We start from the raw sequence: 57671 nt of genomic DNA, 5'->3' as shown, positions 1-57671 counted from the left end.
GGCTCGGCAGGCTTGCGCAGATGCGGCGGGAGCCTGCGCCGTGTTTCGTATTCCTCTTCCAGCACCGATCCAGGGTAACCGTCGCGTGTTGCGTCGGCGTTACCGCTCCCCTGCGACCGTCAGCAGGTCAGGCGACGGGAGTCGCCGGTGGCGGGAAGTCCACCGGGTACGGCTCACCGAAGTCGGCCGAGCGGCTCACGTCCTGCCAGGCGAGGTCGCTCTCGAGCTGGGCACGATCGAAGGCCGCCGACATCCTGGCAGCGTTCGCACCGAGCGGGAGATTGTGCGGAAGGTCGTCGCGACGCGCCAACCGCACGAGGATGCCTGCCGCCCGCTCCGGGTCGCCTGCAGTGAGGTTCGGCGACGGTGCGTCCTGGCGGTATCGCGCTCCGATCGTCGATTCGTACTCCTCGGGCAGCGCATGCACCGTCATCGAACTGCCGGACCAATCGGTGCGGAATCCGCTCGGCTCGACGAGCAGCACCTTGATGCCGAACTGTTCGACCTCGGCGCGAAGCACGCGACTGAAGCCATCGATCGCGAACTTCGCCGCCTGGTACGAGGCGATTCCTGCCGATCCGCCGACGCGTCCACCCACCGATGAGAACTGCACGATGAGGCCGCCCCCTTGGGCCCTGAGCACCGGAATGACGGCCTTCGACACGTTGTACACGCCCCAGAAGTTGGTCTCGAACTGGGTGCGGAAGTCCTCGTCGTCCCCGGTCTCGACCGGCGCCACGTTGGCGTAGCCGGCGTTGTTGACGATCACGTCGATCCGGCCGAACGCTTCCCGCGCCTGAACGATCGCGGCCACCACACCTTGCCGGTCGGTCACGTCGAGCCCGATCGCGCGGATGCGATCTCCGAACTCCGCGACGAGATCGTCGAGCTGCTCCGGCCGCCTGGCCGTCGCAGCGACGGAATCCCCCGCTTCGAGGGCGGAGCGCACGAGTGCGCGACCGAAGCCGCGCGATGAACCTGTGATGAGCCATGTCTTCTGCATGACAGTTAGTAAAACACTGTTCTCTTAATTACGCAACTGTGTTGCGCTATGCTCGCTGCATGGCATCCAAGGCAGAGCAGGCGTCCGCGTCCGCGGACACGAGTGAGGACGCGGGGCCGAGCGCCGGGATCAACGTGGAATTCCAGCGCGCGCGCAGCCCGGAGGCGAAGCAGGCGCGCGAGGCGGCGATCATGGCGGCGGCGCGTGCGCTGACGGCCGAGCGGGGCATCCGCGACATCACGCTCACCGAGATCGCCGACGCGGTCGGCATGCACAAGTCGGCTCTGCTGCGCTATTTCGAGACGCGGGAGGAGATCTTCCTGCGCCTGACCGCTGACGGCTGGCGCGAGTGGTCGGCCGCCCTGCGCGCCGAGCTCGATGCGATGACCGACGCCGACCCGGATGCCGTCGCCGCAGCGATCGCCAGCACGCTGACTCAGCGCGGCAGGTTCTGCGACCTGCTCGCGCAAGCGCCGATGAACCTCGAGCGCAACGTGTCGTCGGATGCCGTTCGCCGCTTCAAGTACGTCACGCACGACGAGCTCGACGCGATCGTCGCCGCTCTGCGACGGCTCCTCCCCGGCCTCAGCGGCAGCGACGGGGTCGACATCATCGCCGCGACGACGGCGATGGCTGGCGCGTTCTGGCAGATCGCGACGCCGGGGCAGGAACTCGCGACGCTGTACCGCAGCGACCCGCGGCTCGCGCACGCGATCGTCGACGTCGAACCGCGCCTGCGTCGCATTCTCGGCGAGCTCATCACCGGCATGCTCGCCCGCCGCCCGCGCTGACGGCGAGACTGCACGCCCGCGCCCAGACGGAGGGTACTAACCGCGGTCTCGCCGCCGGCGTGCAGTCTGGCGGTCGGTGGGGTGGCGGGGCGTGGTCGCGTGGGGGCGGAGCGCCGGTCAGCGCAGGGACCAGTCGACTGGCTCGGCGCCTTGGCGTGCGAGCAGTTCGTTGGCCCCGCTGAACGGCTTCGACCCGAAGAAGCCACGATCGGCCGAGAGCGGACTGGGGTGCGGAGAGGTGATCACCGGGGTCGTGCCGAGCAGGGGGCGCAGGTTGGCGGCATCCCTCCCCCACAGGATCGCGACGAGTGGCGTTCTGCGCGCGACCAGCGCCCGGATCGCGTGCTCGGTCACCCGCTCCCAGCCGACTCCGCGATGCGAGCCGGCGGCACCGGGCCGCACGGTGAGCACCCTGTTCAGAAGCATGATGCCGTGCTCGCTCCAGGCGGTCAGATCCCCGTGCGGCGGCGGCTGGACGCCGAGGTCGGTGCGCAGCTCCTTGTAGATGTTCTGCAGGCTGCGCGGAACGGGACGCACGTCGCGTTCCACGGCGAACGACAGGCCGATCGGATGCCCCGGCGTGGGATACGGATCCTGCCCGACGATGAGCACGCGAACGTCGGCCAGTGGGTAGCGGAACGCGCGGAGCACGTTCGCGCCGGCCGGCAGGTAGTGGCGTCCCGAGGCGACCTCGCTGCGCAGCCAATCTCCCATCGCCGCGATGTCGCCGGCGACGGGTGCGAGTGCCTCGGCCCAGCCGGGATCCATCGATCCGTCGGCGGCCAGCTCGGTCAAGGTTTTCGCGGCGGTCACCGCATGCTCCGCACCAGAACCCCGCGTTCGTCACGGGTGAGCACCCACACCGTTCCGGCTCCGGCGACCCGCAACGGTCCGGTGCCGACGACGAGAACCGTCGATTCGTCGATCGCGACCGCCTCCTCGACGGCGCCGGAATCGACTGCGGCGATCGCCCGAGTGAGGTTGCCCCACTGCGCAGCGTGAACGTCGACCGTGACGTCGATCAGCCCGAGTCCGTCGACGATGGTGAGCTCGTCGAGGTCTTCAGCGGCCTCCTGGTCGCCGATCTCGATGCCGTCGATGCGCCATCCGCCGAGCAGAGCTCGATCGGGAGCGATCATCGCCCCGGCGGAGAAGCCGAGGTACGGCGTTCCGGCCTCCACTGCCGAGCGGATGCCTGCAGCCAGCGGCGCGATCGCCTCGAGATACGCGGGCGTCATGCCTCCACCCACCGCAATGCCGTCGGCACCGTCGATCGCGCCTGCCGGCATCCGCTCGCCCTCCGCGACGACGGTGTGCAGCACCTCGACGGATCCCGCGCGACCGAGTGCTGCCGTCAGGTTCGCGCCGTGGCCGGGATCGGCGTTCTCACGCACCGTCAGCAGGACGATGCGCGGCTGGCGCTCTTCCCCCGCGGCTTCGATACGAGCGACGCACTCGGCGACGAACGGCCCGAAGACGGCGGAATCGGTCTCGGGTCGATGCCCTCCCCCGACCAGATGGATGCTCACCGCTGTTCCTCCTCGTGCGTCTCGTCATTCGGTCCCCGCTCCTCATTCGGCCCCTGGTCGCTACGACCGTGCCGAGCGCGGCTCACCGTGTCGTTGAAATAGGACACGACGGTCGCGGTCGTCACGCCGACGATCAGAATGCCGCTGATCATGAGCAGCACCGCGAGAACGCGGCCGAAGGTCGTCACCGGCACCATGTCGCCGTAACCCACCGTCGCGATGGTCACCACCGCCCAGTAGAGGGCGTCCCCGAGGCTGACGATGGTTGCGCCGGGCGCGCCGCGCTCCGCGTGCACGACGGTGATGGCGATCATGTAGATCCAGAGGATCACGAACGCCAGAGCGTACGACACGAGTCTCGCGCGCACGGCCGCTCCCGTACGCCGGTTGAAGAATGGAATACGACGAAGTTCGCGCAACAGCCGAAATGGCCGGAACACGGGAACCGCCGCCCCCAGCAACTCCGGAACGTTGTGCCGCACGAACTCCCACTTGTGTTCAGAGAGCAGCAGACGCCCGACGTAGTCCGCGATGAACGCGGCCCAGATCAGCAGCAGCACAGTCCAGATCGCCACGAAGTAGGCGTTCTCCAGCGTCGGATCGAGGCAACGGATGCTGTACACGACGATGAAGACGACCGAGAGCACCAGGAACGGCCAGCTGCTGACCCGCTCCCACCGCTGCAGCGCGCGCTCGCGCGACGTGCTCGCCTGGGCCGCCTCCGGCATCCGTCAGTCCTCGCGCGCCACGCGCAACGGTCCGTGGTGGAACCGGTACGGCGCCGCTTGGGCGACCGGCTTGACGACGATCAGATCCACGTCGACGTGCGCTGGACGCTCCAGCGCGTTCACGATCGTGTCGGCGATGTCGTCCGCCGTCAACGGCTCGGGCACGTCGGCGTAGACGGCGTCGGCGCGCTCCTTGTCGCCGTCGAACCGGTTCAGCGAGAAGTCGGTGCGCACCATGCCCGGCGCCACCTCGATCACCCGGATCGGCTCGCCGTTCAGCTCGAGCCTGAGCACCTCCGTCAGCGCGCGCTCCGCGAACTTGGCTGCGTTGTAGCCGGACCCGCCCACGTACGCGATGTGCCCTGCGATGGACGTGACGTTCAGGATGTCGGCATGCCCGGTCTGCTCAGCCCCCGCGCGGAGGATCGGGAGCAACGCCGAGATGACGCGCTTCGTGCCGAGCACGTTCACCTCGTACATCCAGATCCAGTCGTCGACGTCGGACTTCTCGACCGAGTCCAGTCCGCGTGCCCCGCCGGCATTGTTCACGAGGGCGTGGGCGCCGCCGGTCGCGACGACGTGATCGCGCAGAGCATCGACATCGGCCTGCTTCGACACGTCGGCGGTGAAGGCCTCAGCCCCCGTTTCCTCAGCGATCGTCTTCAGCTTCTCCGTGCTGCGAGCGACGGCGATGACGTCCCAGCCGCCCGCCCGCAACAGACGCACCGTCGCCTCGCCGATGCCCGAACTCGCTCCCGTCACCACTGCGCGTCTAGATGCCATGCCCACCATTCTGTCCGCCGTCAAGCCCTCCCGTCGACATAGCCGATGGATAGCACAGCGTCATACGCTGGATCGGATGACGATCGCCGAACGAATCAAGACGACGACGCCGCGCAGGGCCAGACTCGCGTACTGGGACAACGCGCGATGGCTGGCGATCACCCTCGTGGTGATCGGGCACGCGATCCTGAAACTGATCGCGGATTCGGATTCCGCCTACACGGCCTACCTCTTCATCTACCTCTTCCACGTGCCGGTCTTCGTCACGGTGTCCGGCTATTTCGCGAAGTCGCAGCCTCCCGGCTACCGCGGCCTCAAACGGCTGCTCACCGACATCGTCTTCCCGTACATCATCTTCGAGACGGTGTGGAGCCTGATCAACTGGTGGGGAACCGGAAAGTTCAGTCTCGACTACACGACCGCGAGCTGGACACTGTGGTTCCTCATCGCCCTCGGCGTCTGGCGGGTGGCGTTGCCCTATCTGGTCATGCTGCGGTACCCGATGGTCTTCGCCCTCGTCATCTCCGTCGCCGCCGGGTACCTCGACAACGTCGATAGCACGCTCGCACTCGCCCGCACCGCCGGGCTGCTGCCGTTCTTCGTCTTCGGCTGGAAGCTGCGCCGATTCAGCGGCACGAGACGCTGGCTGGAGCTGAGGTCCGCTGTCGCCTGGCGATGGCGGGCAGGGGCGATCGTGCTTTTCGGACTCGTGCTTCTGTTCCTCGCCCTGTACATCGATGTGTGGCGCGATCTGCTGATCCGCCGCTTCCTGCTCTACGACGAGCAGTACGACTCGTTCGGGTACGAGCAGTGGTGGGCGGGTGCCGTGCGCCTGCTGATGATCGCCATCGGCATGCTGCTCACCATCGCGTTCCTCACGTTGATACCGCGCAGGCGCGTCGTGTTCACCGCCTGGGGCGCCGCGACGATGTACATCTATCTGCTGCACAGCTTCTTCCTTTATCCGCTTCGACAGTTCGGACTGCTCGACCACCAGAAGTCGCCGTGGGTGCTTGTCGGCATGATCCTGCTGGCGATCGCGATCTCCGCGTTCCTGGCCCAGCCGTTCATCAAAAAAGCGTTCCACTGGGTCATCGAGCCCGACTTTCCCTGGCTGTTCCGAAAACAGGCGCTCGCACAGATCCCTCCACCCAGCGCGCCGGATGTTCCGGTGCCGCCCGGCACTCTGCTGATCGACGCCGAGCCGAGCGAGGGAGAAAGACATCCGCACGCCCGTCTCTGACGGTTACGTCGTGTTGCAGTCGTTTTGGGCGCAGGATGCCCGATGCCTACCCTTGTGTCAACATCGACGCGGATGCGCGCCGATGCCTCCCAAGACATCACCTGGAGAGAATCATGACCGACGCCGACCAGTGGCAGTTCGAGACCAAGCAGATCCACTCCGGCGCTGCGCCCGATCCGGTGACCAACGCCAGGGCGACGCCGATCTACCAGACCACGTCGTATGTGTTCAATAACTCGGACCATGCGAAGAATCTCTTCGCCCTCGCCGAGTTCGGCAACATCTACACACGCATCCAGAACCCGACGCAGGCCGTCGTCGAGGAGCGGGTCGCAGCCCTCGAAGGAGGCACCGGCGCACTCCTGCTGGCCTCCGGCCAGTCAGCCTCCACGTTCGCGGTGCTCAACATCGCTCAGGCCGGCGATCACATCGTCTCGTCGAGCTCCATCTACGGCGGCACCTACAACCTCTTCAAGTACACGCTGGGCAAACTGGGTATCGAGACCACGTTCGTCGAGAACCAGGACGACCCTGAGGAGTGGCGTCGCGCCGTCCGCCCGAACACGAAGCTGTTCTTCGCCGAGACCGTGGGCAACCCGAAGATCAACATCCTCGACATCGAGACCATCGCGGGCATCGCACATGAGAACGACGTGCCGCTGATCGTCGACAACACCATCGCGACTCCGTACCTGATCCGTCCGTTCGAGCACGGTGCCGACATCGTGGTGCACTCCGCCACGAAGTTCCTCGGCGGCCACGGCACCACCATCGGCGGTGTGCTGGTCGACGGCGGAACCTTCGAGTGGTCGAAGCACGTCGACAGGTTTCCTGGCCTCACCGAACCCGACGAGTCCTACCACGGCGTCAGCTACACGCAGGCCGTCGGCGACGGACTCGCCTACATCATCAAGGCCCGCGTGCAACTGTTGCGCGACCTGGGCTCCGCCATCGCGCCGAACAGCGCGTGGCTGCTCATCCAGGGCATCGAGACGCTGTCCCTTCGCGTGGAGCGTCACGTGCAGAACGCACAGGAGATCGCCGAGTTCCTCGAGAGCCACCCCGACGTGGCATCGGTGAACTACTCGGGCCTGCCGACGAGCCCGTGGTACGCGGCCGCCAACAAGTACGCCCCGAAGGGCGTCGGCGCCGTTCTCTCGTTCGAGCTCAAGGGCGGTGTGGATGCCGGCCGCGCGCTGGTCGACAACCTCACGCTGTTCAGCCACCTGGCCAACATCGGCGATGTGCGCTCACTGGTCATCCACCCGGCATCGACGACGCACTCGCAGCTCTCGCCTGAGGAGCAGCTGACCGCGGGCGTGACGCCCGGCCTGGTACGGCTCTCGGTCGGACTCGAGAACGTCGACGATCTGAAGACCGACCTCGAGGCCGGTCTCGCCGCGGCCCGTGCCGTCGCGCAGTCCGACACGGTCACGGCGTAACACCCGCACGCGAAAAGGACCCGGCGTCGGCCGGGTCCTTTTCGCGTGCTCGGCACGTGCCGACATCACGTTCTCGCCGTAACACGGCACGGCGCCGCCGCTTCAGCGGCGAGAATTGATCTCACCATGGACTGGCAGACCTCAGAAGACACGGTGCCGTCGAGTTTCATCACCGACGCGCAGGCTCGTTCGCTGCTGGGCAAGCCGCGCGCGAGCGGCGCATGGCGCGAGGGCGACCCGGTGGGTGAACGCACGTTCGCACGCATCGGCCCCGTCGCCTTCGAGAGCGGCCGATCGCTGTCGAGCGCGACGATCGCGTACGAGACGTGGGGAACTCTCAACGAGGCACGTGACAACGCCGTGCTCGTGCTGCACGCGCTCACGGGCGACAGCCACGTGCTCGGCAAGGCCGGTCCCGGGCATCCGACGTCCGGCTGGTGGGGCGGAGTCGTCGGTCCCGGTCTCCCCGTCGACACCGACCGCTGGTTCGTGGTCGCCCCGAACATGATCGGCGGATGTCAGGGCTCGACCGGGCCGGCATCCCTCGCGCCGGACGGCATCGAGTGGGGCCCGCGCTTTCCGTACACCACCATTCGCGACCAGGTGAACGCGCAGGCCGCGTTCTCCGACGCGATCGGCGTCGATCGCTGGGCTGCGGTGATCGGCGGGTCGATGGGCGGCATGCAGTCCCTCGAGTGGGCGATCAGTTTTCCGAACCGGCTGGAGCGAGTGGCCGTGGTCGCTGCTCCCCCGTTCTCGACCGCCGACCAGATCGCACTCAATTCGGTGCAGATCGAAGCGATCCGCACCGACCCGCAGTTCCGGGCCGGTCGCTACTACGATGCCGACGATGGCGACGGACCGCACGCCGGGCTCGCCCTGGCCCGCCGCATGGCACTGCTCAACTACCGCAGCGCCAACGAGCTGAACGAGCGCTTCCAGCGCAGCTGGCAGAGCGGTATCAGCCCGCTCGGAGCAGGCGGACGATTCGCCGTCGAGTCGTATCTCGACTTCCACGGCAACAAGTTCACCCGGCGCTTCGACGCGAACAGCTATATCACCGTGGTGAACGCCATGACCTCCCACGACATCGGACGCGGACGCGGAGGCGTGGACGCCGCGCTCGGCCGAGTCACAGCGCGCTCGCTCGTTCTCGGCATCGACAGCGACCGCCTCTACTCGGTCGACGGCCAGCGTGTCATCGCGGCCGGGCTGACCTCGAGCATCCACGGCGGGCATCCGATCGAGATCCACTCCCCGTTCGGCCACGACGCATTCCTGATCGAAGACGACTTGATCGGCCCTCCGATCCGCTCTCTGCTGGAGTCCTGAGCCGCCGGGCCTCGCGGTCCGATCACGCCGAACACCGCTGAGCGTGAGAAAGTGTCATTCGGGGCCCAACGTGTGGGCGGGCTCTCTGGTCGCGCCATCGGGGCGCAGGGACCATCCGGAGGACCGATGACGCGCACCGTCGAGCAGCGTGACCGCATGCTGGGATCCGCGGCGAGCCTGGTGATCATCCTCAACGCCGCGGGTGCCGCGATCTGCGCCGTCGTGCCGGGCGTGCTCCCCCAGCTCGAGTCCACCATCAGCGTGGTCGCACTCTGCTTGCTGCTCATCGCCGCCGGCGTGTATCTGGAGCGCAGACCGTCTCCGATTCCCGTCGTCGTGGCGCTCGCGACGTCCGCGATCGCCATGGGGGTCGTCGCGCTCACCTCGGGAGTGCACGGCGCCGGCGCGGCATCCGTCGTCGCCCTGCTCACCGCCGCGAGCGCGGGCTCGGCGTTTCTGCTCGCCGTTGATGCCCAGCGCCGCATCATCTTGATCGTCGCCTTTCTCGGCGTCTTCGCCATCGTCGTGCCGACGACGCTGACCATCGGCAGCAATCTGATCACCATGCTGTTCGTCACGATCGGCAGCTGGGCGTTCTGCGCCGGTATCGGCGTGTGGGTCGCACACGTCGTGCCTCGTACTGTCGAGCGCATCGAGGGCATGAGCGACGCCTACCGCACCGAACGCCAGGCGAGCGAGCTGGAGGCACGACGCAGGCAGAGTGCCAGGCTGCTGCACGACACCGTGCTCGCCACGCTGACACTGCTCGCGCACTCCGGTCGCGGCGTCGGCGAGCAGGCCCTGCGCGCCCAGGCTGCAGAGGATGCCGCTCTGCTGCGGCAACTCCGGCTCGGTTACACACCGGATCCCGCTTCGTCCGGCGATTACCACCTGCGCCAGGTGCAGGAATCCACGCTCGGCAACACGCTCGAGACGGTGAAGCAGCGGTTCAAGCGCATGGGACTCGACGTCGCCTGGCACGGAACGGGGCACGTCCTCCTCCCCGCAGAGACGCTCGACGCGTTCCTGCTCGCGCTCGCCGAATGCCTCGAGAACGTGCGCAGGCACTCCGGGGAGACGCAGGCGCACGTGACCATCACCGACGACGACGTCACGGTACGGGCCATGATCACGGACTCGGGCGTCGGATTCGATGTCGGCGCGGTCTCTCCTGGACGCCTCGGTTTCACCGAATCGATCGTCGCGCGCGTTCGCGATGTCGGAGGCAACGCCCGCCTGTTCAGCGCGCCTGGTTCCGGAACGACCGTCGTGCTGGAGGTGCCGAAGCAATGAGCAGACTCGACGCACGTGCGACGCACGTCTACACCGGCGTGGCCCAGCTGCGCAAAGGCACCATGGTCGTCGCCGATGCTCTCGTCGTCGCTTCGTTGCTGCGGTTCCTCTACTTCGGGCGGTTCTATCCGCATCTCTGGCTCGGCATCGTGGCTATCGCGTTCCTCGTGGTCGTCGCCTTGCTGATGTGGTTCATGCCGACTGCCAGAGAGGTGCCGACCGAGCAGGGGCGTTTCATCGGTCTGATGGCTGCGTGTGCGATCATCACGGGCCTCGACCTCGCCGGGGCATGGGCTCCCGGCTCGATGCCGGTCTTCCCCGTCACCTGCATCGGGGTCGGAGGGCTGCTGCTCGCGGCCGTCACCACGCGACCGCCACGAGACATCCTGGTCGCGACCGGGGTGTTCGGCGGCATTCTGATCATCGTGATGGGCCTGCAGGTGGCAGAAGCGGTGTCTGCCGTCCCTCGGTTCGCGTTCGTGGTCATCGCCTGTGCTCCTCCGCTCGTGGGGGTCGCGCTCGTGCGGTCGTTCCGTTCCATCGTGCAGTTCCACTCCGAGATCGCGCAGACCCAGAGCACGACGACCACCGACACCGCTGTCGGGATGTTGGCATCCGAAGAGCTGGAGCGGCTGGACCTCGCGGCCGAGCAACTCCTGGAGTATGTCTCGGCCGGCCACGCGGAACTGCCGCTCGACGAGGAGACGGCCTCAAGGGCATCCGCGCTGGCGACCCAGTTGCGCCTGCATCTGGTGGATGACCGCAGACAGACCTGGCTGCATCACGCCGTCAGCGAGTCGGCCGTGCTCGATCCAGTGGCTCATATCGACGACCCTGACGGGCTCGCCGCGTCGCTCTCCGCTCGCCAGCGCGACGGACTCTTCTCCGCCATCTGGATGCTCGTCGGCAGCCCGTCGAGAAGTACGACATCGCTCGTCATCAGCATCTCTCGAGGCGCGGATGCCGGGCCGCACGTGCACAGTCTGCGCGTGCTGATCGAGGCGACAGGCGTTCCGCGCCGACAGATCGATCCCTCGGCGTGGCAAGCTATTCGCAGAGTCGGGCGATACACCGAGACCGGTTCATCCGCTATGGTGCGGATTGAGGTGGACTGCCTTGTCGATGCAACTGAGGATCGATGACGCGGCACACAGCAGGTCGCGATGCGACGACTCGTCGTCGAAGAAGGTAGAGACAAGAGCGTGAAGGAATCAGGCGCAGACCCGATCAAGATCGCCATCGTTGACGATCACCGCATGCTGCTGGGAGCACTCACCGAGTGGATCAGGGGCGCGGCGGACGACATCGAGATGGTCGCAGCCGTGGCAACCTGGCCGGAGTTGCTGACCCACGAGGCGTTCCCCGTCGATGTGGTGCTGCTCGACCTCGATCTCAAGGACAACATCCCCGTCTCGATCAAGCTTCAGGCGCTGAAGGCGGCCGGCGTGCCCACCATGCTGATGAGTGCATACTCCGATCCGAACGTGGTTCGCGAGGCGCTCGCCGCCGGGGCTGCCGGCTACCTCGTGAAGAGCGAGAACGCCGACATGATCGTCGAGGCGATTCGCGCGGCGGCACGAGGCGACTCGTTCATCTCCGAAGAGCTCGACATCGCACTCAGCCAGAGCACGACGGGCTCGCCCAAGCTCAGCGCGCAGGAGCGTCGCGTGATGGCCCTCTACGGTGCCGGCGAGCCCGTGAAGTCCGTGGCGTTCAAGCTCGGCATCTCCGATGAGACGGCCAAGAGCTATCTCAAGCGCATCCGTGAGAAGTACCGCGTCGCCGGGTACGACGTCGGCACCAAGGTTGCGCTGCGCAAGCGCGCGATTCAGGACGGCATCCTGCTGCAGAACGATTGAGCCGAGTCTTCGCCGTCGTTCCACCCCGTGGCGCAACACCCCCTTGTGGCGTGCTGGATTTCGGAGATACGCCGCGCTCGCCGGCGTGTCGTGGTCCATTCGCGGCGTGTCGCCGCGAATCTCCGAATCACCGCACGCCAGAGGGGCGCACGGCGGACGGGGCACGTACCCGCTTCGCGACCAAGAAGACTATGGCTGAACGGTGGTGACGGCGCCGGTGTGACCCGCGACGGGGAGACCGCGCTTCGCGCGCGACCTGTCGTATGCGAATGAGCCGACCGCGAGTATCAGGCCGAGCGCCGACAGAACCAGGCCGACCCACACCGGCGCGCGGTAGCCGAGGCCCGCGGCGATCGCTACGCCACCCAGGTACGCGCCGAGGGAGTTGCCGATGTTCAGTGCCGAGTGATTGAGCGCCGCGGCGATGGACTGGCTGTCGCGCGCGACATCCATCAGCCTCGTCTGGATGGCGGGCGAGATGGCGGACGAGGATGCGCCGACCAGGAACACGCCGGCGGCCAGCACGACCCAGTTCTGGGCCAGCAGGCCGACTCCGACGAGCGCCACCATGAGCACGACGAAGAACGTCAGCATCGTGCGCTTCACACTGCGGTCGGCCATTGCTCCGCCCACCAGGTTGCCGACCGTCATGCCGAGCCCGCAGCAGACCAGGATGAGTGGAACCGCCCACTCCGGCAGGCCCGCCACGTCCGTCACGATCGGGGCGATGTACGTGTAGAGGGCGAAGAGACCGCCGAACCCGATGGCGCCGATGCCGAGCGTGAACCACACCTGTGGGCGGCCGAAGGCCTTCAATTCGCGCCGCATCGTCGCTTCGGGGTTTCCGGCCTGCCACGGGACGGCGAAAAGCACAGCGGCGAACGTGAGCGCGAAGATCACGGCGACGGCGAGGTAGGCGACGCGCCATCCGGCCTGCTGTCCGATCCACGTGATCGCCGGCACACCGACCACGTTCGCGATCGTGAGCCCGGAAAGCACGAACGCGACGCCGCGCCCGCGCTTGCCCGGACCCATCAGCGAAGCGGCCACGAGGCTCGCGATGCCGAAGTAGGCGCCGTGCGGAAGCGCGGCGACGAAGCGCGCGACGAGCACGAGCCCGAACGTCGGAGCGACGACGGCGGCGAGCGTCCCCACCGTGAAGGTCACGAGCAGCCAGAGCAGCAACCTCTTTCGCGGCCAGCGCGCCGCCGCGGCGGCGATCGTTGGCGCGCCGACGACCACGCCCAGTGCGTATGCGGAGATCATCCAGCCGGCCTGCGCGTTCGCATCAGCCGGACTGACGGCGTAGAGCTTGGGCAGCAGATCGGAGGCGATGTTGGGCAGCAGGCCCATGGCCACGAACTCGGTCGAGCCGATCGCGAAGCCGCCAAGGGCGAGCGCGAGCAGAGCGAGACGGATGCGAGTCGGAGACAGCGCTGCACCGTGTGATTCTTCGCGCGCGTCGACGCGGGACGAAACGGGGGTGGGGAGTGTCGCCGGCTCGCCGGAACGGGTAGCCATGCGCTCAATCGTAAGCGGCGGACGTTACGAATTCGAATCGATTCGATGACGAGTTACGTCGCGTGACCGCACGCTGCCCCGCAACGAGCGGCACCGACGCATCCGCTGGGAGCGGCGCGGGAGCCGCCTCAGCCCTGCTGCGCGTCGATGGCTCGCTCGAGACGCTCGACCTTGCCGGTGATCTCTCCGACATGCCCGGGGCGGATGTCTGCCTTCAGCACGAGCGAGACGCGCGAGCCGTACGCGCCGACGGCATCCGTGGCGCGTTTGATCACGTCGAAGACCTCATCCCAGTCCCCCTCGATCGTTGTGAACATCGAATCCGTGTGATTGGCCAGGCCGGAGTCGCGCACGATGCGAACGGCGGCAGCGACGGCGTCATGCACCGAATCGCCCTCGCGTCCGGTGCCGGATGGCGCTACGGAGAATGCAACAAGCATGGTGGGGTCCTCTCCCTCGTGTTCAGTCTGCGCGTTCGCCCGCAAGCGGCCATGGCTGCGCGCCCGCCACAGGTGCCGTCTCGTCGTCGGTCGTTCTCGTGCGGCTCGGTCGACCCGCGCGCCACAATGCGGCGACGGCCCAACCCAGCACGACGAACAGCATGATGTTGCGGGCAGTCACCACCGCGAGCATCCATGCGTCGAGATCGAGCAGTTGCACGTAGAGGTACGGGTAGAACAGCTGGGTGAGTGCCGCGGTGACGCCGACGAGTACCGCAGGCACCAGGAATCGACGACCCGACATGATGATGCCGAGGATGACCGGGGCCGCGAGCCAGTCCACGTACTGCGGTGACCCCACCTTGTTGAACGCGATCAGCACAGTGACGATGGCGAGCATCAGCTGCGGAAGCACGATGGCGGTCGGCGCCTTGCGCACCACCGCGCGCACGCCGAGCAGAGCGACGAGGAGCACGGCGATCGCGAGCGCCGGCGTCATGGCTGCGATCGCGATGTCGATGTTCCACCCGGTCACCTGAAAGGTCAGCAACTGCTGGTCGTAGTAGATCGAGCTGCCCGGCGCGTGCAGGGCGGCCGCCCACATCCAAGGTGCGCTGATCGGGGCCTCGATCTGCAGCCCCCTGCCGGCCTGCTGCGAGACGAAGCTGAAGAGTTGGGCCGCACCGCCGAACGCGGTGACCAACAGCGCGATGACCGCGCTCGTCGCGAGCCCCCACGCAACGACGCGCCAGCGACGCCTCAGCGCGATGACCACGGCCAGGATGACGCCGGCCGGCCACACCTTGATCCAGGTCGCAACGGTCAAGAGCACGGCAGCGACGCTCGGGCGCGCCGCGATCCACACCACGGCGACGATGACGATCGCGACCGACACGGCATCCAGCCGCCCGACGGCGATCGGGCCGAGCAGCAGCAGAAAGGCCAGCCACCACCACGCCGCGATCGTCGGTCGCCTGCGGCCCCTGGCCGTCAGCACAGCGAAGGCGACGACGTCGAAGATCGTCACCATGGCGAGCCACGCGATCACGTAGTTGTCGGCTCCCGCGATCAGCGGGATGAGCACCGGCACCATCGCCAGCACGGGATAGACCCACGGCGCCGTGACGCCCATGAACGCATAGCCGTACTGGGCTTCCTGTGCCCACGGGCGATACACGATGGTCACGTCTCCGAGCGGCATCCCGTCACCGAGCAGCGCCGTCAGCCACAGAACGACGTGCACGAGCAGGAACGCCCCCCAGAGGGCGTAGACGTTACGACCCACCGCCTCGAACCGCCAGTGGATGCCCGTGCCCGACGCGACCGTGCCGTCGGTCGCGGTGTCGGTCGCCATAGTCGTTCATGGTAGCGATCGATTCGATGACCGGCGTTCGACGGGATCCCTCACCGTGCGGACAACAGACCGCCGACCACCGCCGGCATCGCCTCCGCGATGTCGAGTGCCGCGATTGGGCCGCCGCCCAGCGCGTCGCTCGCGGCTCGTCCTGCCGCCCCGTGCAGCACCGCCGCGGTCACGGCCAATCTGGCGAGTGCGTCGTGCCCGCCTGCGACGATCTCGTCGGCGTGCGTCGCCACGAGCGCCCCGAGCACACCGCCCAGCACATCCCCACTGCCCGCCGTCGCGAGCCAGGCGGGCCCCTCGGATGCCGCGAGCACGTCGCCGGCAGGCGTCGCCACGTGCGTCACGTGCCCCTTCAGCAGAACGGTGGCGCCGGTGAGGCGAGCGGCCCGACGGGCCCAGCGCACGGCATCCGCTGCGATCTGCGGTGCGGCGACGGTCACGTTGTGTGCCGCGAGAACCCGAGCGAGTTCGCTGTAGTGCGGGGTGATGACGGTGGGGCCCTTCGACCGTTGCACGAGGTCCAGCGCCCCTGCGTCGATCACGGTGGGCACACCTTGCGCGAGGGCGGAGTGCAAGCGGTCGCGATTCGCGTCGTCGCGGTGCGCGGCATCCATTCCGGATCCGAGCAGCCAAGCCTGCACCCGTCCATCGGCGGTCACGGCCTCCGGCCGCCTCTGCAGCACCATGCCGGCTGGCACGTCGTCGCCGAGGTAGCGCACCATTCCGACGCCGGTTCGCACAGCGGCCTCGACACCGAGCACGGCAGCGCCCGGGTACCGGTTCGATCCGGTGACCACACCGAGCACGCCCCTTGTGTACTTGTCGTCGCCGTCGCCCGGCACGGCGATCCATTCGGACACGTCGTCGAGGTTCCAGTGCCGCACGCTCGTCTCGTCGCTCATGCCTTCACGATAGGTTGATGGCGGTCGCCGCCCCAGTCCCTTCGCTCCGATCGGAGCGAAGAACGAGGCGGCCAACGACGCCAAAAGGACTCCGCGCATGCCCATCTCCCTCCCCGGCCGGGTCGTCATCTTCGACTACGGCGAGGTGATCTCGTTGAGCCCGTCCGAGGCCGATCGGCAGGCGTTGCTGCGGGTCGCCGGAGTCGAGGCGGACTCGTTCTGGGAGCCCTACTGGCGCCATCGCACGGAGCTCGACCAGGGCACACTGAGCATCCACGACTACTGGCGCCGGATCGAAGCGGACACCGGGGCGCAGTGGTCGGAGAGCACCCTCCATCTGCTCTGGGTCACCGACTTCCGCGGTTGGCTCAGTGTCGAGCCAGGAACGATCGACGTGCTCGTCGACTTGCGCGACGGCGGCACGCGGCTCGCCCTGCTCTCCAACGCCGGCGCCGACTTCGGCAGCTACTTCAGGCAGGGCCTGCTGGGTTCGTTGTTCGAGCAGGTCTTCGTCTCCGGCGAACTGCTGCTCGTGAAGCCGGACGCCGCCATCTTCCTTCACGCTCTCGACGAGTTGGGAATCGACGCAGCCCACGCCGTGTTCATCGACAACAAGGCGGAGAACGTCGAGGGCGCTGAGGCGATCGGCATCACGGGACACGTGTTCACGGGCGCTGCAGATCTTCGCGCGTTCCTTGTCGCCCTCGCCGGCTGACAGCCAAGATCTCTGAGCGAGCCGGGGTACATCACAACAGAACGGAAGCCTCGTGGCCGACATCTTCGATCCTGTGGACGTGCGCGGAACGCACCTGCGCAACCGCATCTTCGCCGCGCCGATGTGCCAGTACTCGGTGATGCAGCGTGACGGCGTTCCGACGCCGTGGCACCTCGTCCACCTGGGATCCATCGCCGCCGGGGGCGCGTCGCTCGTGATCGCAGAGGCGACCGCTGTCGTTCCCGATGGACGCATCTCCGACCGCGACACCGGCATCTGGAACGAGACGCAGACGGATGCCTGGCGCCCGATCACCGAATTCATCGCGTCGCAGGGCGCCGTGCCCGGCATCCAACTGGCCCACGCCGGTCGCAAGGCATCCACGTTCGCACCGTGGGGAGCCGACGGACGCAGCGGAACGATCCCGGCTGAGGAGGGCGGATGGCCGACCCTCGCGCCGTCGGCCGTGCCCTTCGGCGATTTCGCCGTGCCCGATGAGCTCGACGTTGCGGGCATCGACCATATCGTGCAGTCGTTCGCGGATGCCGCCAGGCGAGCCGTCGACGCCGGCTTCGGTATGGTCGAGATCCACGCCGCACACGGCTACCTGCTGCACGAGTTCCTCTCCCCCGTGAGCAACCTGCGCGGCGACGATTACGGCGGGAGCCTCGAGAACCGGGCGCGTCTGCTGCTGCGCGTTGTGACATCCGTGCGCGAGACGGTCGGAGAGCTGCCGGTGTTCGTGCGATTCTCCGCCAGCGACTGGGCGCCGACCGGCTGGGACGTGGATGCCTGCGCCACGGTGGCGCGGTGGTGCTTCGATGCCGGCGCCGACTTCTTCGACATCTCCTCGGGCGGAAACGTGCCGGCGGACATCCCGATCGGCCCCGGCTACCAGGTGCCCTTCGCCGCGCACATCAAGCGGGCGACGGGGCTGCCCGTCTCTGCGGTGGGGATCATCACGGAGCCGGAACAGGCATCCGAGATCGTGACGTCGGGCCAGGCGGATGCCGTCTCGCTCGCCCGCGAACTGCTGCGAGACCCGCACTTCCCGCTCCGCGCCGCGCACGAGCTGGGAGTCGACCTCGATTACTGGCCGGGCCAGTACCTGCGCGCCCGCTGGCGGCGCTGATCGCGAACGCTCACCGCACCCAACCCGCAACACCGAACGAACGCGACTCGCCCCACAAGGCGGCGGCTCAGCCGGCGCCGATCGCAACCATCTCGACAAGCCGACAGCGGCGCGCCGGGCTGGGACCGGCGCGCAAGACGACTCAGCCGCGACGAGTCGCGTCCTGCACCTCGCCAACGAGTTCCTCGATGATGTCCTCGAGGAACACGACTCCCAGCGTCGGTCCCTCGGCATCGACGCTGCGGCCGACGTGGCCGCCGGACCGTCGCATGACCGCGAGCGCGTCCTCGACATCGGTCTCCGGTGTCAGCGACACCAGTTTTCTGATGCGTCCGCGCGGAATCGGCAGCGTGTATCCGTCGCCCTCGAGGTCGAGCACATCCTTCAGGTGCACATAGCCGACCGGTTCCCCGGTGGAATCCACGACGACGTACCGGGAGAACCCGTGCTTCGCGACGGCGCGCTCGAGGTCGGCAGGACTGGCGTCCTCAGGGAGGCAGACCAGCGAGTCCAGCGAGATGGCGACATCCTTCACCTTCATCGCCGAGAACTCGAACGCGTTGCTGAGTGTGCCGGTGCGGTCGGTCAGCACACCCTCTCTGGTCGACTGGTCGACGATCGTCGCGACCTCGTCCAGCGTGAAGGTGCTGACCGCTTCGTTCTTCGGCGTCACGCCGAACAGCCTCACGATGCCGTTCGACGTCGCGTTCAGCGCGCCGACGATCGGGTTGAGCACGCGGGCGATTCCGACGAGCGGCGACGCGAGCAGCAACACCGCACGATCCGGCACCGAGAACGAGATGTTCTTCGGCACCATCTCACCGAACACCACGTGCAGGAACGTCACGAGCACGAGCGCGATGGCGAACGCGATGCCGCCGATCCAGGCATCCGAGAGTCCGGTCAGCCCCAGCGGCGCCTCGAGCAGATGGTGGATCGCGGGCTCCGACACATTCAGGATCAGCAGCGAGCACACCGTGATGCCCAGCTGCGTGGTCGCCAGCATGAGCGTGGCGTGCTCCATGGCCCACAGCGCGGTGCGTGCGCGGCGGCTGCCGCGCTCGGCCGCCGGCTCGATCTGGGAGCGACGGGCCGAGATGACGGCGAACTCGGCGCCGACGAAGAAGGCGTTGCCGAGCAACAACACGACGAGCAGCAGGATGCCCACCCAATCAGGCATGCTCGCCCCCCTTCACGGCGTGCCCGGCCCCGTCGCCATCGCCGTCGCCGGCGCCGTCTGTGGTGTCATCCAAGTCGGGTGTGAACCGCAGCGTGTCGACCCGGCGGCCGTCGAGGCGCTCCACCCGCAGCATGCCACCGCCGACGCGCACCTCGTCACCGACGATCGGGAGCCGGTCGAGCTCGTTCATCACGAACCCCGCGACGGTCTCGTACGGACCGTCGTCGGGAATGTCGATGCCCGTTCGATCCTTCACCTCATCGGGTCGCAGCATGCCTGAGATGGTGATCGATCCGACGCCGCGCACCACATCGACGCGGGTACGGTCGTGCTCGTCAGCAACCTCGCCGACCAGTTCCTCGACGAGGTCCTCCAGCGTGGCGACGCCGGCGGTGCCGCCGTACTCGTCCATGACCACGGCCATCTGGTAGCCCTTGCCGCGAAGCTCGCCGAGCAGGGTGTCGAGCGTCATCGTCTCGGGCACGCGCACAGCATCCGTCTGCAGAGCGGATGCCGGCACCAGTTGCCTGCGCTCGATCGGCACCGCGACGGCCTGCTTCACATGCACGACGCCGACGATGTCGTCGATGTCGTCATCGACGACCGGGAACCTCGAGTACCCCGTGCTCCTGGCCAGCGCGAGGATCTCGGTCGCAGGATCGGAGCGCCGCACGCTCGCCACCCGCGGTCTCGGTGTCATCACGTCGGAGGCGGTGTGCTCCGAGAACCGCAGCGTGCGGCCCAGCAGTGTCGCGGTGTCGGACTCGAGCAACCCGGCGCTGGCCGAGCGGCGCACGAGGGATGCCAGTTCCTCCGCGCTGCGCGCACCCGACAGCTCCTCCTTCGGTGTGACACCGAACAGCCTGAGCACACCGTTGGCGCTCGCGTTCAGCACGAACACCGCGGGTCGGAACACCGTGGTGAACGCCGTCTGGAACGGGATCACGATCTTCGCCGTCGTACGCGGCAGGGCCAGCGCGAAACCCTTGGGCACCAGCTCGCCGAGGATCATCGAGACGAGCGTTGCGAGCACGATGCCGACGACCGTGCCGATCGGCGACACGGCACCTTCCGGCATGCCGATCGCTGTGAGCCCTGGAGCGAGCAGCGATGAGATGGCCGGTTCGAGGAGATAACCGGTGAGCAGGGTCGTCAGCGTGATGCCGAGCTGGGCGCTCGAGAGATGCGTCGAGGTGATCTTCAGCGCGGCGATCGTCATGCCGAGCCGGGTCTCGCCGCGATCGCGCCGAGCCTCGAGATCAGCGCGGTCGAGGTTGACGAGCGCGAACTCGCTGGCGACGAAGAATCCGGTGCCGATCGTGAGCACGATGCCGGCGGCCAGCATGATCCACTCGATCACGCGCTCCACCGGCCACTGAGGCGAGGACGCTCGCGCAGCGGCGTCATGCCACGCGGAAAGCTGGGCGAACAGGCAGAGGGAGGGTCGTCCATTGTCCTGCCGATTATACGGAACGAGCACCTGACAAGAGCGTGAAACGATGGGGCACATGAGCTCCGCCAACTTGACCAGAGCCGAGACATCCACCCGATCCGACGCACTGACCGTGCACTCCTACCGCGTCGAGCTCGACCTGAGCGCAGCGGCGGATCCGTCTGTCCAGGGTTTCTCCAGCAGGACCACCGTCGAGTTCGCAGCGACCGCCGAGTCGACCTGGTTCGACTTCATCGGCTCGCATGTCGAGTCCGTCACCGTGAACGGCCGCAGCGTCGACGTGCGCTACGACGGGGCACGCATCCTGGTCGACGGTCTCGACGCGCTGAACACGGTGACGATCGCGGCGACCGCGACGTACAGCCGCACGGGCGAAGGACTGCACCGTTTCACCGACCCCGTGGACGGCGAGACCTACCTCTACACGCAGTACGAACCGGCGGATGCCCGGCGCGTGTTCGCCTGCTTCGAGCAGCCGGACCTGAAGGCGCCCTTCACGTTCGTGGTGCACGCCGCAGCCGAGTGGTCGGTCGTCTCGAATCGCTCGGTCGCCTATCGCACGGCGGAGGGCGACGTGCAACGCGTCGTCTTCGAGCCGACACTGCCCATCTCCACATACATCACCGCAGTCATCGCGGGTCCGTACCATCACGCGGACGGCGTCTGGAGCCGCGGGGAACTCACCGTGCCACTCGGCGTGTACTGCCGCCGGTCCCTGGCCAAGCACCTCGACGCTGACGAGTTCCTCGAAGTCACCCGGCAGGGGCTCGACTTCTTCACGGATGCCTTCGACTACCCGTACCCGTGGGGCAAGTACGACCAGGTGCTCGTGCCGGAGTACAACCTCGGCGCGATGGAGAACCCCGGATGCGTCACGTTCACCGAGCGGTACATCTTCCGCGGAGCGGCGACGGCGTCACAGCACGAGCGTCGTGCGACGACGATCCTGCACGAGATGGCGCACATGTGGTTCGGCGACCTGGTCACGATGAAGTGGTGGGACGACCTCTGGCTCAAGGAGTCGTTCGCCGACTACATGGGCACGCTCGCCGTCGCCGAGGCGACCGCCTGGCCGGATGCCTGGGTGAGCTTCGCCGAGCGCCGCAAGATGTGGGCGTACCTGCAAGACCAACTGCCGACGACGCATCCGATCGCCGCCGACATCGTCGACCTCGAAGCTGCCAAGTTGAACTTCGACGGCATCACCTACGCGAAGGGCGCCGCGGTGCTCAAGCAGCTCGTCGCCTATGTGGGAAGGGATGCGTTCTTCGAGGGGGCCCGCCACTATTTTCGCGAGCACGCGTTCGGCAACACCACGCTGAACGATCTTCTCGAGGCACTGGAGCAGACGTCCGGCCGCGATCTGCGGGCCTGGTCGACTCACTGGCTCGAAACGACCGGCGTGACGACCCTCACCGTCGCGCAGGGGCCGAACGGACTCGCCATCGTGCCATCCGATGATCGCCCGCATCGTCTGGCCGTCGGCTGGTACGACGCCGACCCGTCGGGCGCCATCGTGCGACGCGCGCGGCGCGAGTTCGACGTGGCGGGCGAGCCGGTGGGCATCGGCGACAAGGATGCCGCGCTCGTGCTGTTGAACGACGGCGACCTGACGTACGCGAAGGTACGGCTCGACGAGCGCTCCCTTGCCACTGTCGAAGCCAAGCTCAGCGCCATCGTCGACCCGCTCGCCAGAGGGCTCGTCTGGTCGTCGCTGTGGAATGCGACCAGGGACGGCGAGTATCCGGTGGCACGCTACCTGGCGGTCGCGCGGGGGCACGCGACGGCCGAGACGAACAGCGGCCTGCTGGCCGCGGTGCTCGGCAACGCGCTGTTCGCGATCCAGCACTACGTGCCAGAGTCGGCGCGCACCGCCGAGCGCTCGGCGTGGCTGAAGACGACGTGGTCGGGCCTGGCCTCCGCCGATCCGGGCAGCGGCGGGCAGCTCGCCTGGGCGCGCGCCGTCGCTGGAGCGGCGAACTACGACGACGGCGGGGCGCCGGACATCCTGGCGATTCTCGACGGATCGGCGCCTGCGCCCGATGGCCTCGCGCTCGATCCCGATCTGCGGTGGTCGTTCGCCTCGGCGCTCGCCACGACCGGCCACGCCGACGAGCCCTTGCTGCTGACGGAGCTCGCACGCGACGACACGGCGTCCGGGCGCACCGCCCTGATCGAGGCTCTCGCCTCCCGACCGCTCGAATCGGTCAAGGCGGATGCCTGGCACGCCGCTCTCACCGACACGTCGCTGACCAACGACCACCTGGAAGCCACGATCGCCGGTTTCACGGCGGGCGGCAGGCGTGACCTGACCGCGCGCTACGACGACGCGTACTTCGCCGCGCTCCGCGAGGTGTGGGCGCAGCGCAGCATCGAGATGGCCGAGCTGATCGTCGACGGACTGTTCCCGCGTGGGGACTCCCTCGCGAACGCGGATGCCTGGATGTCGGCGAATGACGATGCGCCGGCCGCGCTCCTGCGGCTCGTCGCCGAGGGCCGCGACCATCTCGCCCGCGACCTGCGCGTGCGTGCCGCGCAGCCGCGCCTCACCAGCTGACGGGAAGCGCCTTGCCCTCTTCGTAGCCGGCAGCGGACTGGATGCCCACCAGCGCACGGTCGTGGAACTCCGTCAGCGACCGTGCTCCCGCGTACGTGAACGAGCTGCGCAGCCCGGTGGTGATCATGTCGAGCAGGTCTTCCACCGACGGCCGCAGCGGGTCGAGGTAGATGCTCGAGCTGGAGATCCCCTCGGCGAAGAGCTTCTTGCGGGCCTGTTCGTACGGCGACAGCCGTTCGAAGCGCTGCTGCACGGCCTTGGTGGATGCCATGCCCCAGCTCTCTTTGTAGAGCCGGCCGTCAGCATCCGTCTGCAGCCGTCCTGGTGCCTCGACCGTGCCGGCGAACCAGGAACCGATCATCACCGACGATCCTCCCGCTGCGAGCGCCAGCGCAACGTCGCGCGGATACCGCACTCCGCCGTCGGCCCACACGTGGGCTCCGAGCTCGCGAGCTGTCGCCGCCGTCTCGAGAACGGCCGAGAACTGCGGCCTGCCGACGGCGGTCATCATGCGCGTCGTGCACATGGCGCCCGGTCCGACTCCGACCTTCAGGATGTCCGCGCCCGCCGCCACGAGATCGCGCACCGCCTGCTCCGTGACCACATTCCCCGCCACGATCGGCACGCCGAGTCGCAGGCCGGCGACCGTGTGGATGGCACGGCGCATGCTGTCCTGGTCTCCGTGCGCGGTGTCGAGAACCAACACGTCGACACCCGACGCGACGAGCGCCTTCGCCCTGCCCTCGATATCGCCGTTGACGCCGATGGCGGCCGCGACGCGGAGCCGGCCGTCGGCATCCAGGGCCGGGTCGTAGATCGTCGAGCGCAGAGCGCTCGTGCGATTGATCGTGCCGATCACCCGGCCGTGATCGAGCACAGGGGCGAAGTCGAGCCCGGCTGCGTCGAGCAGGTCGAATGCCGCACGGCCGTTCGGCACGTCCTCGGCGTCGATCGATGCGCGCGAACCGTGCAGCAGTTCGCCGAGCCGGGCGTCGGGAAGCGCTGCGGCGAGGTCGAGCGCCGACAGGCATCCGACATACCGGCCATCGGCGTCGTGCAGAACGATGCCGTGTCCCTCGACCGGCGGAACGACCGCGAGGGCCTCCTGAACTGACTCGTCAGGGCTCATCACGAACGGCGAGTCGAATGCCACAGGCTGAGACTTCACCCAGACGATGGCGGCCTCGAGGTCTTGCGGATGCATGTCCTGCGGCAGCACACCGAGCCCGCCGCGACGGGCCAGCGTGGCGGCCAGCCGCGGACCGGTCACCGAGTTCATGTTCGCCGACACGATCGGGATGCTCGCCCCCGAACCGTCGCCCGGTGCGAGCGAGACGTCGAGGCGGCTCGTGACGTTCGACCTGCTCGGCACCAGAAAGACGTCGGAATAAGTCAGATCGTGCGTCGGCGCCGTCCCATAGAACTGCATGAGGACAACGGTAGACCGCCCTGCTGAAAGCCTGCGAGCCGGCTGTGTCGACGCGCCGCGCAGGGCCACGCCGCCCGGACGATTCGATTAGGCTTGACTTCCGGTCGGAAGGCCGGTCGGCTGTGCCCTCAGCGATCGGATTCCTCCCGGAAAATCCAATCAACGAAGAGAGTGGGCGAACGGCTGTGTCGAGCCAGTTGACCGGTGTAGGAACAGACGAAGGAGCATCGGGGGAATTCGGAGCCAACGAATGGCTCGTCGACGAATTGTACGAGCAGTACATCGTCGACAAGAACTCGGTCGACAAGTCGTGGTGGCCCATTCTCGAGGCCTACACGCCCGGCAAGGCGAAGGCCCCAGCCACTCCCGCAGCGGATGCCCAACCTGCACACCAGGCACAGCCCGCCGTACCACAGGCTCCCGCCCCTGAAGCTCAGACCGACGCCGCGACACCGGCCGAGGTTCCCGCAGCTCTCATCACGGCATCCGATGCTCCGGCACCTGCCACCGCCGCGCAGGTGTCCCCGGCGCCCGAGGCACCAGCTCCGGCAGCGCGAGCCCCCGAGACGCCAACACCCGCAGCCCAGACACCGGCGACGCAGCCGGTGGCGCGCACCACGTCCGTCGCGCCTCGCCCGACTCCCGTGCCAGCGGATGCTCCCGTCACGGCGCCGCAGACCGTCCAGCGTCAAGACGACGCACAGCAGGAAGAGCCACAGCCGGTCGTCAGCCCGCTGCGCGGCATGGCCAAGTCGCTCGCCACGAACATGGACGCCAGCCTCACGGTGCCGACCGCGACCAGCGTTCGCACCGTGCCCGCGAAGCTGATGATCGACAATCGCATCGTCATCAACAACCACCTGCAGCGCACTCGCGGTGGCAAGGTGAGCTTCACCCACATCATCGGCTGGGCGCTCATTCAGGCGCTCAAGCAGTTCCCGAGCCAGAACGTCTTCTACGACATCGTCGACGGCAAGCCGTCCGTGGTGTCCCCCGCGCACGTCGGACTGGGCATCGCCATCGACCTGCCGAAGCCGGACGGGTCGCGCGCGCTCCTCGTCCCAGCGATCAAGCGGGCGGAGTCCCTCACGTTCGGCGACTACCTCGCCGCATACGAAGACCTCGTCAAGCGGGCCAGGTCGAACAAGCTCACCGCTGATGACTTCGCCGGGGCATCCGTCTCGCTCACGAATCCAGGCGGCATCGGCACCGTGCATTCGGTGCCTCGCCTGATGAAGGGCCAGGGCTGCATCATCGGCGCCGGTGCGCTGGAGTACCCGGCGGAATTCCAGGGCGCGAGCCTGAAGACGCTCACGATGCTCGGCATCGGCAAGACGATCACGCTCACGAGCACCTACGACCACAGGGTCATCCAGGGCGCAGGCTCCGGCGAGTTCCTGAAGATCGTGCACGAGTTGCTGACCGGGCAACGTCACTTCTACGATGACATCTTCGCCGCGCTGCGCATCCCTTACGACCCGATCCACTGGGCGGAAGACATCAGCGTCGACCTGGCGAGCGCAGTCGACAAGACCGCTCGCGTGCAGGAACTCATCAACGCGTTCCGCGTGCGCGGCCACCTGATGGCCGACATCGACCCGCTGGAATACAAGCAGCGCACGCACCCCGACCTCGACATCGCCACCCACGGCCTCACGTTCTGGGACCTCGACCGTGAGTTCGTCACGGGGCGATTCGGTGGCGACAAGCGTCAGATGCTGCTGCGCGACATCCTCGGCGTGCTGCGCGACTCGTACTGCCGCACCGTCGGCATCGAGTACATGCACATCCAGGACCCGGCACAGCGCAAGTGGATCCAGGACCACATCGAAGTGCCGTACGAGAAGCCGACGCACGACGAGCAGCTGCGCATCCTCGGCAGGCTGAACGAGGCAGAGGCGTTCGAGACGTTCCTGCAGACGAAGTATGTCGGGCAGAAGCGATTCAGCCTCGAGGGCGGCGAGTCGACGATCGCGCTTCTGGATGCCGTGCTGCAGCAGGCCGCGCAGGAGGACCTCGACGAGGTCGCCATCGGCATGGCCCACCGTGGTCGCCTCAACGTGCTGACCAACATCGCCGGCAAGACCTACGGCCAGATCTTCCGCGAGTTCGAGGGTGCGCAAGACCCTCGAACGGTCGGTGGCTCCGGCGACGTGAAGTACCACCTGGGCACGGAGGGCACGTTCACCGGTGCGAACGGCAAGGAGATCGCCGTCTACCTTGCGGCGAATCCTTCGCACCTGGAGGTCGTCGACGGTGTTCTCGAGGGGATCGCGAGGGCCAAGCAGGACAGGCGGCCGGCCGGCACGTTCCTGACGCTGCCCGTGCTGATCCACGGTGACGCTGCCATGGCGGGCCAGGGCATCGTGGTCGAGACGATGCAGATGTCCCAGCTGCGCGCGTACCGCACAGGCGGAACGATCCACATCAACATCAACAATCAGGTCGGCTTCACCACACCACCCAGCGAGGGCCGCACGTCGGTCTACGCCACCGACGTCGCCAAGACCATTCAGGCGCCGATCTTCCACGTGAACGGCGACGACCCCGAGGCAGTGGTTCGGGTGGGCGAACTGGCGTACAAGTACCGTCAGGAATTCAAGCGCGACGTCGTCATCGACCTGATCGTGTACCGCCGTCGCGGTCACAACGAGGGCGACGACCCGTCGATGACGCAGCCACTGATGTACAACCTCATCGAGGCCAAGCGCTCTGTTCGTCGCCTCTACACCGAGGCGCTGGTCGGACGCGGCGACATCTCGGAAGAGGAGTACGAGCAGGCGCACCAGGACTTCCAGGAGCGCTTGGAGCGCGCGTTCGCCGAGACGCACGCGGCTCAGACCGGCTCGATCCCGGTCGTGTCCGGAGACCAGGCCTCGATCAACGATCTCGAACTGCCGGAGGCGCAGCGGAACGCCGGTCACGGCGACCTCGCCACCACCGGCGTCTCCGAATCCGTGATCGAGACGATCGGCCAGGCGTTCGACAACAAGCCGGCGGGTTTCACGGTTCACCCCAAGCTGCAGCAACTGCTCACCAAGCGCGTCGAGATGACGCAGAAGGGCGGCATCGACTGGGCGATGGGCGAGCTGCTCGCTCTCGGATCCGTGCTGCTCGAGGGCACCCCGGTGCGACTGGTCGGCCAGGATTCCCGGCGCGGCACCTTCGTGCAGCGCCAGGCAGTGCTGCACGACAGGGTGAACGGCCAGGAGTGGCTGCCGCTGGCGAACCTCAGTGACAACCAGGCGAAGTTCTGGATCTACGACTCCCTGCTCAGCGAGTACGCGGCGATGGGATTCGAGTACGGCTACTCGGTCGAGCGGCCAGACGCGCTCGTGCTGTGGGAGGCGCAGTTCGGTGACTTCGGCAACGGCGCCCAGACCGTGATCGACGAGTTCATCACCTCCGCGGAGCAGAAGTGGGGCCAGCGCTCGTCGCTCGTGCTGCTGCTGCCGCACGGCTACGAGGGACAGGGGCCGGACCACTCTTCGGCTCGCATCGAGCGCTACCTGCAGTTGAGCGCCGAGAACAACATGACCGTCGCGCGTCCGTCGACACCGGCGTCGTACTTCCATCTGCTGCGCAGGCAGGCGTATTCGCGTCCGCGCACGCCGCTCGTGGTCTTCACGCCGAAGGCGATGCTTCGCCTGCGCGGTGCGACGAGCGATGTGTCGGAGTTCACCTCCGGGTCGTTCCAGCAGGTGCTCGACGACCAGCGTGGCGTCGACAAATCGTCGGTCAAGCGCGTGCTCATCATGTCGGGCAAGGTCTACTACGACGCCAAGAACGAGCTCGACAAGAATCCGAACGACGAGGTCGCGCTTGTTCGGGTCGAGCAGTACTACCCGTTCCCGGCCGAGCAGCTGAAGAGCGTGCTTGCCGGATATCCGAACGCCGAGTTCGCATGGCTGCAGGACGAACCGGAGAACCAGGGTGCATGGATCTACATGGCACTCGAGTCCGCGAAGGCGGGACTTCCGCCGCTCGGCGTGTACGCGCGGGCGGCATCCGCCTCCCCGGCGACCGGTTCGGCGAAGCGCCACGCGCAGGAGCAGACCGACCTGATCAAGCGGGCGATCACGCTCTAGACGCACACGCGTCCTGGCCCGCAAGGCCCGTGCCGCAAGACCGCGACACGTAGACGAGACCGTGGGTGATACCCACGGTCTCGTCTACGTCGTCCGCTCTCGCTGATACCCCACCGACAGCCAGCCGCCGCCCGATGGTGCGGCGGCTCCCACCAGAAATCGCACCGAAGCGACCGAACTACCCCTACGGGTGAGCCACCCAGCCATCTCGCGAACGCGCCCCGCTCCACGAGGCGGCGGCGTGCACGCCGCCGAACGCAACCATCCCCCTAGCCGACAGCGGCACGCCGGGCGGGGACCGGCGTGCAAAGAGGCTCAGTGCGCCTGTATCGTGCGCAGCTTCGCCATCACCTGCACGCGCAGCTCTTCGGGTGCTGTCTCTTTGCACGCCCGCTGCACGACCTCGGTGAGCACGATGCCCACGTGCACCTCGCTCTGGCAGTCTGAGCACGTCTCGAGGTGCTCACGGATGTCTGCTGCATCGTCAGCCTGCAGCTCGTTGTGCAGGTATTCTTCGAGGTCTTCTTTGGCTTTGGCGCAGCCGCAGTCCGTCATGACGTGCTCCCGGTGTTCTGCACGGTCGCGGTGCTTCGCCGTCTCCGGGTGCTGGGGGCAGCATCCGAGTTCTGAACGGCGCTCAGGCCTCGCTCGTGCGCGTAATCCGTCAGCAACTCGCGGAGCATTCGTCTGCCACGGTGCAGACGGCTCATCACTGTGCCGATCGGGGTCTTCATGATGTCGGCGATCTCCTGATAGGAGAAGCCCTCGACGTCGGCCAGGTAGACCGCAAGACGGAAATCTTCCGGAATGGCCTGCAATGCGTTCTTGACGTCGGAGTCTGGGAGGTGGTCGATGGCCTCGGCCTCAGCCGACCGCGACGTCGACGACGTCGTCGAGGTGGCTCCGCCGAGCTGCCAGTCCTCCAGTTCGTCGATGGCGTTCTGGTACGGCTCGCGCTGTTTCTTGCGATACGTGTTGATGAACGTGTTCGTGAGAATGCGATAGAGCCACGCCTTCAGGTTCGTGCCCTGTTTGAACTGGGCGAACGCGGCGTAGGCCTTGACGAACGTCTCCTGAACCAGGTCTTGCGCGTCGGCGGGGTTGCGCGTCATGCGCAGTGCCGCCGCATACAGCTGATCCATGAACGGCAGCGCCTGCTCTTCGAACAGCGCGCCGAGGTCCTGAACGGGTTCCTCGATTGGGGTCGACATCAGAGCCCAGTCTAGGCTGACGCTCTGCGAGACCCCTGCCCGGGCAACGGCCGACCGACTGTCTAAGGAGTCGAGCGTGAGCGGCGCATCCAGCAGCGCTTGTGCCATTCGCTCGGTCCTCTCCGTGTCTCGGCTCACGTAACGCCGATACCCTAGACAAGCGATGCTGATCTCGAAATATTCCGCCCCGGACTTCGATCCGTACGGCGACAACACCCCGGTCGAACCGGATGCCCTCTGGCTTGCTCCGGTGGCCGACGGCGCGGTGCGCGCCCGCGTGTCCCTTCCCGGCTCGAAGTCGATCACGAACCGCGAGCTCGTGCTCGCGTCGCTGGCGGGCGGCTCCTCGCTCATCCGCGCTCCCCTGCACTCGAAAGACAGCGCGAACATGGTCCAGGCGCTGAGGGCCCTCGGCGTGCGCATCGAGGAACGCGATGGCAGCGGGGCATTCGGCGACGACTGGCTCGTGATCCCGCCCGAGGAGCTGACCGGGAGCACCACGATCGACTGCGGACAGGCGGGAACCGTGATGCGGTTCGTGCCGCCCGTGGCAGCGCTGGCACTCGGCCCGACGACGTTCGACGCCGACGACTCTGCTCGGGGACGCCCGATGGGCGGCATCGTCAGCGCTCTTCGTGCACTCGGGGTCGACCTCGACGACGCAGGCCGCGGCGGCCTCCCCTTCACGGTGCACGGTACGGGGCGGGTGGCAGGCGGCGCTGTCGAGATCGACGCGTCGGCATCCAGCCAGTTCGTCTCGGCCCTACTGCTCTCGGCCGCACGTTTCGACGACGGCCTCCGCCTCACGCACGTCGGCGAGCGGCTGCCGAGCCTTCCGCACATCGAGATGACGATCGACGCGCTCGCGCGGCGCGGCGTGAAGGTCGAGAGCCCGGCGACGGGCGAGTGGATCGTGACGCCGGGCACGATCGCCGCACGCGACGTGGACATCGAGCCCGACCTCTCCAACGCCGCACCCTTCCTCGCGGCGGCCATCGCCACCGGAGGGAGCGTGAGCGTCACCGACTGGCCGGATGCCACCACGCAGGTCGGCGCCGAACTGGCGGGTATCCTGCCGGCGTTCGGTGCGGCCGTTGAGCGCGCGGACGGCGCGCTGACGGTGCGCGGTGGCGACGGCATCCGCGGGGTCGAGCTCGACTTGAGTGCCGGCGGCGAGCTCGCACCGACGATCGTCGCGCTGGCCGCTCTCGCCGATTCACCGAGCACGATCACCGGCATCGGGCACATCCGCAATCACGAGACCGACAGGCTTGCGGCGTTGGCGAACGAGATCCGTGGCTTGGGCGGCGAGGTGGACGAGCTCGACGACGGGCTGCGCATCGTGCCCCGTCCGCTGCACGGCGGCGTGTGGCACAGCTACGAGGATCATCGAATGTCCACCACCGGGGCGCTCATCGGACTCGTGGTGCCCGGTGTGCAGATCGAGAACGTCGAGGCGACCCACAAGACTCTCCCCCAGTTCACCGCGCTCTGGCGCGACATGGTGACCGGTGATGGCGACCAGGGCCGACTCGTCGCAGGCGGATGACGAGGCCGACGGCGTGAGTTGGTGGGAGACAGACGACGAGGACGAGCCGTACGACGAGTACGACGAAACCTCGGTGCGCGTGCGTCCGAATCCGAAGGGCAACCGTCCCCGCAGCAAGATGCGCCCTGAGCACGAGGATGCCGTCATCGGACGGGTGCTCGGCGTTGACCGAGGCCGCTACACCGTGCTGGTCGACGAGAACACGCCGGACGAGCACGAGGCGATAGCCGCGCGCGCCAGCGAGATGCGCAAACAGGCCGTCGTCACCGGCGACCGCGTCGACCTCGTCGGAGACACCAGCGGCGAGGAGGGCACCCTCTCCCGCATCGTGCGCCTCCGCGATCGCAGCACGCTGCTGAGGCGCAGTGCAGACGACACGGATGCCGTAGAGCGCGTCATCGTCGCGAACGCCGACCAGATGCTCATCGTGGTGGCCGCCGCGAATCCCGAACCGCGCACGAGGCTCGTCGACCGCTACCTCGTCGCCGCCTATGACGCAGGGATCGCACCGCTGCTCGTCGTCACCAAGACGGACCTGGCCGATCCCGCACCGTTCCTGGAGAACTTCGCGGGGCTCGACCTACCGGTGTTCCTGAGCTCATCGGCCGGGGAACGAGATCACATTCGCGGCGTCGCGGAGACGGCGGCGCAGACCGACGCGACGGCTGCCGGCATCCCGCTGGAGGAGCTCGGCATGGCACTCGCCGGTCACGACACCGTCGCCGTCGGGCACTCCGGAGTGGGCAAGTCCACGTTGGTGAACGCGCTCGTGCCGGGCGCCGACCGTGCGATCGGACACGTCAACGAGGTGACGGGACGGGGGCGGCACACCTCGTCGTCCACGGTGTCGCTGAGGCTGCGCACGCCGCACGGCGACGGCTGGATCATCGACACCCCCGGCGTGCGCTCGTTCGGGCTGGGGCACGTCGACCCTGCGAACATCCTGCGCTCCTTCACCGATCTTGCGGCGATCGCCGAGAACTGCCCCCGCGGCTGCACGCATCTGCCCGACGCACCCGACTGCGCGATCATCGAGGCGGTGGATGCCGGTGAGCTCGGCGAGCTCGGCCACGCACGTCTCGACTCGCTGCAGCGCCTGCTCGCGACCTTCCGCTGACCGCTCAGTCGAGGCGACGGTCAGCGCTCGTGGCTTTCGCGATCCCTCTGAACTCGTGCTGTTCCACATCACCGACGCGGATCGGGCTTCGCGGAGCCACCGCGCAGTAATAGTGCTCGAGACGACCGTCCCAGGTGATCACCGCGGGCTTGTGGACGTGGGTCGAGTCGATGCTTCCCCTCGCACCGACATCGAGGAGGATCTCACCGGATTTCTCCCAGTGCACCAGATCGTCGGATGTCGCATATCCCTCTCGCGCGTGCCCGTCGGCGGCGAGTCCGAAATAGAACATCACCCACCGGTCCCCGTCTCGGAGCACGCAGGGATCCGACGCGAAGATCTCATCGAAGTCGCCCGAGCGCCCCGCGCGCAGAACCGGATCGTCCTGTAATCGTCGCCAGTTCACGAGGTCGTTCGAGACAGCGACCCCGGTCTGTTCGATCCATGGCGGCGGCACGGTGACCGTTCCGAACACGTCCCGGTTCTTCGCGTTGTAGAACACGTAGAACAGCCCGTCGTGCTCCATCAACCACGACTTGTACAGCCCGCCGTTCTCCCAGGCTCCGCCGTCGGTCGGGCTCAGTCGCCCGCCGGTCTCTTCCCAGTGCACAAGGTCCCGGCTGCGCACGAAGCCGATGATCCCTGGTCCAGCCTCATAACCCGGTGCCGGATAGGCGTGGAAGGTGCCGAGATACCACCCGTCGAAGGTCCGAAGATTCCCAGGCGACGACAGGTCGTTGTCGCGCACGATGCTGGTCAACGCAGAGTTGTAACGTCGCACCTGGCTGGCAGGATCCCGCGGAAGGATCACGTGCGGGACCGTCCAGAGTCCTTCGTGCTTCCACGTGAGCGCCGTCTGGTACCCGGTTCCGTCCCATCCGACGAAGGTCATGCCTTGACGGCCCGCAAGAGAGAACACGAAGGGACAGTCAACAGCGAGGGCGTCGAATCGTCCTTCGTGGAATGACGGCGCGACCTCCAGGCGCGTGCCGCGCACCGGAGTGCGCAAGCGATCAGCACTGCTCGTCTGCTCGGACGCCTCCACGATCGGATGCTGTTCGCTGCACTCGGCAGCGGCCGACAACGGGGAGTCTGTCGCGTCCATCACTTCACCGATCCCGACACGAGACCGGAGACGTAGTAGCGCTGCAGCAGGATGAACAGCAGCACGCAAGGCAGCATCATGACCGTGATGCCGGCTTGGAGCGCTCCCCAGTCGATGGTGTTCATGGGTCCCGACTGAGCGTTCATCAGCGCAATGGGCAGCGTGAAGTCAGGGTTGTTGTTCAGAAGCACGAGGGCGGCGAGGAACTCGTTCCACGCCGCGACGAACGCAAACAGCGCGACCGTGACGATGCCTGGCGAGACCAGGCGAAGGAGTACACGGGGCAGCGCGGTGATCTTCGTGCATCCATCGATCTCCGCCGCCTCGACGAGCTCTCCGGGAAGTGAATCGAAGGAGTTCCGCATCATGTAGATGGCGAAAGGCAACTGGAACGTCGAGTAGATGAGCGACAGCCCGAAGAGCGAGTTGGTCAGGTGGAGCCAGATCATCACCTGGAAAAGGGAGACGAGCAGTGCGGGATACGGCACAAGCAGCATCCCGACTGTGACCGCGAAGAACGCGGCGCGGCCAGGGAACCGGAATCGCGCGACGGCGTACCCGGCGAGGACCGCCACGACCGTGGTGATCACGACGGTGAGCAGGGTCGCCGTCGCTGAATTCAGCACGTAATTCCAGAGTGATGAGCCTTGGCCGTTCAAGGTGGTGAAACTCTCGATCGAAAACTGCGACGGCCACCACACCGGCGGCGAGGCGTTGGCCTCGCCCGTCGGTTTGAATCCGCCAACCACCGTCCACACGACGGGGAACGCGAAGATCAGTGCCAATATCACGGCGATGCCGATGCGTAGAAGGCTTCGCGACGGTTCACGCTGAGCTGTTCGGCGGCGGCCGGAACGAGCGGATGCCACCCGGATCGTGTGCTGGGCGGTCATGGTCAGGCCCTTCCTCGTTGCAGCCGGATCTGGAAGATCGAGATCGCGGCCATGATGATGACGATGATCACGGCGATCGCAGCTCCGTATCCACGGTTCAACCCGACGAATGCCGCGTTGTAGAGGTAATAGACAACGGTGACGGTCGAGTTGTTCGGGCCGCCCTTCGTCATGGTGAAGAACTGGTCGAAGGCGAGGAAGGTCTGCGTGACGGTGAGGAGCACCACCAGCGATAGAGGCTTCGCGATCAGCGGCAGGGTGATGCGCGTCAACGTCGCCCAGGATCGGGCGCCATCGAGCTTCGCCGCCTCGTATATCTCGGCAGGGATGGAATCCATCCCGATCAGCAACACGAGCATCGCCAAGCCGACGGTCTTCCAGATGGTCATGACGATGACTAGGACGAGCGTCGAGTCCGTGCGAGCGAACCAGTCGGTGCCCGACGGGGCGATGCCCCACGCCATGGCGATCGCGGGAAGAATCCCGGTCTGGGAGTTGCTCATCGACAGCCACAGCAGTCCGGCCGGCGCGAACCCGATCGTGACCGGGGCGAACAGCAGCGCGCGCACGGCCGTTCGCCCCGGGAATCGAGGCCGCACGAGCAAAGCGAGACCGAGCGAGATCGCGACGCCGAGCACAGATGCGATGGCGGTGTACGACACAGTGAAGAGCACGGCCCGACCGAACGCGGGGTCGCTGAGAGCGTGTTCATAGTTGCTCAACCCGACGGGACTCGGGCTTCCGAATGTCGGCCAGTTGAAGAACGACATGTAGATCGTCAACACGAACGGCAGCAGAAAGAAGAGCAGCACCAGAACACTCGCAGGCGATGCGAGCAGCCAACCAGCACTGGCCTCCCCGCGCGCGTACGCAGCACCCTTTCTGGCCTTCGTTCCTGCGCGAGTGCCGCGCCCTCCGATGAGATCGGCGTGGAGCGTGGCGTTCATCCGTTCCCTTCCCGAGTCTGGTTGCATCCGGTGATTGTTAGTGACACCGACATGTGGACTGCTATTGCTTCTGTGAGGTGATCGCGTCTGCCGCCTTCTGCGCGGTGGACGTGGCAGTCGCGGGATCCGCGCCGTCGAAGACGACGGACTGGATCATCTGCAGCCAGGGACCCTGATTGCTCGACACGACGTCGTTGTATGAGACGGAGACGTACGTCTCTCCCTTGCTGAGCAGGGAGGCCGGAACGCTGACGGTGTCTCCGAGCGACGAGGGGACCGTGATGTCGGTTCGCGGTGGGAGCGACGGCAGCCCGAGGAACACCTTCTCGCTGGTCTGCTTCGAGGTGAGCCAATCGATGAAGTCCCACGCCTCGTCCTTGTGCTGCGACTGCGTCGTGATCGCTGCTGTGTCGCCCCCCGAGAAAGTGGCCCACTGACCGGCCTGCGGACCGGGAATCTTGGCGAGACCCCAGTCGAACTTCGGGTTGCTGCCGATTCCGGCAGTGTTGATCCCGTTGGCGCCCGAGAAGTTGATGCCGATCTTGCCCGAGGCGAACTCGGCGAAGAACCCGTTTCCCTGATCCGTTTTGGACGAGGTCGGAATGTCTCCGTTCTGGTACAGCGTCTGCAGGAATCCGAGCGCCTTCTGAGTGGCCGTGTTGTTGAAGTCGAAGTCGCCGCTCTTCGTCACGACCTGCTGTCCCTGCGCCCAGATCAACGGCGTGACGTCGTAGGCCAGAGAACCAGGCGAGTCACCGCTGATGTATGCACCGTGGATGCCATTGCCCAGCTTTGTGATGGCATCCGCCGCCTTGATGATCCCCGCCCAGGTGTCCGGAGGCGTCGCGGGGTCGAGACCGGCCTGTTTGAACAGCGTCTTGTTGTACAGGTACAACGACGTGTCCGTGTCGAATGGAACGCCGTACACCTTGCCACCGGCCGTGGCCGACTGTTCGTGCGCCGCAGCTAGATGACCGTAGGCTCCCGACTTCTTCAGCAGCCCGGTCAGATCGACGACGGTCTCGTTCTTGACGATCTGAGGCATGAAGACCAGGTCAGACCCGAGAAGGTCGGGAAGCGATCCCGCCTGCGCGGCTTGGGCGTACTTGGTGACGTACTGATCAGCGGGCACCTGTGTCAGCTGAACCTGATTCTTGTGCGTCTTGTTGTATGCGTCGACCACAGTCGCGGTCACCGCGGAATTGCCGGCACGCACCCACATCGTGAGTTTGGATCCGTCGTTCTTTGCCACGATGTCGCCGGACGCCGCAGAGCCGACAGCCGACCCGCTGCTGCAGCCGCTCATGCAGAGGCTGATTGCCGCAGCCGCGGCCACCGCCACCGCCACCATCCTGATACGCCGTACCATCTCGAACTCCCTTGTTGACGAGGAATGACTTGTCGCATGGAGGCTATGGGAAAGTTCAGGCAAGTTTCCATCATTTTCCATTTCTTTCCGAAAATGGGTAGATCTCAATTACGGTGTCCGTATGGATCGGGACACGGAACAGCGAATAACGGCGGGCGATGTCGCTCGCCGTGCCGGAGTGTCGACATCGACCGTGTCGAAGGCGCTGTCCGGCAATGGGGTCGTGCGCACAGAGACCCGGCTTCGAGTGCTCGAAGCCGCCAAGGAGCTGCACTACCGGCCACCGCTGCGCGAAGGGGAGTCGGACGGAACGAAGGCGCGCACGATCGGAGTCATCACGAACGACCGGTTCGGTCGGCTCACCGTACCCGTGCTCCTCGGAGCGTTCGAGGCGCTCGCACAGCACGAAGTCGCGCTTCTCTTGTGCGACGGTCGCGGCGACAGGATTCGCGAGCAGTACTTCGTCGAGATGTTCCAGCGGAGGCGCATCGACGGCATCCTCGTTGCGGGCAGCGGAGCCTTCCCGAGGCCAGCACTGCACGTCGAGGGTTCGATTCCCACGGTCTATGCACTCGCCTGGTCGGTTAGCGACCATGACATGTCGTTCGTGCCTCACGACGCCGGCGGCGCAGCAGCCATAGCTGAGCACCTTCTGGCCACGGGCCGACGACGCATTGCATACATCGCGGGGCCGCAGCGCGATACCGCGTCCCAGGTCAGGCTCGCCGAAGTCCGGCGCGTTCTCGGCGAGAACGCACTCGAGCTCTCGCACGAACCATTGTTCGGCCAATGGAGCGAGGCATGGGGCAGGCAGGCTACGACGCAGTTGATCCACTCGGGAGCACCGTTCGACGGCATCGCCTGCGCCAGCGACCAGATCGCGCGTGGGGCACTCGAGGTGCTGCGCGAGAACGAGATCCGAGTTCCGGAGAGCGTCGGAGTCACAGGCTTCGACAATTGGGATGTGATGGTCGAGGCGAGCCGTCCGCCATTGACGACGGTGGACCTCAGTCTGCACGACGTCGGCGTCGCCGCCGGTTTGGCTATTCTGCATGCCATGAAGGGCGAGCCGAACGTCGCGAAAGGCATCCATCGGATCGACTGCCAGCTGGTGCCTCGCGAGTCGACGGCCATGAGCTAGGAGAGGCTTCCGGTTCCCCACGACGGGCTCGGTGTACGCTCCGACAATGGCACCGTCGAAGCCCGCGAAGCGGGTCACGAGCGCAGACGTCGCGGTCCGAGCCGGAGTCTCGGTGAGCACCGTCTCCAAGGCGCTCTCCGGCAACGGCGCCGTGAGCAGGGAGACGCGAGATCGCGTTCTCGCCGCGGCCAAACAGCTCGGGTTCACGGCGCGCACCACGACGACCAGCAGGAACGCGCGACTCACTCAGACGATCGGTGTGATCACCAGCGACAACGTCGGACGACTGACCGTGCCGGTGTTGCTCGGAGCGACCGAGACCCTGGCCATGAACGGGTTCGCCCTGCTGCTCCTCGATGGACGAGGCGACCCCATCCGGGAGCAGCAATTCATCTCATCCCTCCTGCGACGCAATGTCGACGGCATCCTGATGACCGGCGCCGGTGAGTTCTCCCGTGAGCCGGTGCGCACCGACGTGCCGGTCCCCATCGTCTACGCCATGGCATGGTCAAAGGATCCCGCCGATTCGTCGGTCGTGCCAGATGATGCGGAGGGCGCCAGGATGGCGGCCAGGCATCTGCTCGCCACGTCCCGAGAACGCATCGTGTTCGTCTCGGGGCCAGAGAGAGATGACGCTTCCCGCTCACGCAGCGCCGCCGTCGAAGAAGCGCTGGACGAGCACGGACTGTCCCTCGCGTCTCCCCCGGTGTTCGGCGAGTGGAGTGAACGCTGGGGCAGGCAGGCCGCTGCGCAGTTCGTCAAGTCGGGTGTCGACTTCGACGGGGTCATCTGCGGCAACGATCAGATCGCCCGCGGCGTCACAGAGGCGCTTCGCGATCAGAGGATCGACGTTCCGGGGCGGGTGGGAGTGATCGGGTTCGACAACTGGGACGTGATGGTCGAGGCCAGCCGCCCACGGCTCTCGACCATCGACATGAGCCTTCGCGAGGTTGGAAACATCGCTGCAGGGCTGCTTCTGAAAGGAATCGAGGAGCAGCATCTCGAGCCCGGGATACGCCGAGTCGACTGCCAGCTGATCATCCGCGAGTCGACCGCACCGTTCTGATCGATGCGCGGCATGTTTCGGAAAAATCCGGAAACTTGTTGACCAGGATTCATCAGCATTGCCATATTGAGCAGTGAACCGGCGGGATCGCGAGTCCTTTTGCCCGCTCGGCTCCCACCGGCGATCGCACGACGACGAGGTTTGCATGCACGTGGCTGTCATGACGACCGACGCAGCCGACGCAGCGTCGGCGGATCAACGAAACCGACGGGTGCGAACAGGGTCGGCACACCATCCGACGCGCACAGCAGACGAGAGGTCCTGGCGCGTCGATGCCCTGGTGGATGCTGCAACACCACTGCTCACGGAGAGAAGGAAAGAACGATGACAACCCCTTGGCGGCAGCATCGTCGCAGCGCTCTGACAGCGCTGGCGATCGTGGCCGCGGCAGTCTCGGTCGGGGCTGCGCTGGCTTCTACGCCTGCACAGGCACACACCGTTGCCCCTGTCGCGATTCAGAACGACACGGCGACGAAGACGGTCACGATGAGGGGAGGTGATTTCGCCATGGCGTACGACTATGACGGCCAGTCGAAGGTGTCATCGTTCACGATGGGCGGCGACCAACTCTTGAACGGGGGTATGTACAGCACCGTGCAGGTCGATGGTGACGGGTCGACCCTGGACAGTCGCACCCTCACGTCCGAACCAACTGTGAAGGTGCACGGCAACAGTGTCACGGCGTCGTTCGTGATGAGCAACAACGCGCTGTCGGTCGCAGAACAGTGGCACTTCGTGGTCACACAGAACAACGTGCATCTGAAAGTGAGCCGCACCTACGACTGGACGGATGCATCCGATCTCAAGGTGCGCCACAACGGCATGCTCACGCTCGGATGGGCACGAATCTGGGACAACATCCGTCGCCCTCAGGACGGAGGTGACCTCCCGATCGGGAATGCGTATACCGGCAGCAACAACTTCTTCCTCTCTCAAGCCAATGACCGGTACGGGGTTGAGGAGTCTGACTTCGTGATGCTGAAGAACTCGACACATCAGGCTCTCGACGTCGATGCGACCAGCAACCGCAACCTCGCAACCGAGTTCTCGTACACCGGCGACGGGAACACGTATCAGGAGACCCAGTTATCGTCGTCGCCGACCTGGAGCTATCGGGCCGGCAGCGCCGAGAGCGGACTTGTTTACGGCGGCCACTCGTCCAACGGCACTGACGCCTACATCTATGCACCGGTGACCACAACGCAGAAGCAGACCGATTCCGTCGACTACGTGTTCAAGGCCGACGACTACTCCGCCTACTACTCGTTGGGCGGCACGGTGAACGGTCTCGCGAACACCGCAGCGGTTTCCTCCCTCCTCAATGACTTCGGTCGCTCCGGAGTGATCGACAAGGGCTACGGGATGTCAACGGTCGGCCTCAGATACCCGGGCGTCGGTCCGTACGACATGGTCTATGCGGATCGCACTGTTGAAGGATATTTCGACCCGCAGATGACAAAGTCGCAGGAGAACTTACTCACGTACTTCAAGAACGACGCCCAGTCCGACAGCGGGCACATGGACGGTCGCACGTTTCATCTCGACACACCATGGGGCACGAACAGTCTCTACGATGCCGACCCCTCTTACGCCATGGCCGTCGCGGACATGTACCAATACTCGGCCGACACGTCCTGGCTCACCTCGATGAGGTCGTCAGTGGAGAAGTCGCTCGCGTACATGGTCAGTAACCAGTACTCGACGCAGGACGCTCTGTTCCACAACGACGTCACGAGTTGCACCTCGACCAAGGGCGAGCGTGAGTGGAATGACGGCATCTACGTGAAGTACGAGAGCGGGTACGTCAACGAGCTGATGTACGAGGCGCTGACGGAATGGTCAACGCTCGAAGCGACTACCTTCCACAACTCGGCGCTCGCAACTTCGTACTCGTCGATGGCCGATCAGCTCAAGACCGCGTTCAACAAGGATGCCGACTCCGGCGGCTTGTGGGAGCCGTCAACCGGAATGTTCGCCTACTGGCGATGCCCGGACGGCACCGTGCAAGGGAATGTCGAGCAGACCCAGATCAACCTGCAGGCGATCTCCTTCGGCATGGTGGACCTGGATCGCGCGCGTCAGATCCTCGACGGAATCGACCGTCAGATGTCGCTGCAACACCTGCAGCTGATCCCCGAGAACTTCATCCCGTTGGCGCCGACGACCGAGGACTGGACCGGCGACCACTTCAGCGACGGCATCGAGGATGGCTCGGTCTACCCTCTGATGACGGAGGAGTACATGCGGGCCGCGGCAATCGTGGGCGAGCGGAATCAGTCCCTCTCGTATCTCGATCGCACGGCATCCCGTTACACCCAAGACGGATTCAACGGCTTCAGCTTCGTGCACTCTACGTCGCTGGCACCGAGCACCGGTGAGGCCTGGTTCCCGTCCAATGCGAACGGAGCGGCAGGGTTGTTCAGTGACATGCTGGGCATCCAGCCAACCGCTGACGGTGTGACGATCGCGCCGAACATCCCGAAGCAGATGGATGGAACCCACGTCAGCAAGACGATCCACGCCGACGGGAAGCTCACGGTCTCGTACCGCAGCGAGCTCGAGGAGACCGTGCAGTACAGCGCAGGAGGACAGGCAGTGACGATGCAATGGTCGGGCCAGAAGCCGAAGGCCTCTTACGCCGTCTCCGACAATGGCGCACGTCGCACCGTGAGGGCCGACAGCATGGGTGTCGTCCGCTACCGCTTCACAGGCACCGGTCAGCACTCGTTGTCGCTCATAGGAGGCAACGCTGCCGGGTACACGCTTCCTGCAACGCCGAACAATCTCGCCTACGGAAAGGCAGTGACCACGTCGAGCAGTCTCGAGGGGCCGCTACCGGGTGACCCACCGTCGAAAGCCTGGAGTGCGAAGTCGCTTGTGGACGGGATGCCGTACAGCGTCGACGACGCCATGGGCTGGGCGAGCAACTCCGGCCTGACGGAGAACCACATCGAGTCGGCGACCATCGACCTCGGATCCGCGCAACAGGTGGGCAACGTCACATTGTGGGCAGACGACTACGACGCGAAGCCGTCGTCCATCGGAGCGAACTTCCCGACGGACTTCACGATCGCAGTCTCGACCGATGGAAAGACGTGGACGACGCAGGTCGCAGAGTCCGACTATCCGAAACCCACGGGGCTCGGCGGTCAGTCGTTCGGATTCACCACCCCGGTGCGGGCCAGGTACATCCGAGTCGAAGGAACCGGTCTCACGAACGACGGTGGCAGCTATCGGATGTCGTTGGCTGAGATCCAGGCCTTCAGCACGACAGCAGGCGCCTCGTCAGACCGCTGATCACTAGATCACCCGTGTCGCCCTGAGGTGGGCCGGCGGACTACGAGCCCGCCGGCCCACCCGACGTCGAGAACGACTCCATCGGTGTGCACGCTCGTCTACCGTTGAGGCATGACCGATGCGACCTCCGCCCCCTCCCGTCTCACCGCCGGCGACACCGCGCCCGACTTCACTCTGCTCGACCAGGACGGCGCACCGGTGTCGCTGCACGACCTCGCCGGCGAGAACGTCATCGTGTACTTCTACCCGGCCGCGATGACGCCTGGATGCACCAAGGAGGCGTGCGACTTCCGCGACAATCTCAACTCGCTGAAGTCCGCCCGCTACCAGGTGCTCGGCATCTCGAAGGATGCCCCGGCCAAGCTCGCCGAGTTCCGTGAGCACGACCACCTGAATTTCCCGCTGCTGTCGGACACCGACCTTGCGGTGCACAAGCTGTACGGGGCGTACGGCGAGAAGTCCCTGTACGGCAAGGTCGTCACGGGGGTGCTCAGGTCGACGTTCGTCGTCGACCCCGATGGCGGCATCCGTCTCGCCCTCTACAACGTGAAGGCGACGGGACACGTTGCGTCGCTGCGCAAGAAGCTCGGCCTCGCGGCCTGATCAGTCGGCGCGTGGTCCGTTCCCGGGCTTCGCCTCCGAGTCGTCCTGCGCCTCGCTGTACGGTGCGACCTCGCGTGCGGTCGCTACGGTCACGCTCGGTACGAGCACGAGTCCGATGCCGAGCAGTGCGATGACCAGCAGCCACCAGCCGGCAGCGGGCACCGCCGTCACGCCGGTGAAGCATCCGATCGCGATCGCGAGCACAATCACGTGCCACGTGATGCTCGACCCTCGCATCCACGAGCGTCTGCGCGCCCCTGCGACGGCAGTCAGCACCAGCCAGACGGCGCAGAGAGCCCCGATGAGAAGCAGCGCCAGCCCGCTGACCGAGTCGGATGCCGTGGCCTGAGCCTCCAGCACGCCGAGCCAGATCACGACCGCGATGAGGGCCAACGCCTCGAGTGCGAGCAGAGCGACGAGGCATCCGAGTGCAGCGGGAAAGGACCTTTCAGGCCGGTCAGCGCTCGTATCGGGCGTATGTTTCCGGTCTGTGTTCACAGCGTTATCCCAATCGAAACTCTTGATTTGCCACTACCAGTATGCGAGCATTTCCTAGTCGAGTTTGACGCTCACAGGGTCGTGGGCAGGTCCCGTTCATGGGAACTCAGTCCCGTAGGAACCTAGTCCCCCCTCAAGATCATGACCCTGAAACTCGATGCTTACCCGATCATTGACCGTTCGGTCATGCACGCCGTCTAGCGACGCAAGCAATAAAGGAGCACCCTCATGGATTGGCGCGACAAAGCCGCCTGCCTGACAGCCGACCCGGAACTCTTCTTCCCGGTAGGCAACACGGGGCCGGCAGTCGACCAGATCGAGAAGGCCAAGATGGTCTGTGCTCGGTGCACCGTGACCGAAACGTGCCTGCAGTACGCACTCGAGACCGGACAGGATTCCGGCGTCTGGGGTGGCCTTTCCGAAGACGAGCGCCGCGCGCTCAAGCGTCGCGCCGCGCGAGCTCGCCGCGCCTCCTAGGCATCTCGCTCCGCGGCGGTCCATCGCCGCGTCCGAACCAACTCCCCGCTCGTTCATCCGTCGATGAAGGCGGGTCGATAAGACCTTCACCCGCCATCTGAGGCGGATGAGCGCGGGTACGGGCGCCATGGCGACGAACGACCCGAGGGCATCCGCTCGCTATGCCTTGCGCAGATAGCGCAGCGGTACCTCGATGGTCACCTCGGTGCCCGTGCCGACCAGCGTGTGCCAGTCGATCGTTCCGCTCAATTCGCCCTGGATGAGCGTGCGCACGATCTGCGTGCCGAGTCCGTCGCCGACCTTGCCCTCCGGCAGGCCGGAGCCGTTGTCCTTCACCTTCACGGTGAGGGTGTCGGGCGAACGATGCGCGATGATCTCGACCTCGCCCGATCGGCCGGCCAGGCCGTGTTCGACGGCGTTCGTGACGAGTTCCGTGAGCGCGAGCGCCAACGGCGTCGCGTACTCGCTCGGCAGTTCGCCGAAGCTGCCTGACGATTTCGGATGCGCGGTCGTGTTGTGCGCGCTGGCGACTTCTGCCACGAGCAGCAGCACCCGGGCGAACACGTCGTCGAAATCGACGATCTGCGCCAGTCCCTCCGACAGGGTGTCGTGCACCACGGCGATGGCCGACACCCGCCGCATGGCCTGACCGAGCGCTTCCCTCGCCTCTTCGGAGTGCGTGCGCCGCGCCTGGATGCGCAGCAGCGACGCCACGGTCTGCAAGTTGTTCTTCACCCGGTGGTGGATCTCGCGAATGGTCGCGTCCTTGGTGATCAGCTCCTGCTCCTGATGGCGCATCTCGGTCACATCGCGACACAGCACGATCGCGCCGGTGCGTTCGCCGTGCGTGCGGATCGGGATGGTGCGCAACGACACGGTTACGCCCCGCGCCTCGATATCGGTGCGCCATGGCGCGCGGCCGGTGACCACGAGCGGCAATGACTCGTCGACGACCGAATTGTCGGTGAGCAGCCTCGTCGTCACCTCGGCGAGCGACTCTCCCTCGAGTTCCTCGGTGAAGCCCATGCGATTGAACGCAGACAGTGCGTTGGGGCTGGCGAACGTGGTGACGCCGTCGACATCCAATCGGAGAAGACCGTCGGACGCCCGCGGCGCGCCCCTGCGTGGCCCCGACGGCGCCCCCAGATCGGGAAAGTCACCGGTGGCGATCATGCCGAAGAGGTCGTTCGCGCACGCGTTGAATGTGAGTTCCTGACGGCTCGGCGTTCGCGCCTCGCTGAGATTGCTGTGCCGCGTCATCACCGCGATCGGACGTGGAACAACTTGCGCGGTGGATGCCGACACCCGGCGGAAAACAGGCACCGCCCGCACCCTGGTCGGCATCTCTTCGTACCAGTCCGGTGCGTGCGAATCGACGATCGTTCCGGCCTCGAACGCCTCCGTCGCGAGCCCACGCCACTCCGCGCGGATCTGCTGGCCGACGAAGTCGCGGTAGAACAGGGTGGCTGCGCTCGACGGACGCGAGTGCGCGACCGCGATGAATCCGTCATCGGTCGGAACCCACAGCACGATGTCGGCGAAGGCAAGGTCCGCAAGCAACTGGCAGTCGCCCACAAGCAGATGCAACCACTCGATGTCTTCGGGCGTCGAACGGCCGTGCGCGACGACGAGATCACTCAGCGTGGACATCACACAAGTCTAGGATCACGCACAGGCTTCACTCTGTCGTCGCGACCGCGCCCGCTTTCGACGGTGTCGACCGTCATTCCGCAGCAGGCTGGTGTTCGATGAGACCGACGAGATTGCCTTCTGAGTCACGCAGGAGCGCGCGCCACTCCACCGTGCCAGCCGGACCGGCCGCGGCCTCCACCCGCTGGAAATACACGTACGGTTCCGTGGCGATCGAGACGCCCTGAGCTCGCAGGCGCTCGGTCGTCGCGTGGATGTCGCGCGCCTTCACGTAGAACAGAGACGTCGACGGTGCGTCTCGGTCGAGCACGAGTCGAACTCCCTCGAGCTGGAAGAAGACCGGTCCCTCTGATCCCACCCGGAACACAGGTGGGGTACGCGTGAACGACTCGTAGAACGCCGTCGCCCTCTCAAGGTCGTCGACATGAAGCAGAACTTGACCGATCTCCACGCTGTGCGCCTCCCCATTCTCATAACTTCGTCTCTCATAACTTCGTCGAACGTCGCACATGTGTTTCGACACGTCTGTGCTCTTGTGAGGCTTGCAGCGAAGCGGCGAAGGACGATGATGATTCCATGAGCGCTGACGAAGCATCCGCGGCTAAACAGATCGATGCGATCATCGCCAACATCGGCGGGTGGCGCGCTGTGACGCTCGCCGAACTTCGTCGTGTCATCGTCAGCGCCGAGACGGACATCGTCGAGGAGATCAAGTGGAGGAAGCCCTCCAAACCGGAGGGCGTCGCCACGTGGGTGTGTCAAGGCAACATCTGCATGGCGGATCTTCTGAAGAGCGCGGTACGGCTGACCTTCCCCAAGGGTGCGCGGCTGGATGATCCGACGAAGCTCTTCAACTCACGGCTGGACAGCAGCTCGGTCAGGGCGATCGACTTCTTCGAGGAATCTCTGATCGACGACAGCGCGCTTCGCCGGCTCGTGCAAGAGGCTGTCACTGCGAACCGGCACGGCTGAGCGGACGAGCGCCGGCAGCAAGGCTGGAGCCGGCCCGTTCCGAGGATGCCCGGCACCAGGTGACTGAACGCCCCTAGAGCTCGTGCATCCGGGATCTGAGCACGTCGAATTCGCAGCCCGGAGCATCCGGATCGAAGCCGTGCTCGATCAGCCAGTGCGACGCGACCAGGCTGCGCAGCGACCACCAGGCGCGGATCACGTTCCGGTCCGCGTCAGGGCCGTAACCGGCAAGCAGGTCGTCCAGGCGCTCCTCGTGGCCGAGAGTCAGGATGGCGAGGTCGAACATGGCATCGCCCGGGGCTGCCTCCGACCAGTCGATGACGCCGGTGACCTCGTCGCCGTCGACGAAGATATGGGTGATCTGCAGGTCTCCGTGAATGAACACCGGTTTCCACGGCTGGAGCGCGGCCTCCGCGATCTCGCGGTTGCGCCGGACCACCTCAGCGGGCAGAACGGCGTTGGCGAGAAGCCACGCGCACTCGCGGTCGAGCTCCGCCGCCACATCGTCGAGGCTGCGCCCCGGCCACGGTGGCAACGGTGCATCGTGCAGTCTCCGTATGGCAGCACCCGTCGCGGCCCATGCCGCGGACGACGCGGCCGACGGTTCGCCGAGCACGCCGAGCGCCTCACCGTGCACGGCAGAGATCGCGAGCACAGGCGGCTCACGCCACAGGATCGCCGGGGTCGGTACCGGCGCCATGGCCATCGCTTGCACCTCGACGTCGGCGTGCGCCGGATCGCCGTCGATCTTCAGGAACATGTCGCCGACGCGCAGCTTTGCACGCTGGCTGTGGGCGACGACGACCTCGACCTCTTGCATACCGGTCATCCTGGCGGAAATGGTCGCCAAGCTCGAGTGGGCATCGATCAACGCCTCGACGGCGGCCGAGATCACCTTCATCCCGCTCCCGCGACCACCCGCGCTCTCGCCACGTGTCTGCGTCGCCCCACGCGCGGCTCTGCCGCCGGCGCGAGCTCCCATTCGATGAACCGCAGAAGGGCGGCGCGTGCCGGCGACTTGGGCGCGGCATCCCTCAGGGTGCGCCCCGTGAGCACGGCCAGGTCGAACGCCGCTGGGTCGTCGGGGACCAGCGCTGCCGCCTCGACGCTGCCGAAGCGCGCCAGTGTCGACGACACCTGCGCGAACGGTCCAGCTCCGACGGCGGATGCCCGCACGCGGTTGACGATGACGTGCGCGCGAGTGTCGGGCGCGGCATCCGCCAGATCGCCGAGTGCCCGCAGCAGTCTCGACAGCCCGACGGGGTCCGCAGCGCCCACCGCGACGACGTCGTCGGATCCACGCAGAGCCGCCAGGGTCGCCGCATTGCGTCGCGGCGCGAACAGGTCGCTCGTGATCTCCTCGTCGGTCTCGAGGCTGAACCCCACGTCGACCACGGTGTAGTCCGCCCAGGTTCGACAGGCCGCGAGCACCCGTTCCACGCGATCGGTCGTCAGTTCGGGCCAGCGCGCAGCACGACCGATGCCGGTGAGCACCCAGAACGCACCGCGCGGGCTCGAGTACCGCTGCGCCACTCTGGTGAGCTCGTCGTGGGTCAAGGAGTCGGATGCCGCCAGCCGGCACGTCGCCGCGAACCCCGGCGCCTCGTCGAGCAGCCCGAGCGCGGGTGCGATTGCACCCCCGTACGGATCCGCATCGGCCAGCACCACGCTGTGCCCGAGCGCGGCGAGCTCCGCGGCCATCGTGATCGCGAACGATGTTCGTCCTGGCGCGCCCGCTGGACCCCAGACGGCGACGACGCGCGCGGCATCCTCGGAGCCGACGGGTCCGCCGGCCCGCGGCGGCACTACGGGAACGCCGCGCAGGGACGGCTCGAGGGCGTCCCAGTCGGACGCGGCATCCAGCGCGTCGTGAACGCCGAGCGAGAGCGCGTGACGCCGTTCGGACTCCGACGCCGCGAGCACCACGAGCCGAACGCCCGATCTGTCGCACGTCGCAACGACCTCAGCGGTGAGCCTGCCCTTCGCGGCGCCGATCACCGCGACGTCCACGCTGCGCGCCGCCAGCGCGGTGACGAGTTCACGTGCCGTCTCGGTGCGGAGTGCGACGACATGGCCGGATGCCGTCGCCTCGGCCGCGACGCGATCTTGCGTGCGCCTGTCAAGGCAGAGCGCCAGGATGCTCACTTGCCGCTCCCCGATCGGCTGCCGTCGGAGCGCGAAGCAGTCGGTGTCGGCGTCGGTATCGGCGTCGCGGGCGTTGCGTCGACATCGCTCCCGTCACCGTCGTCTTCGCTCGCATCCGAGGATGCGGCAACACCGGAGTCGGGGCTCGCGGGCACCACGGAGAGCGCCTGGCCGTCGGCGATGGCTTGCAACACCGCGGCCACCCGGCTCGACGGCATGCGCACCTCGATCGACACGGTCGCGCGATCGGCCACGAGCGCGTCGTCATGCGCGAACGACACGACCACTGCACCCGGAACAAGGACCGTGGGCGGCCGGTAGTCCTTGTCATCGGAACCATGTGCCGCCCACACGTCGACGACTGCTCCGTCGGTGACGGCCGCCGCAACGGGTCCCGACGCCTTCACGACCACACTGGTGAGCGCGGCATCCGTTCTCTCGCTGACCGCGGCCGCCGGCACGAGCTCACCCTTCGGAACGGAACGCACAACGACGGCATCCTTCGGCATCGCTGCACGGGTGAGGTAGACATCCGACGCAGAAGGCACCCGTACGCTCGCCAGTTCGAGGTCGCCGGCACGCACGTGATCGCCTGCGACCAGCGTGCTGCGGGCCACGTACACCTCGACGCTGCGGTTCTGGGCGGCAAGCAGCACGCACACCCCGACGACGGATGCCACGATCAGCAGAATGCCGACGGCGAACCTCGGATCCACCCAGAAACGCCTCTGCCGCGCACCGTTCGCCGTGCTCATGGTCCTCCTTGGATTCGCCCGCCCTATTCGTGATCCCGTCGGGGCGTGAGCACCATGCTGCCGTTCCTGAGCAACTCGTATGAAAGTTATCCACACGCGCGGGGCCGCTGCGGGCATCCGACGATAATCGGATCCATGACCGCCGACCGCCAGGACGATGTGACGCGCTTTCTCACCGTCGCCGACGCTGCGGAGGTTCTCAGCGTGGCGCCGACCGATGTCGTCGGCCTCATCGAGACGGGCGAGCTTCCCGCGATCCGCGTCGGGCGGCCCGGCGCGTGGCGCATCGAGCGTGTCGAACTCGAGGCGTACATCGAGGCGATGTACGAAGAGACGCGCAGGCGAGCGCAGTGGGAGCAGTCCGATCTGGCGGCGATCCCCGAGCTGTCTGGCGGGCGCGTGATCTGGCCGGACGGGCACTGACCGCTCCGCATCCGCGCATCAGAACATCCGCGCATGCGAACATCCACGTCCGAATATCTGCGCCAACGCCTCAGATTCGCACGAGCACGACCGCCGTCATCGGCACGATGCGGATGCCCCGCACGTTCGCTGCCCGTCGCGGCGCTCCCGGCTCGTGCAGTGCCAGATCGACGTGATCTCTCGCCACCCGGTCGATCGTCCCGTGCAGGTCGCCCGCGAGGGTGGTCACGGTCACCGCACTGCGTCTGCGTGCGAGGTCGCGAAGGGGAAACGCGAGGCCGAGGCGATCGATCAGGCGCGGCGCGGCATCCGGGGCACGATCCTGCTCCCCCGTTCCCTCAAGACTGGGAGCGACCTGAGCCTCCGTGAGACTGATCGACGCGACGGCGTCGAGCGGCACCAGCGCGCGAGCGGATGCCCGTGCCGCCTCGACGCCCTGCGCCGCGTCCCCGACAAGCTCGCCCGACACCCAGTCCCGGCCGAATGTGGCTGGGCGGAGCCGCACGGCGCTGCCGTCCGCGAGCCAGAGCAGCAACGGCGCGGCGCGATCGTCGCCGGGGTCGGAGACCGCACGCATCCTGTCCCGAAGCGAAAGCCTGCCGAGACGCAGCCGTTCCTCCTCGACACGCAGCTCGAGGTCCTCTGCACCGAGCTCGTGTTCGAGCTGGCCTTCGAGGTCGGCGAACAGGTTGTCCCAGCGCATGAGGGCTCACGATAGCCGTTCACGCGCACAGGCTCGAGCCGTTCTCAACAGGGCACGAACGCCGTGGACCTGGTTGTCTGACCACTGGTTGAGTGACTTGCCAAACACCCCCGAAGGCGGGGTACTCGGCCCGCCTTTCCCCGCACCCGACCGCAGGGAGCCCCCGATGAACCAGGTGTCGTCGCTACCGCAGCACTCGACCACGGAGACGCCGCCGCCGCGCGGCCCGGATTCGGCGGAGCATGTCGAGGGGCGAAGACGGGTCGATGAGGACTTCTTTCTCGCGCAGCCGGCCCGTCGCTCCGACCTGCCCGATCCCGAACCGCTGGTGACGAACCTCGCGAGATGCATTCTCGAGGTGCTCGCCGGGGCTCGGGACCTCGAACAGCTCAACGCTGGGTCACCGACGAGGTCTACGCGACACTGCTGCACCGCACGGTGCTGGCCGAGCGTGCGCGGCGCGTGAAGGGCGTCGCCGCTGCACGACCCGCGCTCACCGTGCTGAGCACGCACATCAGCGAACCGCGTGACGGCGTGGTCGAAGCGACCGTGATCGTGCGCAACCCGGTGCGGGTGCGCGCGGTGGCCATCCGTCTCGAAGGGCTCGACCGCCGCTGGCGCGCCTCGGCCATCAGTGTTCTTTAGCGCGCCGGTCCCCGCCCGGCGCGCCGCCGTCGGGTAATCGAGATGGCTGGGTTCGGCGCCGTACACGCCGCCGCCTCGCGGAGCGGCCCACGTTGCGAGATGCGCGCCGGGCTGCGTTCTTCAGCGCGCCGGTCCCCGCCCGGCGCGCCGCCGTCGGGTAATCGAGATGGCTGGGTTCGGTGCCGTACACGCCGCCGCCTCGACGAGCGGCCTACGATCCCGAGACGGGTGTGCATGGCCCGAGCGTTGCATCCGCACCGCACACCCCGCACCCCGCAGCCCGTTTGAGCAATCACAGCCAACATAAGTGGCTGCGGTTGCTCAAACTGGCCGCGGACAGTGACGTGGTGACTCGATCCACGCGAGTTCGCGGCGCGGGTCCGCGCCGCGAGGTCAGTGGCGGCGACGCTCCTGGGCTCGACGCTCTGCGCGGTTCTGCGGCTCGGGTGCGGCATCCGATCGCTGTCCGAATGCGCCGCGCTGAGCGGTCTGCGCTTGCTGGGCGCCCTGCTGCTGCGCGACAGCTTGCTCCTGGGCCGTGATCTGGCGCTGGCGAGCACGCTCGGCACGCTCCGTCGCCGCACGCTCGACCTGGCCGCGCTGGTTGCGCACCTCGATGCTGCCGTCGTCGCTCGGAGCGGAGTAGCTGAGCCGCTGCTGCTCGTTCGCCGCCGGCTCCAGGCCCTTGGCCTCCACCTCGGTGATCTCGCCGGCGGCCTGGGTGACCTCGACTTCGAGGTTGAACAGGAACCCGACCGACTCCTCGCGAATGGCGCCCATCATCTGCTGGTACATGGCGAAGCCCTCGCGCTGGTACTCGACCAGCGGGTCGCGCTGCGCCATGGCTCGCAGGCCGATGCCATCTTTGAGGTAGTCCATCTCGTAGAGGTGGTCGCGCCAGCGACGGTCGATCACCGACAGCACGACGCGGCGCTCGAGCTCGCGCATGGCGGGAGATCCCAGCTGGTCCTCACGGCGCTCGTAGGCGAGGCGGGCATCCGACAGGATCTCGCGGGTCATGAACTCGCGGTTGACGCGGCCCTTGTTGCCGACCTCGGCGATGACCTCGTCGATCGAGACGTCGACCGGGTACAGCAGCTTGAGGTCCGCCCAGAGAGCGTCGAAGTCCCAATCGTCGGCGCTGGATTCGGACGTGTGCTGGTCGATCACCTCGGTGATCACGTCTTCGAGGAACTTCTGCACGCGCTCGTGCAGGTCGTCACCCTCGAGGATGTGCCGGCGGTCGCTGTAGATCGCCTCGCGCTGGCGGTTCAGAACGTCGTCGTATTTGAGCACGTTCTTGCGGATCTCGGCGTTGCGCCCCTCCACCTGCGACTGGGCGGAGCGGATGGCGCGACTCACCACCTTCGACTCGATCGCCAGGTCGTCCGGCACGTTGCTGCGGCCCATCAGGCTCTCAGCAGCACCGGCGTTGAAGAGTCGCATCAGATCGTCGGTCAGCGAGAGGTAGAACCGGCTCTCCCCCGGGTCGCCCTGACGACCCGAGCGTCCGCGCAACTGGTTGTCGATGCGGCGAGACTCGTGACGCTCCGTGCCGAGCACGTAAAGTCCGCCGACGTCGACGACCTTGTGAGCCTCTTCGTCGACGGCCTCCTTGACCTGCTCGTAGACGGCATCCCACTCGGCTTCGTACTCCTCGGGAGTCTCGACCGGGCTGAGACCGCGGGCGTTCATCTCCGCGACCGCGATGAACTCGGCGTTGCCGCCGAGCATGATGTCGGTTCCACGACCGGCCATGTTCGTCGCGACGGTGACGGCGCCGAGGCGGCCCGCCTGAGCGACGATCGCGGCCTCACGTGCGTGGTTCTTCGCGTTCAGCACCTCGTGGCGAACACCCTTCTTCGCCAGCAGACGGGAGAGGTATTCGCTCTTCTCCACACTCGTGGTGCCGACCAGAACGGGCTGGCCCTTCTTGTTGCGCTCGACGATGTCTTCTGCCACCTGGAGGAACTTGGCCTCCTCGTTCTTGTAGACGAGGTCGGACATGTCCTTGCGGATCATCGGCTTGTTCGTGGGGATCGGCACGACGCCGATCTTGTAGGTGGACATGAACTCCGCCGCCTCGGTCTCGGCGGTACCGGTCATGCCGGAGAGCTTCTTGTAGAGCCGGAAGTAGTTCTGCAGGGTGACCGTGGCGAGTGTCTGGTTCTCCGCCTTGACGGGCACGCCCTCCTTGGCCTCGATGGCCTGGTGGATGCCCTCGTTGTAGCGGCGGCCGACCAGAATGCGCCCGGTGTGCTCGTCGACGATGAGCACCTCGTCGTTCATCACCACGTAGTCCTTGTCGCGCTTGAACAGCGCGTTCGCCTTGATGGCGTTGTTCAAGAACGAGATCAGTGGGGTGTTCGCGGATTCGTAGAGGTTGTCGATGCCGAGGTAGTCCTCGACCTTGGTGATTCCGGACTCGAGCACGCCGACGGTGCGCTTCTTCTCGTCGACCTCGTAGTCCTCGTCTACCACGAGGCGAGTGGCAAGGCGCGCGAACTCGTTGAACCAGCGGTTCGCTTCTCCGCTCGAGGGACCGGAGATGATCAGCGGGGTGCGAGCCTCGTCGATGAGGATCGAGTCGACCTCGTCGACGATGGCGAAGAAGTGACCGCGCTGCACCATGTCGGATGCCTGCCACGCCATGTTGTCGCGCAGGTAGTCGAACCCGAACTCGTTGTTGGTGCCGTACGTGATGTCGGCCAAGTACTGCTCGCGCCGCTCGTCGGGCGTCTGGCCTGCGATGATCACGCCGGTGGTCATGCCGAGCGCACGGAACACGCGGCCCATCAGCTCGCCCTGGTAACTGGCCAGGTAGTCGTTGGTGGTGATGATGTGCACACCACGGCTGGCGATGGCGTTCAGGTAGGCGGCGGTCGTGGCGACCAGCGTCTTTCCTTCACCGGTCTTCATCTCGGCGATGTTGCCGAGGTGAAGGGCGGCGCCGCCCATGATCTGCACGTCGAAGTGACGCATGCCGAGCGTGCGAACGGATGCCTCGCGCACCGCCGCGAACGCCTCGGGAAGCAGATCGTCAAGCGATTCGCCGTTGCCGTACCGTTCGCGCAACTCGGTGGTCTCGTTCCGCAGTTCCTCGTCACTGAGACCTTGGAAGTCTTCCTCGAGCGCGTTGACAGCGCGCGCGTGCGCTTCGAGCCGCTTGAGCGTGCGGCCCTCGCCGACACGCAGGACCCTTTCGAGAACTGAGGCCACTGATGCACTCCATCAAGGTTCGTAGGGGACGCCCACAGGCATCCGTCGTCCGGGCGGACGGGTGCCGACCGCGGGTCGACAACGTCACTCATGTTACCGGGCTGTGACCTGTGTATGCCGGACGGCTGCTGAACGTCCGCTCCTGACGAACACAGCCCCGAGGAGTCGGGAATTCCACCTCCTCGGGGCTGTCGCGCGCACCTGCAGCGCTAGGCGCGACCCAGCTTGCGCGACGCCGTCGCCACCTCCTGGAGCTCTTCGGCGTCTTCGTCGAGAGAGATCACGCCGTAGTCCCAGCCCTTGCGGCGATAGACCACCGACGGGCGGTTCGACTCCTCGTCGATGAACAGATAGAAGTCGTGTCCGACGAGCTCCATGTAGTACAGAGCGTCGTCCACGGTCATGGGCACCGACGCGAAGACCTTCTTGCGGATCACGACCGGGCAGTACTCCTCTGCCTCGTCGGCCTTCGGCGCGGGCTCGACCACGGGGACGGCTCCCGTTCGCACCTGTTCGAGCACGGTAACGGGTGCAGGAGTGACGTCGACCCTGCCGAGTCCGACGGTGGACGCCTCACGCACCGACGGCGGTCTGTGCTGGCCGCGATGGATCTTGCGGCGATCTTTGGCGCGACGTACCCGTTCCAGCAATCGCCCGATCGCAAGATCGAAGGCCGCGTATTTGTCTGAGGCCGTGGCTTCAGCACGAACAACGGGACCGGGACCGACGAGGGTCAACTCCACCCGATCGTCGCCGTTCTGACCTCCGGACTTCTCGTTGTGCCGCGAGACTTTGATCTCCAGCGAGAGAGCTCGCTCAGCGAGCGAACCGACCTTGGCTGCCTTCTCCGTCGCATACTCTCGGAAGCGATCGGTGATGCCCACGCCGAGCCCGAAGATGTTGATGTCCATGGCGACCCCCTGCTTCCGGTGCGGTCGTCGGCCTAACGGTAAGGGCCGCGATACCGACACCTTTTCCCCTACCGTAGACCGGCGACTTGTGGATGTCACCAGCCGTCTTCTGAGCGTTCACTTGTGCGTCGGGAAAGTGCGGTTGTGATGCGCACGTCGTCGCCGATTCTTTTCGGCGTGTGTGCCAGCACGGCGGCCGAAACCACGACGGCGCCGGCTTCTTCGAGCGCACGACGGGCTTCGAGAAGAGTGCTTCCCGTTGTGAGGATGTCGTCGACGAGAACCACAGGCTCTCCCGCGAAACGGCTTCGTGCCTCGAGCCATCCCGCCCGGTTCAGCCGCCGGGATTCCGCCGACAAGCCGGCCTGATCTTCCGCGTGCCTGCTCGCTCGCAGCGCACGTTCGGCGCGCAGTCCGCAGTGCTTCAAGAGCAGCTCGACCGGGGAGTATCCACGATCGCGGAACGCAGCCAGAGACGACGGGATCGTGACGAGGCGCACAGGAGCGGACGACGGCCCCACCGCTTGCAGAGCGACGTCGATCGCCGCGGAAAGGGAGGGAGCGAGCCGGGATGCGGCATCCGTTCGCCCTCCGTCCTTGTAGGAAGCGAGCACGGATCGCACTACTCCGTCGTAACGGTGCGCGAAGGCGACGACGAGTCCATCGAGATCGAGCGTCGCCACGGCGGGCCGGAGCGCGGCGACGCAGGACTGGCACAGCGTGCGGTCGGCAGCTCCGCAGCCGCTGCAGTTCGTCGGAGCGAGGATCGCCACGGCGTCGAGCACGGCCGAGCGAAGAGCAGAAGGGATGGCGCCGGGGAGCGAGCCGGCGGAAGGGAACGGCATGCAGGCATCCTGTCGCCCGCGGCGGCGCGAAGCCCCGCGTCATCGCTCCGTTGTGTGAACCTCGGCGCACGCGTGTTGTGGGGACGGGAGGATGATTCTGCCGGCTATTCCGGCTTGCCGAGCTGCTGCCCTATGAACTGCACGCCGTCGACGCGTTGCTGCCATCCGGTTCCGCGGGGCCACTGGAGCGACCCCGCCGAGGTGAGCACCCAGTAGTACGGGCTCGCTCCCACCGGACCGATGGATGCCCCGGCTGCAGGCCCCGGCTCGACGTCGTTCTCGCCGCCGATGGTCTGAATGTTGACCGTGCTGTCTGAAGCGGAGCCCGTGGTCAGCGCGCCGATCGTGAGATCACTCAGCCAGGTCAGCGAGGTCGCCTTGCCACCCTCCACCGGTCCGAGATCGATCGGCGTGGCGACACTGTCGGGGCGCCCGTTCGAGGAGCGCACGACGCCGGCGATCATGAGGTCGGTGGTGCTGCCGGTGCGCACAAGCGCCGCGAGTCGCGTTCCGTCACGCGACATCGCCACTGCGATCAGGGACTTCGCATCTGGCCAGGCTGCAGAGACAGTGAACGCCGCGCCGGTCTGGCCGAGCACGATGAAGTCGGACGGCTTCGATGACGTCGCGCTCCATGCGTACCCCTGGGGGTCCAGAGTGGGCGCGACCCGTCCCGCGCGGGTGTCGAAAGTCGAAGGATCGTCGGCACCGGCCTTCACGAGATAACTGGCATTCGTTCCGAGGACGACCGCCGTTTTGTGGTCGGCCGAGAGCGTCGCGGCGCGCGGCGCGAGGGGCTCGACCTTGGCCGACACAGCGGGAATCTCCGTGACTGTCGTTCCCGAGAGCAGCCCGAACTTGCCGGCGCGGAGAACGAGGGCGTTGGAGTCGACAGACGGGTCCTGAATGGGCGTCGTCGACAGCGGGCTCGGCGAAGGCAGCTGCGCACCTTCGATCGAGATGCGAACGTCGGTGATGCCCGCGACAGACGACAGGGACTCGGAGAGCTGGAGCTGCATGCGCGCCAGCGTGGCGGCGCTCACGACTCCCGCGGTGCTGTTGAGGTCGACGTTGGCCTGCCCGCTCGTGACCGTGACGGAGTCGGACGTGAGCTGCGAGCCCTGGGGGAACGCCGAAACGTAGGCTCCACCGAGCCACGACGCCGGCCCCTGCACCAGCTCCTTGACCACACGGGTCTGCAGCGAAGCAGGCGAGTCGGGGAACCAGCGCTCGTCTGGCACCAGATAGGCGAGATCGGGACTGAAGAAGTACAGCGAGTGCGGCGCGAACACGCTGGTGAAGCGCGAGCTGTCGATGACGACCCCGTTCGGCGCTTTCGAGATGCGC

At 66.7% G+C, this 57671-nt stretch carries 51 protein-coding genes (2 of these 51 cut by a window edge); 21 read left to right on the top strand and 30 right to left on the bottom strand.

The window, feature by feature from the left end; genetic code table 11:
* Positions 1-65, bottom strand: partial view of a GNAT family N-acetyltransferase gene (locus MJ603_RS10210; protein ID WP_243063606.1) — the 5' portion only. Its footprint begins 514 nt before the window's first position; the window shows 65 of its 579 coding nt (coding positions 1-65); the start codon lies at positions 63-65; its stop codon lies beyond the left edge, outside the window.
* Between the two features lie 62 nt (positions 66-127).
* Positions 128-1003 carry an SDR family NAD(P)-dependent oxidoreductase gene (locus tag MJ603_RS10205; RefSeq protein ID WP_243063605.1) on the bottom strand — a complete coding sequence of 292 codons (876 nt, stop codon included), beginning with the start codon at positions 1001-1003 and terminating at the stop codon, positions 128-130.
* 59 nt (positions 1004-1062) lie between these two features.
* Here MJ603_RS10205 and MJ603_RS10200 point away from each other — a divergent pair, with 59 nt between their 5' ends.
* Positions 1063-1794: a TetR family transcriptional regulator gene (locus MJ603_RS10200; protein ID WP_243063604.1), complete on the top strand. Its 732-nt coding sequence runs from the start codon at positions 1063-1065 to the stop codon at positions 1792-1794.
* 117 nt (positions 1795-1911) lie between these two features.
* Here MJ603_RS10200 and MJ603_RS10195 read toward each other — a convergent pair whose 3' ends face one another.
* Genes MJ603_RS10195 through MJ603_RS10180 form a run of 4 tightly spaced genes read right to left on the bottom strand, consistent with a single transcriptional unit; the run spans position 1912 to position 4834 of the window.
* Positions 1912-2562: a uracil-DNA glycosylase gene (locus MJ603_RS10195; RefSeq protein ID WP_243063830.1), complete on the bottom strand. Its 651-nt coding sequence runs from the start codon at positions 2560-2562 to the stop codon at positions 1912-1914.
* A 41-nt stretch (positions 2563-2603) separates the two neighbouring features.
* Positions 2604-3323 carry a Type 1 glutamine amidotransferase-like domain-containing protein gene (locus MJ603_RS10190; RefSeq protein ID WP_243063603.1) on the bottom strand — a complete coding sequence of 240 codons (720 nt, stop codon included), beginning with the start codon at positions 3321-3323 and terminating at the stop codon, positions 2604-2606.
* Complete coding sequence (locus MJ603_RS10185; RefSeq protein ID WP_243063602.1) at positions 3320-4051, bottom strand: potassium channel family protein; 732 nt, start codon at positions 4049-4051, stop codon at positions 3320-3322. The genes MJ603_RS10190 and MJ603_RS10185 overlap by 4 nt, the downstream gene beginning before the upstream one ends.
* 3 nt (positions 4052-4054) lie before the next feature.
* Entirely contained in the window at positions 4055-4834 is a 780-nt protein-coding gene (locus tag MJ603_RS10180; protein ID WP_243063601.1) for an SDR family oxidoreductase, read from the bottom strand.
* A 76-nt stretch (positions 4835-4910) separates the two neighbouring features.
* Here MJ603_RS10180 and MJ603_RS10175 point away from each other — a divergent pair, with 76 nt between their 5' ends.
* The 6 genes from MJ603_RS10175 to MJ603_RS10150 all read left to right on the top strand — a co-directional run bounded on the left by MJ603_RS10175 (position 4911) and on the right by MJ603_RS10150 (position 12003).
* The gene (locus MJ603_RS10175) at positions 4911-6077 is read left to right on the top strand and encodes an acyltransferase family protein (RefSeq protein ID WP_243063600.1); all 1167 of its coding nucleotides are present in this window, start codon (positions 4911-4913) and stop codon (positions 6075-6077) included.
* A gap of 113 nt (positions 6078-6190) precedes the next feature.
* A complete protein-coding gene (locus MJ603_RS10170; protein WP_243063599.1) occupies positions 6191-7519 on the top strand; it encodes a bifunctional o-acetylhomoserine/o-acetylserine sulfhydrylase in 1329 nt (442 codons plus the stop codon).
* Positions 7520-7645: 126 nt separating this feature from the next.
* Positions 7646-8851, top strand: a complete 1206-nt coding sequence (locus tag MJ603_RS10165; protein WP_243063598.1) for a homoserine O-acetyltransferase — start codon at positions 7646-7648, stop codon at positions 8849-8851.
* A 126-nt stretch (positions 8852-8977) separates the two neighbouring features.
* Positions 8978-10144, top strand: coding sequence for a sensor histidine kinase (locus MJ603_RS10160; protein ID WP_243063597.1), 1167 nt, complete (start codon positions 8978-8980; stop codon positions 10142-10144).
* Positions 10141-11286, top strand: coding sequence for a hypothetical protein (locus MJ603_RS10155; protein ID WP_243063596.1), 1146 nt, complete (start codon positions 10141-10143; stop codon positions 11284-11286). Before MJ603_RS10160 ends, MJ603_RS10155 begins: the two co-directional genes overlap by 4 nt.
* Positions 11287-11307: 21 nt before the next feature.
* Positions 11308-12003, top strand: a complete 696-nt coding sequence (locus MJ603_RS10150) for a response regulator (RefSeq protein WP_279239134.1) — start codon at positions 11308-11310, stop codon at positions 12001-12003.
* 189 nt (positions 12004-12192) lie between these two features.
* On the opposite strand, the gene MJ603_RS10145 is transcribed toward MJ603_RS10150, so the two are convergent.
* The 4 genes from MJ603_RS10145 to MJ603_RS10130 all read right to left on the bottom strand — a co-directional run bounded on the left by MJ603_RS10145 (position 12193) and on the right by MJ603_RS10130 (position 16229).
* Positions 12193-13524 (bottom strand): MFS transporter, encoded by a 1332-nt coding sequence (locus tag MJ603_RS10145; RefSeq protein WP_243063595.1) that lies wholly within the window; start codon positions 13522-13524, stop codon positions 12193-12195.
* 128 nt (positions 13525-13652) lie between these two features.
* A complete protein-coding gene (locus MJ603_RS10140) occupies positions 13653-13964 on the bottom strand; it encodes a thiamine-binding protein (RefSeq protein WP_243063594.1) in 312 nt (103 codons plus the stop codon).
* Between the two features lie 22 nt (positions 13965-13986).
* The gene (locus MJ603_RS10135; protein ID WP_243063593.1) at positions 13987-15318 is read right to left on the bottom strand and encodes a glycosyltransferase 87 family protein; all 1332 of its coding nucleotides are present in this window, start codon (positions 15316-15318) and stop codon (positions 13987-13989) included.
* A 50-nt stretch (positions 15319-15368) separates the two neighbouring features.
* On the bottom strand, positions 15369-16229 hold the full coding sequence (locus tag MJ603_RS10130; RefSeq protein ID WP_243063592.1) for an ADP/ATP-dependent (S)-NAD(P)H-hydrate dehydratase: 861 nt from the start codon (positions 16227-16229) through the stop codon (positions 15369-15371).
* A gap of 97 nt (positions 16230-16326) precedes the next feature.
* On the opposite strand from MJ603_RS10130, the gene MJ603_RS10125 reads away from it, so the two are divergent.
* Positions 16327-16944, top strand: a complete 618-nt coding sequence (locus MJ603_RS10125; RefSeq protein WP_243063591.1) for an HAD family phosphatase — start codon at positions 16327-16329, stop codon at positions 16942-16944.
* Positions 16945-16996: 52 nt separating this feature from the next.
* Positions 16997-18076, top strand: a complete 1080-nt coding sequence (locus MJ603_RS10120) for an NADH:flavin oxidoreductase/NADH oxidase (protein WP_243063590.1) — start codon at positions 16997-16999, stop codon at positions 18074-18076.
* A 142-nt stretch (positions 18077-18218) separates the two neighbouring features.
* On the opposite strand, the gene MJ603_RS10115 is transcribed toward MJ603_RS10120, so the two are convergent.
* Together MJ603_RS10115 and MJ603_RS10110 are read right to left on the bottom strand one after the other, a co-directional pair.
* The gene (locus tag MJ603_RS10115) at positions 18219-19256 is read right to left on the bottom strand and encodes a hemolysin family protein (RefSeq protein WP_243063589.1); all 1038 of its coding nucleotides are present in this window, start codon (positions 19254-19256) and stop codon (positions 18219-18221) included.
* On the bottom strand, positions 19249-20601 hold the full coding sequence (locus tag MJ603_RS10110) for a hemolysin family protein (RefSeq protein ID WP_243063828.1): 1353 nt from the start codon (positions 20599-20601) through the stop codon (positions 19249-19251). Before MJ603_RS10110 ends, MJ603_RS10115 begins: the two co-directional genes overlap by 8 nt.
* Before the next feature lie 163 nt (positions 20602-20764).
* Between MJ603_RS10110 and pepN the strand changes: the two genes are divergently transcribed.
* The gene (gene pepN / locus MJ603_RS10105; protein ID WP_243063588.1) at positions 20765-23266 is read left to right on the top strand and encodes an aminopeptidase N; all 2502 of its coding nucleotides are present in this window, start codon (positions 20765-20767) and stop codon (positions 23264-23266) included.
* On the opposite strand, the gene MJ603_RS10100 is transcribed toward pepN, so the two are convergent.
* On the bottom strand, positions 23256-24695 hold the full coding sequence (locus MJ603_RS10100; RefSeq protein ID WP_243063587.1) for a GuaB1 family IMP dehydrogenase-related protein: 1440 nt from the start codon (positions 24693-24695) through the stop codon (positions 23256-23258). The genes pepN and MJ603_RS10100 overlap by 11 nt on opposite strands.
* A 185-nt stretch (positions 24696-24880) precedes the next feature.
* Here MJ603_RS10100 and MJ603_RS10095 point away from each other — a divergent pair, with 185 nt between their 5' ends.
* On the top strand, positions 24881-28783 hold the full coding sequence (locus tag MJ603_RS10095; protein ID WP_243063586.1) for a multifunctional oxoglutarate decarboxylase/oxoglutarate dehydrogenase thiamine pyrophosphate-binding subunit/dihydrolipoyllysine-residue succinyltransferase subunit: 3903 nt from the start codon (positions 24881-24883) through the stop codon (positions 28781-28783).
* A gap of 315 nt (positions 28784-29098) precedes the next feature.
* Here MJ603_RS10095 and MJ603_RS10090 read toward each other — a convergent pair whose 3' ends face one another.
* Together MJ603_RS10090 and MJ603_RS10085 are read right to left on the bottom strand one after the other, a co-directional pair.
* A complete protein-coding gene (locus MJ603_RS10090) occupies positions 29099-29338 on the bottom strand; it encodes a zf-HC2 domain-containing protein (protein ID WP_243063585.1) in 240 nt (79 codons plus the stop codon).
* The gene (locus tag MJ603_RS10085; RefSeq protein ID WP_243063584.1) at positions 29335-29994 is read right to left on the bottom strand and encodes a sigma-70 family RNA polymerase sigma factor; all 660 of its coding nucleotides are present in this window, start codon (positions 29992-29994) and stop codon (positions 29335-29337) included. Before MJ603_RS10085 ends, MJ603_RS10090 begins: the two co-directional genes overlap by 4 nt.
* Positions 29995-30157: 163 nt before the next feature.
* Here MJ603_RS10085 and aroA point away from each other — a divergent pair, with 163 nt between their 5' ends.
* Both aroA and MJ603_RS10075 read left to right on the top strand, forming a co-directional pair.
* Positions 30158-31543: a 3-phosphoshikimate 1-carboxyvinyltransferase gene (gene aroA, locus MJ603_RS10080; RefSeq protein WP_243063583.1), complete on the top strand. Its 1386-nt coding sequence runs from the start codon at positions 30158-30160 to the stop codon at positions 31541-31543.
* Positions 31509-32660: a ribosome small subunit-dependent GTPase A gene (locus MJ603_RS10075; RefSeq protein ID WP_279239133.1), complete on the top strand. Its 1152-nt coding sequence runs from the start codon at positions 31509-31511 to the stop codon at positions 32658-32660. The genes aroA and MJ603_RS10075 overlap by 35 nt, the downstream gene beginning before the upstream one ends.
* 4 nt (positions 32661-32664) lie before the next feature.
* Here the strand turns inward: MJ603_RS10075 and MJ603_RS10070 are convergent, their stop codons facing one another.
* Genes MJ603_RS10070 through MJ603_RS10055 form a run of 4 tightly spaced genes read right to left on the bottom strand, consistent with a single transcriptional unit; the run spans position 32665 to position 36911 of the window.
* Positions 32665-33765 carry a hypothetical protein gene (locus MJ603_RS10070; RefSeq protein WP_243063582.1) on the bottom strand — a complete coding sequence of 367 codons (1101 nt, stop codon included), beginning with the start codon at positions 33763-33765 and terminating at the stop codon, positions 32665-32667.
* On the bottom strand, positions 33765-34658 hold the full coding sequence (locus MJ603_RS10065; RefSeq protein WP_243063581.1) for a carbohydrate ABC transporter permease: 894 nt from the start codon (positions 34656-34658) through the stop codon (positions 33765-33767). Before MJ603_RS10065 ends, MJ603_RS10070 begins: the two co-directional genes overlap by 1 nt.
* A 2-nt stretch (positions 34659-34660) precedes the next feature.
* Positions 34661-35632: a carbohydrate ABC transporter permease gene (locus tag MJ603_RS10060; RefSeq protein ID WP_243063580.1), complete on the bottom strand. Its 972-nt coding sequence runs from the start codon at positions 35630-35632 to the stop codon at positions 34661-34663.
* Between the two features lie 34 nt (positions 35633-35666).
* Entirely contained in the window at positions 35667-36911 is a 1245-nt protein-coding gene (locus tag MJ603_RS10055; RefSeq protein WP_243063579.1) for a sugar ABC transporter substrate-binding protein, read from the bottom strand.
* Positions 36912-37095: 184 nt separating this feature from the next.
* Here MJ603_RS10055 and MJ603_RS10050 point away from each other — a divergent pair, with 184 nt between their 5' ends.
* From MJ603_RS10050 to bcp, 4 genes are all read left to right on the top strand, one after another.
* The gene (locus MJ603_RS10050) at positions 37096-38115 is read left to right on the top strand and encodes a LacI family DNA-binding transcriptional regulator (RefSeq protein WP_243063578.1); all 1020 of its coding nucleotides are present in this window, start codon (positions 37096-37098) and stop codon (positions 38113-38115) included.
* 46 nt (positions 38116-38161) lie between these two features.
* Entirely contained in the window at positions 38162-39181 is a 1020-nt protein-coding gene (locus MJ603_RS10045) for a LacI family DNA-binding transcriptional regulator (protein WP_243063577.1), read from the top strand.
* Positions 39182-39505: 324 nt separating this feature from the next.
* Positions 39506-42478 (top strand): discoidin domain-containing protein, encoded by a 2973-nt coding sequence (locus tag MJ603_RS10040; protein ID WP_243063576.1) that lies wholly within the window; start codon positions 39506-39508, stop codon positions 42476-42478.
* Between the two features lie 111 nt (positions 42479-42589).
* Positions 42590-43081 carry a thioredoxin-dependent thiol peroxidase gene (bcp, locus tag MJ603_RS10035; RefSeq protein ID WP_243063575.1) on the top strand — a complete coding sequence of 164 codons (492 nt, stop codon included), beginning with the start codon at positions 42590-42592 and terminating at the stop codon, positions 43079-43081.
* Here bcp and MJ603_RS10030 read toward each other — a convergent pair whose 3' ends face one another.
* A complete protein-coding gene (locus MJ603_RS10030) occupies positions 43082-43579 on the bottom strand; it encodes a hypothetical protein (protein ID WP_243063574.1) in 498 nt (165 codons plus the stop codon).
* Between the two features lie 228 nt (positions 43580-43807).
* Here MJ603_RS10030 and MJ603_RS10025 point away from each other — a divergent pair, with 228 nt between their 5' ends.
* Complete coding sequence (locus MJ603_RS10025) at positions 43808-44056, top strand: WhiB family transcriptional regulator (RefSeq protein WP_243063573.1); 249 nt, start codon at positions 43808-43810, stop codon at positions 44054-44056.
* Between the two features lie 159 nt (positions 44057-44215).
* Here MJ603_RS10025 and MJ603_RS10020 read toward each other — a convergent pair whose 3' ends face one another.
* Positions 44216-45706, bottom strand: a complete 1491-nt coding sequence (locus MJ603_RS10020) for a sensor histidine kinase (RefSeq protein ID WP_243063572.1) — start codon at positions 45704-45706, stop codon at positions 44216-44218.
* Between the two features lie 73 nt (positions 45707-45779).
* Entirely contained in the window at positions 45780-46157 is a 378-nt protein-coding gene (locus tag MJ603_RS10015; RefSeq protein WP_243063571.1) for a VOC family protein, read from the bottom strand.
* Between the two features lie 125 nt (positions 46158-46282).
* Here MJ603_RS10015 and MJ603_RS10010 point away from each other — a divergent pair, with 125 nt between their 5' ends.
* On the top strand, positions 46283-46678 hold the full coding sequence (locus tag MJ603_RS10010; RefSeq protein ID WP_243063570.1) for a DUF1801 domain-containing protein: 396 nt from the start codon (positions 46283-46285) through the stop codon (positions 46676-46678).
* A gap of 73 nt (positions 46679-46751) precedes the next feature.
* Here MJ603_RS10010 and MJ603_RS10005 read toward each other — a convergent pair whose 3' ends face one another.
* The 3 genes from MJ603_RS10005 to MJ603_RS09995 are packed head-to-tail and all read right to left on the bottom strand — an operon-like array spanning position 46752 to position 49578.
* Positions 46752-47579, bottom strand: a complete 828-nt coding sequence (locus tag MJ603_RS10005; RefSeq protein WP_243063569.1) for a phosphotransferase family protein — start codon at positions 47577-47579, stop codon at positions 46752-46754.
* Entirely contained in the window at positions 47576-48823 is a 1248-nt protein-coding gene (locus MJ603_RS10000; protein WP_243063568.1) for a regulator, read from the bottom strand. Before MJ603_RS10000 ends, MJ603_RS10005 begins: the two co-directional genes overlap by 4 nt.
* Entirely contained in the window at positions 48820-49578 is a 759-nt protein-coding gene (locus MJ603_RS09995; RefSeq protein ID WP_243063567.1) for an SAF domain-containing protein, read from the bottom strand. Before MJ603_RS09995 ends, MJ603_RS10000 begins: the two co-directional genes overlap by 4 nt.
* Positions 49579-49713: 135 nt before the next feature.
* Between MJ603_RS09995 and MJ603_RS09990 the strand changes: the two genes are divergently transcribed.
* A complete protein-coding gene (locus MJ603_RS09990) occupies positions 49714-50001 on the top strand; it encodes a helix-turn-helix domain-containing protein (RefSeq protein WP_243063566.1) in 288 nt (95 codons plus the stop codon).
* 70 nt (positions 50002-50071) lie between these two features.
* Here MJ603_RS09990 and MJ603_RS09985 read toward each other — a convergent pair whose 3' ends face one another.
* The gene (locus MJ603_RS09985; protein WP_243063565.1) at positions 50072-50704 is read right to left on the bottom strand and encodes a hypothetical protein; all 633 of its coding nucleotides are present in this window, start codon (positions 50702-50704) and stop codon (positions 50072-50074) included.
* Between the two features lie 345 nt (positions 50705-51049).
* On the opposite strand from MJ603_RS09985, the gene MJ603_RS09980 reads away from it, so the two are divergent.
* Positions 51050-51349 (top strand): Rv3235 family protein, encoded by a 300-nt coding sequence (locus MJ603_RS09980; RefSeq protein WP_243063564.1) that lies wholly within the window; start codon positions 51050-51052, stop codon positions 51347-51349.
* Positions 51350-51742: 393 nt separating this feature from the next.
* Here MJ603_RS09980 and secA read toward each other — a convergent pair whose 3' ends face one another.
* From secA to MJ603_RS09960, 4 genes are all read right to left on the bottom strand, one after another.
* Complete coding sequence (gene secA / locus MJ603_RS09975; RefSeq protein ID WP_243063563.1) at positions 51743-54568, bottom strand: preprotein translocase subunit SecA; 2826 nt, start codon at positions 54566-54568, stop codon at positions 51743-51745.
* Between the two features lie 209 nt (positions 54569-54777).
* Positions 54778-55479 (bottom strand): ribosome hibernation-promoting factor, HPF/YfiA family, encoded by a 702-nt coding sequence (hpf, locus tag MJ603_RS09970; RefSeq protein ID WP_243063562.1) that lies wholly within the window; start codon positions 55477-55479, stop codon positions 54778-54780.
* 95 nt (positions 55480-55574) lie between these two features.
* A complete protein-coding gene (locus tag MJ603_RS09965) occupies positions 55575-56324 on the bottom strand; it encodes a ComF family protein (protein WP_243063561.1) in 750 nt (249 codons plus the stop codon).
* A 104-nt stretch (positions 56325-56428) separates the two neighbouring features.
* Positions 56429-57671, bottom strand: the 3' portion of a protein-coding gene (locus tag MJ603_RS09960) for a GerMN domain-containing protein (RefSeq protein ID WP_243063560.1). It continues 509 nt past the right edge of the window; 1243 of the gene's 1752 nt are visible here — the last part of the coding sequence; its start codon lies off the right edge, out of view; it ends in the stop codon at positions 56429-56431.

The sequence above is a fragment of the Humibacter sp. RRB41 genome (assembly GCF_022761015.1).
GTDB lineage: Bacteria > Actinomycetota > Actinomycetes > Actinomycetales > Microbacteriaceae > Humibacter.
The sequence above is the reverse complement of the archived record's forward strand: the minus strand, read 5'-3'. Positions and strand labels throughout refer to the sequence as shown.

Bases quoted from the DNA above. Each gene is read 5' to 3' on its own strand.
- MJ603_RS10045 (WP_243063577.1), top strand. From the start codon at position 38,162: ATGGCACCGTCGAAGCCCGCGAAGCGGGTCACGAGCGCAGACGTCGCG.
- MJ603_RS10040 (WP_243063576.1), top strand. From the start codon at position 39,506: ATGACAACCCCTTGGCGGCAGCATCGTCGCAGCGCTCTGACAGCGCTG.
- MJ603_RS10055 (WP_243063579.1), bottom strand. From the start codon at position 36,911: ATGAGCGGCTGCAGCAGCGGGTCGGCTGTCGGCTCTGCGGCGTCCGGC.
- MJ603_RS10085 (WP_243063584.1), bottom strand. From the start codon at position 29,994: ATGTCGACCCCAATCGAGGAACCCGTTCAGGACCTCGGCGCGCTGTTC.
- MJ603_RS10200 (WP_243063604.1), top strand. From the start codon at position 1,063: ATGGCATCCAAGGCAGAGCAGGCGTCCGCGTCCGCGGACACGAGTGAG.
- MJ603_RS10185 (WP_243063602.1), bottom strand. From the start codon at position 4,051: ATGCCGGAGGCGGCCCAGGCGAGCACGTCGCGCGAGCGCGCGCTGCAG.
- MJ603_RS10145 (WP_243063595.1), bottom strand. From the start codon at position 13,524: ATGGCTACCCGTTCCGGCGAGCCGGCGACACTCCCCACCCCCGTTTCG.
- MJ603_RS09980 (WP_243063564.1), top strand. From the start codon at position 51,050: ATGCATTCTCGAGGTGCTCGCCGGGGCTCGGGACCTCGAACAGCTCAA.
- MJ603_RS10100 (WP_243063587.1), bottom strand. From the start codon at position 24,695: ATGCAGTTCTATGGGACGGCGCCGACGCACGATCTGACTTATTCCGAC.
- pepN (WP_243063588.1), top strand. From the start codon at position 20,765: ATGAGCTCCGCCAACTTGACCAGAGCCGAGACATCCACCCGATCCGAC.
- MJ603_RS10090 (WP_243063585.1), bottom strand. From the start codon at position 29,338: ATGACGGACTGCGGCTGCGCCAAAGCCAAAGAAGACCTCGAAGAATAC.
- MJ603_RS10005 (WP_243063569.1), bottom strand. From the start codon at position 47,579: ATGAAGGTGATCTCGGCCGCCGTCGAGGCGTTGATCGATGCCCACTCG.
- MJ603_RS09990 (WP_243063566.1), top strand. From the start codon at position 49,714: ATGACCGCCGACCGCCAGGACGATGTGACGCGCTTTCTCACCGTCGCC.
- MJ603_RS10150 (WP_279239134.1), top strand. From the start codon at position 11,308: ATGCGACGACTCGTCGTCGAAGAAGGTAGAGACAAGAGCGTGAAGGAA.
- MJ603_RS10130 (WP_243063592.1), bottom strand. From the start codon at position 16,229: ATGAGCGACGAGACGAGCGTGCGGCACTGGAACCTCGACGACGTGTCC.
- MJ603_RS10140 (WP_243063594.1), bottom strand. From the start codon at position 13,964: ATGCTTGTTGCATTCTCCGTAGCGCCATCCGGCACCGGACGCGAGGGC.
- MJ603_RS10170 (WP_243063599.1), top strand. From the start codon at position 6,191: ATGACCGACGCCGACCAGTGGCAGTTCGAGACCAAGCAGATCCACTCC.
- MJ603_RS10155 (WP_243063596.1), top strand. From the start codon at position 10,141: ATGAGCAGACTCGACGCACGTGCGACGCACGTCTACACCGGCGTGGCC.
- MJ603_RS09995 (WP_243063567.1), bottom strand. From the start codon at position 49,578: ATGAGCACGGCGAACGGTGCGCGGCAGAGGCGTTTCTGGGTGGATCCG.
- MJ603_RS10195 (WP_243063830.1), bottom strand. From the start codon at position 2,562: ATGGATCCCGGCTGGGCCGAGGCACTCGCACCCGTCGCCGGCGACATC.
- MJ603_RS10125 (WP_243063591.1), top strand. From the start codon at position 16,327: ATGCCCATCTCCCTCCCCGGCCGGGTCGTCATCTTCGACTACGGCGAG.
- MJ603_RS10110 (WP_243063828.1), bottom strand. From the start codon at position 20,601: ATGCTGGCCGCCGGCATCGTGCTCACGATCGGCACCGGATTCTTCGTC.
- MJ603_RS10175 (WP_243063600.1), top strand. From the start codon at position 4,911: ATGACGATCGCCGAACGAATCAAGACGACGACGCCGCGCAGGGCCAGA.
- MJ603_RS10075 (WP_279239133.1), top strand. From the start codon at position 31,509: ATGGCGACCAGGGCCGACTCGTCGCAGGCGGATGACGAGGCCGACGGC.
- MJ603_RS09985 (WP_243063565.1), bottom strand. From the start codon at position 50,704: ATGCGCTGGGACAACCTGTTCGCCGACCTCGAAGGCCAGCTCGAACAC.
- MJ603_RS10135 (WP_243063593.1), bottom strand. From the start codon at position 15,318: ATGGCGACCGACACCGCGACCGACGGCACGGTCGCGTCGGGCACGGGC.
- MJ603_RS10070 (WP_243063582.1), bottom strand. From the start codon at position 33,765: ATGGACGCGACAGACTCCCCGTTGTCGGCCGCTGCCGAGTGCAGCGAA.
- MJ603_RS10050 (WP_243063578.1), top strand. From the start codon at position 37,096: ATGGATCGGGACACGGAACAGCGAATAACGGCGGGCGATGTCGCTCGC.
- MJ603_RS09965 (WP_243063561.1), bottom strand. From the start codon at position 56,324: ATGCCGTTCCCTTCCGCCGGCTCGCTCCCCGGCGCCATCCCTTCTGCT.
- bcp (WP_243063575.1), top strand. From the start codon at position 42,590: ATGACCGATGCGACCTCCGCCCCCTCCCGTCTCACCGCCGGCGACACC.
- MJ603_RS10060 (WP_243063580.1), bottom strand. From the start codon at position 35,632: ATGCAACCAGACTCGGGAAGGGAACGGATGAACGCCACGCTCCACGCC.
- MJ603_RS10065 (WP_243063581.1), bottom strand. From the start codon at position 34,658: ATGACCGCCCAGCACACGATCCGGGTGGCATCCGCTCGTTCCGGCCGC.
- MJ603_RS10010 (WP_243063570.1), top strand. From the start codon at position 46,283: ATGAGCGCTGACGAAGCATCCGCGGCTAAACAGATCGATGCGATCATC.
- MJ603_RS10205 (WP_243063605.1), bottom strand. From the start codon at position 1,003: ATGCAGAAGACATGGCTCATCACAGGTTCATCGCGCGGCTTCGGTCGC.
- MJ603_RS10160 (WP_243063597.1), top strand. From the start codon at position 8,978: ATGACGCGCACCGTCGAGCAGCGTGACCGCATGCTGGGATCCGCGGCG.
- aroA (WP_243063583.1), top strand. From the start codon at position 30,158: ATGCTGATCTCGAAATATTCCGCCCCGGACTTCGATCCGTACGGCGAC.
- MJ603_RS10115 (WP_243063589.1), bottom strand. From the start codon at position 19,256: ATGCCTGATTGGGTGGGCATCCTGCTGCTCGTCGTGTTGTTGCTCGGC.
- MJ603_RS10165 (WP_243063598.1), top strand. From the start codon at position 7,646: ATGGACTGGCAGACCTCAGAAGACACGGTGCCGTCGAGTTTCATCACC.
- MJ603_RS10180 (WP_243063601.1), bottom strand. From the start codon at position 4,834: ATGGCATCTAGACGCGCAGTGGTGACGGGAGCGAGTTCGGGCATCGGC.
- MJ603_RS10025 (WP_243063573.1), top strand. From the start codon at position 43,808: ATGGATTGGCGCGACAAAGCCGCCTGCCTGACAGCCGACCCGGAACTC.
- MJ603_RS10020 (WP_243063572.1), bottom strand. From the start codon at position 45,706: ATGTCCACGCTGAGTGATCTCGTCGTCGCGCACGGCCGTTCGACGCCC.
- hpf (WP_243063562.1), bottom strand. From the start codon at position 55,479: ATGGACATCAACATCTTCGGGCTCGGCGTGGGCATCACCGATCGCTTC.